At 45.0% G+C, this 57671-nt stretch carries 58 protein-coding genes, 1 tRNA gene and 2 pseudogenes (2 of these 61 only partly in view); 48 read left to right on the top strand and 13 right to left on the bottom strand.

From position 1 onward, the window contains the following. The 10 genes from ACXHJ1_RS24760 to ACXHJ1_RS24715 form a co-directional block, all read left to right on the top strand. Nucleotides 1–907: the 3' portion of an NAD(P)/FAD-dependent oxidoreductase gene (locus ACXHJ1_RS24760; RefSeq protein ID WP_016820622.1), read on the top strand. 128 nt of this gene lie to the left of the window's left edge; only the last 907 of its 1035 coding nucleotides appear in the window; its start codon lies off the left edge, out of view; it ends in the stop codon at nucleotides 905–907. A 197-nt stretch (nucleotides 908–1104) separates the two neighbouring features. Beyond that, nucleotides 1105–1833 carry a HEAT repeat domain-containing protein gene (locus ACXHJ1_RS24755; RefSeq protein WP_290408989.1) on the top strand — a complete coding sequence of 243 codons (729 nt, stop codon included), beginning with the start codon at nucleotides 1105–1107 and terminating at the stop codon, nucleotides 1831–1833. 44 nt (nucleotides 1834–1877) lie between these two features. After that, nucleotides 1878–2561, top strand: coding sequence for an HD domain-containing protein (locus ACXHJ1_RS24750; protein WP_164965404.1), 684 nt, complete (start codon nucleotides 1878–1880; stop codon nucleotides 2559–2561). Between the two features lie 168 nt (nucleotides 2562–2729). Beyond that, nucleotides 2730–3710, top strand: a complete 981-nt coding sequence (locus tag ACXHJ1_RS24745) for an ABC transporter substrate-binding protein (RefSeq protein ID WP_457905360.1) — start codon at nucleotides 2730–2732, stop codon at nucleotides 3708–3710. A gap of 10 nt (nucleotides 3711–3720) precedes the next feature. Then, entirely contained in the window at nucleotides 3721–4728 is a 1008-nt protein-coding gene (locus tag ACXHJ1_RS24740) for a FecCD family ABC transporter permease (protein WP_016820618.1), read from the top strand. After that, nucleotides 4721–5743, top strand: coding sequence for a FecCD family ABC transporter permease (locus ACXHJ1_RS24735; protein ID WP_457905359.1), 1023 nt, complete (start codon nucleotides 4721–4723; stop codon nucleotides 5741–5743). Before ACXHJ1_RS24740 ends, ACXHJ1_RS24735 begins: the two co-directional genes overlap by 8 nt. A 118-nt stretch (nucleotides 5744–5861) precedes the next feature. Continuing rightward, nucleotides 5862–6632, top strand: a complete 771-nt coding sequence (locus ACXHJ1_RS24730) for an alpha/beta hydrolase (RefSeq protein ID WP_457906200.1) — start codon at nucleotides 5862–5864, stop codon at nucleotides 6630–6632. 232 nt (nucleotides 6633–6864) lie between these two features. After that, nucleotides 6865–7926 carry an SPFH domain-containing protein gene (locus tag ACXHJ1_RS24725; RefSeq protein ID WP_016820615.1) on the top strand — a complete coding sequence of 354 codons (1062 nt, stop codon included), beginning with the start codon at nucleotides 6865–6867 and terminating at the stop codon, nucleotides 7924–7926. Next, nucleotides 7923–8924, top strand: a complete 1002-nt coding sequence (locus ACXHJ1_RS24720; RefSeq protein WP_457905358.1) for a sugar kinase — start codon at nucleotides 7923–7925, stop codon at nucleotides 8922–8924. Before ACXHJ1_RS24725 ends, ACXHJ1_RS24720 begins: the two co-directional genes overlap by 4 nt. A gap of 77 nt (nucleotides 8925–9001) precedes the next feature. Then, nucleotides 9002–9181, top strand: coding sequence for a hypothetical protein (locus ACXHJ1_RS24715; protein WP_013370039.1), 180 nt, complete (start codon nucleotides 9002–9004; stop codon nucleotides 9179–9181). 75 nt (nucleotides 9182–9256) lie between these two features. Here the strand turns inward: ACXHJ1_RS24715 and ACXHJ1_RS24710 are convergent, their stop codons facing one another. After that, nucleotides 9257–10348 (bottom strand): LuxR C-terminal-related transcriptional regulator, encoded by a 1092-nt coding sequence (locus ACXHJ1_RS24710; protein ID WP_457905357.1) that lies wholly within the window; start codon nucleotides 10346–10348, stop codon nucleotides 9257–9259. Between the two features lie 174 nt (nucleotides 10349–10522). On the opposite strand from ACXHJ1_RS24710, the gene ACXHJ1_RS24705 reads away from it, so the two are divergent. The 12 genes and pseudogenes from ACXHJ1_RS24705 to ACXHJ1_RS24650 all read left to right on the top strand — a co-directional run bounded on the left by ACXHJ1_RS24705 (nucleotide 10523) and on the right by ACXHJ1_RS24650 (nucleotide 19560). Next, complete coding sequence (locus ACXHJ1_RS24705) at nucleotides 10523–11338, top strand: class I SAM-dependent methyltransferase (RefSeq protein ID WP_457905356.1); 816 nt, start codon at nucleotides 10523–10525, stop codon at nucleotides 11336–11338. Beyond that, the gene (locus tag ACXHJ1_RS24700; protein WP_457905355.1) at nucleotides 11325–12410 is read left to right on the top strand and encodes a saccharopine dehydrogenase family protein; all 1086 of its coding nucleotides are present in this window, start codon (nucleotides 11325–11327) and stop codon (nucleotides 12408–12410) included. The genes ACXHJ1_RS24705 and ACXHJ1_RS24700 overlap by 14 nt, the downstream gene beginning before the upstream one ends. A 146-nt stretch (nucleotides 12411–12556) precedes the next feature. Continuing rightward, a complete protein-coding gene (locus ACXHJ1_RS24695) occupies nucleotides 12557–12952 on the top strand; it encodes a hypothetical protein (protein WP_013370043.1) in 396 nt (131 codons plus the stop codon). 59 nt (nucleotides 12953–13011) lie between these two features. After that, entirely contained in the window at nucleotides 13012–13569 is a 558-nt protein-coding gene (locus ACXHJ1_RS24690) for an SMI1/KNR4 family protein (protein WP_457905354.1), read from the top strand. A 55-nt stretch (nucleotides 13570–13624) separates the two neighbouring features. Next, entirely contained in the window at nucleotides 13625–13795 is a 171-nt protein-coding gene (locus tag ACXHJ1_RS24685) for a hypothetical protein (protein ID WP_016820608.1), read from the top strand. A 34-nt stretch (nucleotides 13796–13829) separates the two neighbouring features. Further along, a complete protein-coding gene (locus ACXHJ1_RS24680) occupies nucleotides 13830–14543 on the top strand; it encodes an HAD family hydrolase (RefSeq protein WP_107734135.1) in 714 nt (237 codons plus the stop codon). Beyond that, nucleotides 14540–15127 (top strand): GNAT family N-acetyltransferase, encoded by a 588-nt coding sequence (locus ACXHJ1_RS24675; protein ID WP_107733947.1) that lies wholly within the window; start codon nucleotides 14540–14542, stop codon nucleotides 15125–15127. The genes ACXHJ1_RS24680 and ACXHJ1_RS24675 overlap by 4 nt, the downstream gene beginning before the upstream one ends. Before the next feature lie 192 nt (nucleotides 15128–15319). Beyond that, a pseudogene (locus tag ACXHJ1_RS24670) lies at nucleotides 15320–15801 on the top strand (ribosomal maturation YjgA family protein). Nucleotides 15802–15861: 60 nt separating this feature from the next. Continuing rightward, the gene (locus ACXHJ1_RS24665) at nucleotides 15862–17073 is read left to right on the top strand and encodes a rhamnogalacturonan acetylesterase (protein WP_107733945.1); all 1212 of its coding nucleotides are present in this window, start codon (nucleotides 15862–15864) and stop codon (nucleotides 17071–17073) included. Between the two features lie 114 nt (nucleotides 17074–17187). Next, entirely contained in the window at nucleotides 17188–18132 is a 945-nt protein-coding gene (locus tag ACXHJ1_RS24660; protein WP_447249985.1) for a class I SAM-dependent methyltransferase, read from the top strand. A 279-nt stretch (nucleotides 18133–18411) separates the two neighbouring features. Continuing rightward, entirely contained in the window at nucleotides 18412–18969 is a 558-nt protein-coding gene (locus tag ACXHJ1_RS24655; RefSeq protein WP_457905353.1) for a hypothetical protein, read from the top strand. A 30-nt stretch (nucleotides 18970–18999) separates the two neighbouring features. After that, nucleotides 19000–19560 (top strand): annotated as a pseudogene (locus tag ACXHJ1_RS24650) (GNAT family N-acetyltransferase). A 2-nt stretch (nucleotides 19561–19562) separates the two neighbouring features. On the opposite strand, the gene ACXHJ1_RS24645 reads toward ACXHJ1_RS24650, so the two are convergent. Next, a complete protein-coding gene (locus tag ACXHJ1_RS24645; RefSeq protein ID WP_016820599.1) occupies nucleotides 19563–19904 on the bottom strand; it encodes a GIY-YIG nuclease family protein in 342 nt (113 codons plus the stop codon). 155 nt (nucleotides 19905–20059) lie between these two features. Then, nucleotides 20060–20818, bottom strand: a complete 759-nt coding sequence (locus ACXHJ1_RS24640) for a DUF2087 domain-containing protein (protein WP_457905352.1) — start codon at nucleotides 20816–20818, stop codon at nucleotides 20060–20062. Between the two features lie 496 nt (nucleotides 20819–21314). Here ACXHJ1_RS24640 and ACXHJ1_RS24635 point away from each other — a divergent pair, with 496 nt between their 5' ends. Further along, nucleotides 21315–21752, top strand: coding sequence for a hypothetical protein (locus tag ACXHJ1_RS24635; RefSeq protein ID WP_102997703.1), 438 nt, complete (start codon nucleotides 21315–21317; stop codon nucleotides 21750–21752). A 439-nt stretch (nucleotides 21753–22191) separates the two neighbouring features. Further along, a complete protein-coding gene (locus tag ACXHJ1_RS24630) occupies nucleotides 22192–22992 on the top strand; it encodes a barstar family protein (protein WP_457905351.1) in 801 nt (266 codons plus the stop codon). A gap of 416 nt (nucleotides 22993–23408) precedes the next feature. On the opposite strand, the gene ACXHJ1_RS24625 is transcribed toward ACXHJ1_RS24630, so the two are convergent. After that, complete coding sequence (locus ACXHJ1_RS24625) at nucleotides 23409–23630, bottom strand: helix-turn-helix domain-containing protein (RefSeq protein ID WP_010349271.1); 222 nt, start codon at nucleotides 23628–23630, stop codon at nucleotides 23409–23411. A gap of 340 nt (nucleotides 23631–23970) precedes the next feature. Between ACXHJ1_RS24625 and ACXHJ1_RS24620 the strand changes: the two genes are divergently transcribed. Then, on the top strand, nucleotides 23971–24336 hold the full coding sequence (locus tag ACXHJ1_RS24620) for a hypothetical protein (RefSeq protein WP_113049974.1): 366 nt from the start codon (nucleotides 23971–23973) through the stop codon (nucleotides 24334–24336). A gap of 82 nt (nucleotides 24337–24418) precedes the next feature. Here the strand turns inward: ACXHJ1_RS24620 and ACXHJ1_RS24615 are convergent, their stop codons facing one another. Continuing rightward, nucleotides 24419–24727 carry a hypothetical protein gene (locus ACXHJ1_RS24615; RefSeq protein ID WP_113049973.1) on the bottom strand — a complete coding sequence of 103 codons (309 nt, stop codon included), beginning with the start codon at nucleotides 24725–24727 and terminating at the stop codon, nucleotides 24419–24421. A gap of 130 nt (nucleotides 24728–24857) precedes the next feature. Between ACXHJ1_RS24615 and ACXHJ1_RS24610 the strand changes: the two genes are divergently transcribed. After that, a tRNA-Pro gene (locus ACXHJ1_RS24610) sits at nucleotides 24858–24931 on the top strand. 240 nt (nucleotides 24932–25171) lie between these two features. Here the strand turns inward: ACXHJ1_RS24610 and ACXHJ1_RS24605 are convergent. Beyond that, nucleotides 25172–26443: an MFS transporter gene (locus ACXHJ1_RS24605; RefSeq protein WP_019686636.1), complete on the bottom strand. Its 1272-nt coding sequence runs from the start codon at nucleotides 26441–26443 to the stop codon at nucleotides 25172–25174. A 690-nt stretch (nucleotides 26444–27133) separates the two neighbouring features. On the opposite strand from ACXHJ1_RS24605, the gene ACXHJ1_RS24600 reads away from it, so the two are divergent. From ACXHJ1_RS24600 to ACXHJ1_RS24590, 3 genes are all read left to right on the top strand, one after another. Continuing rightward, nucleotides 27134–30031: a 2-oxoglutarate dehydrogenase E1 component gene (locus tag ACXHJ1_RS24600; RefSeq protein ID WP_457905350.1), complete on the top strand. Its 2898-nt coding sequence runs from the start codon at nucleotides 27134–27136 to the stop codon at nucleotides 30029–30031. 5 nt (nucleotides 30032–30036) lie between these two features. Next, nucleotides 30037–31332: a 2-oxoglutarate dehydrogenase complex dihydrolipoyllysine-residue succinyltransferase gene (gene odhB / locus ACXHJ1_RS24595; protein WP_017426623.1), complete on the top strand. Its 1296-nt coding sequence runs from the start codon at nucleotides 30037–30039 to the stop codon at nucleotides 31330–31332. Nucleotides 31333–31466: 134 nt separating this feature from the next. Beyond that, nucleotides 31467–31997, top strand: a complete 531-nt coding sequence (locus ACXHJ1_RS24590; RefSeq protein ID WP_457905349.1) for a YfiT family bacillithiol transferase — start codon at nucleotides 31467–31469, stop codon at nucleotides 31995–31997. Nucleotides 31998–32098: 101 nt separating this feature from the next. Here the strand turns inward: ACXHJ1_RS24590 and ACXHJ1_RS24585 are convergent, their stop codons facing one another. From ACXHJ1_RS24585 to ACXHJ1_RS24570, 4 genes are all read right to left on the bottom strand, one after another. After that, a complete protein-coding gene (locus ACXHJ1_RS24585; protein WP_019686637.1) occupies nucleotides 32099–33103 on the bottom strand; it encodes an alpha/beta fold hydrolase in 1005 nt (334 codons plus the stop codon). A gap of 25 nt (nucleotides 33104–33128) precedes the next feature. Then, a complete protein-coding gene (locus ACXHJ1_RS24580) occupies nucleotides 33129–34103 on the bottom strand; it encodes a type I phosphomannose isomerase catalytic subunit (protein WP_019686638.1) in 975 nt (324 codons plus the stop codon). 170 nt (nucleotides 34104–34273) lie between these two features. After that, complete coding sequence (locus ACXHJ1_RS24575; protein WP_044785870.1) at nucleotides 34274–34855, bottom strand: class I SAM-dependent methyltransferase; 582 nt, start codon at nucleotides 34853–34855, stop codon at nucleotides 34274–34276. After that, entirely contained in the window at nucleotides 34856–35809 is a 954-nt protein-coding gene (locus tag ACXHJ1_RS24570; RefSeq protein ID WP_013370065.1) for a TIGR01212 family radical SAM protein, read from the bottom strand. It lies immediately after the preceding gene. Between the two features lie 307 nt (nucleotides 35810–36116). Here ACXHJ1_RS24570 and ACXHJ1_RS24565 point away from each other — a divergent pair, with 307 nt between their 5' ends. After that, entirely contained in the window at nucleotides 36117–36314 is a 198-nt protein-coding gene (locus tag ACXHJ1_RS24565) for a hypothetical protein (RefSeq protein WP_013370066.1), read from the top strand. Between the two features lie 104 nt (nucleotides 36315–36418). Beyond that, the gene (gene trmB, locus ACXHJ1_RS24560; protein ID WP_016820575.1) at nucleotides 36419–37132 is read left to right on the top strand and encodes a tRNA (guanosine(46)-N7)-methyltransferase TrmB; all 714 of its coding nucleotides are present in this window, start codon (nucleotides 36419–36421) and stop codon (nucleotides 37130–37132) included. Nucleotides 37133–37176: 44 nt separating this feature from the next. Here trmB and ACXHJ1_RS24555 read toward each other — a convergent pair whose 3' ends face one another. Both ACXHJ1_RS24555 and ACXHJ1_RS24550 read right to left on the bottom strand, forming a co-directional pair. After that, nucleotides 37177–38310: an MGDG synthase family glycosyltransferase gene (locus tag ACXHJ1_RS24555; RefSeq protein ID WP_404925993.1), complete on the bottom strand. Its 1134-nt coding sequence runs from the start codon at nucleotides 38308–38310 to the stop codon at nucleotides 37177–37179. Nucleotides 38311–38361: 51 nt separating this feature from the next. After that, nucleotides 38362–38889, bottom strand: coding sequence for a phosphatase PAP2 family protein (locus tag ACXHJ1_RS24550; RefSeq protein ID WP_013370069.1), 528 nt, complete (start codon nucleotides 38887–38889; stop codon nucleotides 38362–38364). A gap of 600 nt (nucleotides 38890–39489) precedes the next feature. Between ACXHJ1_RS24550 and ACXHJ1_RS24545 the strand changes: the two genes are divergently transcribed. The 9 genes from ACXHJ1_RS24545 (at nucleotide 39490) to ACXHJ1_RS24505 (ending at nucleotide 47902) form a co-directional block, all read left to right on the top strand. Continuing rightward, nucleotides 39490–40728: a glycosyltransferase family 2 protein gene (locus tag ACXHJ1_RS24545; RefSeq protein ID WP_017426627.1), complete on the top strand. Its 1239-nt coding sequence runs from the start codon at nucleotides 39490–39492 to the stop codon at nucleotides 40726–40728. A 320-nt stretch (nucleotides 40729–41048) separates the two neighbouring features. Continuing rightward, nucleotides 41049–41546, top strand: coding sequence for a translation initiation factor IF-3 (gene infC, locus ACXHJ1_RS24540; RefSeq protein ID WP_007429515.1), 498 nt, complete (start codon nucleotides 41049–41051; stop codon nucleotides 41544–41546). Nucleotides 41547–41566: 20 nt separating this feature from the next. Further along, entirely contained in the window at nucleotides 41567–41767 is a 201-nt protein-coding gene (gene rpmI, locus ACXHJ1_RS24535) for a 50S ribosomal protein L35 (RefSeq protein WP_007429516.1), read from the top strand. Between the two features lie 52 nt (nucleotides 41768–41819). After that, complete coding sequence (gene rplT, locus ACXHJ1_RS24530) at nucleotides 41820–42179, top strand: 50S ribosomal protein L20 (RefSeq protein ID WP_007429517.1); 360 nt, start codon at nucleotides 41820–41822, stop codon at nucleotides 42177–42179. Between the two features lie 367 nt (nucleotides 42180–42546). Further along, on the top strand, nucleotides 42547–43584 hold the full coding sequence (locus tag ACXHJ1_RS24525) for a BMP family lipoprotein (protein WP_016820568.1): 1038 nt from the start codon (nucleotides 42547–42549) through the stop codon (nucleotides 43582–43584). A gap of 137 nt (nucleotides 43585–43721) precedes the next feature. Then, on the top strand, nucleotides 43722–45260 hold the full coding sequence (locus ACXHJ1_RS24520; RefSeq protein ID WP_457905348.1) for an ABC transporter ATP-binding protein: 1539 nt from the start codon (nucleotides 43722–43724) through the stop codon (nucleotides 45258–45260). Beyond that, a complete protein-coding gene (locus ACXHJ1_RS24515; protein WP_016820564.1) occupies nucleotides 45253–46332 on the top strand; it encodes an ABC transporter permease in 1080 nt (359 codons plus the stop codon). The genes ACXHJ1_RS24520 and ACXHJ1_RS24515 overlap by 8 nt, the downstream gene beginning before the upstream one ends. Before the next feature lies 1 nt (nucleotide 46333). Beyond that, nucleotides 46334–47293 (top strand): ABC transporter permease, encoded by a 960-nt coding sequence (locus tag ACXHJ1_RS24510; RefSeq protein ID WP_010349245.1) that lies wholly within the window; start codon nucleotides 46334–46336, stop codon nucleotides 47291–47293. A gap of 258 nt (nucleotides 47294–47551) precedes the next feature. Further along, nucleotides 47552–47902, top strand: a complete 351-nt coding sequence (locus tag ACXHJ1_RS24505) for a hypothetical protein (RefSeq protein WP_017426630.1) — start codon at nucleotides 47552–47554, stop codon at nucleotides 47900–47902. Between the two features lie 34 nt (nucleotides 47903–47936). Here ACXHJ1_RS24505 and ACXHJ1_RS24500 read toward each other — a convergent pair whose 3' ends face one another. Then, nucleotides 47937–48377, bottom strand: a complete 441-nt coding sequence (locus ACXHJ1_RS24500) for a GNAT family N-acetyltransferase (RefSeq protein ID WP_016820557.1) — start codon at nucleotides 48375–48377, stop codon at nucleotides 47937–47939. Nucleotides 48378–48990: 613 nt separating this feature from the next. Between ACXHJ1_RS24500 and ilvB the strand changes: the two genes are divergently transcribed. The 8 genes from ilvB to ACXHJ1_RS24460 form a co-directional block, all read left to right on the top strand. Beyond that, nucleotides 48991–50736 carry a biosynthetic-type acetolactate synthase large subunit gene (gene ilvB / locus ACXHJ1_RS24495; protein ID WP_290409002.1) on the top strand — a complete coding sequence of 582 codons (1746 nt, stop codon included), beginning with the start codon at nucleotides 48991–48993 and terminating at the stop codon, nucleotides 50734–50736. A gap of 1 nt (nucleotide 50737) precedes the next feature. Next, nucleotides 50738–51223, top strand: a complete 486-nt coding sequence (ilvN, locus tag ACXHJ1_RS24490; RefSeq protein WP_016820552.1) for an acetolactate synthase small subunit — start codon at nucleotides 50738–50740, stop codon at nucleotides 51221–51223. A gap of 162 nt (nucleotides 51224–51385) precedes the next feature. After that, the gene (ilvC, locus tag ACXHJ1_RS24485) at nucleotides 51386–52378 is read left to right on the top strand and encodes a ketol-acid reductoisomerase (RefSeq protein ID WP_013309387.1); all 993 of its coding nucleotides are present in this window, start codon (nucleotides 51386–51388) and stop codon (nucleotides 52376–52378) included. Nucleotides 52379–52502: 124 nt separating this feature from the next. Then, nucleotides 52503–54044: a 2-isopropylmalate synthase gene (locus ACXHJ1_RS24480; RefSeq protein WP_107733937.1), complete on the top strand. Its 1542-nt coding sequence runs from the start codon at nucleotides 52503–52505 to the stop codon at nucleotides 54042–54044. 204 nt (nucleotides 54045–54248) lie between these two features. After that, nucleotides 54249–55325 (top strand): 3-isopropylmalate dehydrogenase, encoded by a 1077-nt coding sequence (leuB, locus tag ACXHJ1_RS24475; protein WP_025364393.1) that lies wholly within the window; start codon nucleotides 54249–54251, stop codon nucleotides 55323–55325. 320 nt (nucleotides 55326–55645) lie between these two features. Beyond that, nucleotides 55646–56185, top strand: a complete 540-nt coding sequence (locus ACXHJ1_RS24470; protein WP_013370083.1) for a peroxiredoxin — start codon at nucleotides 55646–55648, stop codon at nucleotides 56183–56185. Between the two features lie 260 nt (nucleotides 56186–56445). Further along, on the top strand, nucleotides 56446–56862 hold the full coding sequence (locus tag ACXHJ1_RS24465; protein ID WP_016820546.1) for a hypothetical protein: 417 nt from the start codon (nucleotides 56446–56448) through the stop codon (nucleotides 56860–56862). A gap of 337 nt (nucleotides 56863–57199) precedes the next feature. Continuing rightward, a protein-coding gene (locus ACXHJ1_RS24460) for an ATP-binding protein (RefSeq protein WP_019686642.1) crosses the window boundary here: on the top strand, nucleotides 57200–57671 show its beginning. It continues 632 nt past the right edge of the window; the window shows 472 of its 1104 coding nt (coding positions 1–472); it begins with the start codon at nucleotides 57200–57202; the stop codon falls past the right edge of the window.

Here is a 57671-nt window from a genome sequence, read left to right as displayed (position 1 = left end):
CGGACGGATGCGCATATACCCGGAGAAGATGATATGGGATGTTGGCGGGGTAACCCCGATTTTATGTGAAAAGCTGATTGACCAGCTGGAGCAGCAGGCGCGAACGTTCGAGCCTACGATTGTATTGGGACAACAGATTACGGGTATGGATCGGCAGGAAGATGGCACGTTCCTGCTGACTTCTGCCACAGGGGAACAGCATTGGACGCGTACGATCGTTCTGGCTGTAGGTTATGGTATTCTCAAAATGGCTAAACTGGAGATTGAAGGTGCTGACCGTTACGAGGTTACAAACCTGCATTATACCGTACAAGAGCTGGAGCCGTTCCGGGACAAGCATGTCCTGATTTCCGGTGGAGGCAACTCAGCGGTAGATTGGGCGAATGAGCTGGAATCTATTGCGGCGAGTGTGACAGTTGTACATCGTCGGGATCATTTTGGCGGACATGAGAAAAATGTAGCCCGTATGAAGTCCTCTTCGGTCCGTGTTCTCACACCTTATGCGGTAAGTCAGTTACATAGCAACAACGGAGAGACGATTGAGCAGGTGACGATCAATCATGTAGATACGGGCGAAATAGAGATGCTGAATGTTGATGCAGTTATCGTAAATCATGGCCTAAAATCCGATTTCGGCCCCCTGCGAGATTGGGGACTGGATATGGGAGAGTGGCATGCCCGCGTAAGCGACAAGCTGGAAACGAATCTACCGGGGATTTTTGCTGCAGGCGATTTTGTCGAGTACGGAAGCAAGCTGTATCTGATTGCAGGTACGTTCACAGATGCTGCTCTTGCCCTCAACAGCGCCAAGTTGTACATTGATCCGACAGCTGATAAAGCCGCATATGTATCTTCTCACAACAGCCGCTTCAAGGAAAAAAACCGCGAGCTTGGTGTCGTGGAATAAAATAAGGGGATCAGTTTAATAAAGAACTTCCGTTAACTACAGCTGATGTGGTTAAGGGGGTTCTTTTTTTTGCATAGTTACGGACTTGTCGACCTAAGGTTGGATACCATACACATATAGAATAAAATGGAGATAGCCTGTCCTTTTCAGGGATTAGATAATAGATTTGGAGTAGAAAAGATTAGGAGTGTGGAAAAATGAGCTTACAAGAGGTGCTTGAACGCCAAGCGATTGATCTACCTGACGATACGCTGGAAGCTTTACTAATCCATAGCAAGAAGCAGGAAGGGCAGAAGGTTCAGCTACGATTGCTAAGTGAACAGGAGCTTGCCGAGAGTATCGAGTGGATTGCGCAGATCGAGGTATTCAAATATATCATTCCTCTATGGACGGATGAACATTCTAATTATGTAGGTCTATATGTAGAGGGGCCACTAGCATATAAATTATGTTACATCAATCACGAGGAAACAGATTTGTCACCGAGGTACCGAAGTACAGCTTCGCTGATTGCAGAGTTGGAGCAAAACCCAGAGCTGGATTGGGAACAGCTGCGTAAGGATTACCCGTCTGACAACGACATAAGCACCGAACAACTAGCAGAAGATATTCGCTGTATGCATGAAATGCAGGCTATACTGGAAAAGGATTCATCAATGGAGGATGATGTGAGGTGCCAGCTTCTTTACAGCTTAATGGCGATTACACCTGTTAGTGAGGTGGATTCATTGCTTCCTTATGTGGATGATGAAGATATGTATGTACAGGAACGTGCATGTATTCTATTGGGATATCATGGGTATGAACCCGCGACCGAATTGTTAAAAGAAGTGATGAAGCATGGTAGCCCTAATGGGAAGCTAGCAGCCCGTAAGGCGCTCTCGATGATTCGCGCTAAGCAAATGGACAAGCATATAAAAAAATAAACCAACCTCACATAGCAAATATGGACGGGATGGAAAGGTGACTTATGAAGAGACGAACAGAGCAGCAGGAAGCGATGATGGAAGATATTATTCAAAAGGCAGAGCCGTATGTGCAGCAGCAGTTGGAGCATGACCACAGTGGTCATGATTGGTGGCATATTGACCGGGTGAGGAAGCTGTCTGTTGAAATTGCTGCAAAAGAAGGTGCAGATCCGTTCGTGTGCGAGCTGTCAGCACTGCTGCATGATGTAGCGGATGAAAAATTAAATGAATCCAAACAAGCGGGGCTGGATAAAGTTGATCAGTGGCTGCATCTGCATGTAAACGATGCGGATGTGATCACACACGTGATGAGCATTATTGCTACAATGTCCTACAATGGTGGACAAAATCCGCCTATGGAAACGCTGGAAGGTCAGGTTGTGCAGGATGCAGATCGGTTGGATGCTCTGGGAGCGATTGGGATTGCAAGAACTTTTATGTATGCAGGCTCAAAAGGCAGTATCATGCACGATCCGGATCAAGACTATTCACAATATGATTATCGCGCCGCAGGTAAAAGTGCCATATATCATTTTTACGAAAAGCTGCTCAAGCTCAAGGATTTAATGAATACCCCTTATGCCCGAGAACTGGCGGAGGTTCGGCATCAATGGATGGAAATGTATTTGGAGCAGTTTTATAAAGAATGGAATGTGAATGATATCCAACAAAACAGGGGAGGCTGATGCTTCCTAATTGCAATGATTCCAGGGTGAAGAAAGCCCTCTTTTTAATAAATATTAGAAAAAATATTGCAATACGCCGATTTCTCTCCTACTATTGATAATAGTTATCAATGATAATGATAATTATTATCTGTAAATTCAAGTAGGTAGAGGGGAGTCTTTCAGATTATGAAGAAGGTTGCAGTATGGATGTGTACCTTATTATCGGCAAGTTTGCTGTTGACGGCATGTGGTGGAAAGGTGCAGGAGGTGGATAGCTCAGCTCAAAAGAATACCAATGCATCGACACAAACGTCTGTTTCTGACGTAGAAAGTGCCAAGACGATTACATATCTAGATAAGACTTATAAGCTGGCCAAGACGGATCATATTATTATAGCTAGTCTGGAAGCGATGGAAGATGCAGCTGTCCTGGGAGTGAAACCAACTGGGGCGGTTACTTCGGGCGGAAAATTTCCTGAGTTCATGGAAAAAGCGATGGAAGGAGCCGCAGACGTTGGTGACCGAATGCAGCCTAGCGCTGAAACGATCCTGAAACTGAAGGCAGATGTGATTCTTGGGAGTTCTAAATTTCGGCCTGCGGTGGCAGAACAGCTAGGGAAGGTCGCTCCATTGGTTCCAGTATCCCATATTTCAACGAACTGGGAAGCGAATCTATTAATGTTGGGACAGCTTACAGGCAAAGAGGCGAAGGCGAAGGAGATCCTGGACAAGTACAAGCAAGATGCGGAGGCGGCCCAACGGAAGCTCGAACCAATATGGGGAAATAAAAAGGTACTCATGGTACGGATTCGTACAGGCAATCTGTATGTATACCCTGCGGATGTATATTTCAATCCTTCGCTGTATGCTGATCTAGGAGCTAAGGTACCGGAAGAGTTAAATACAGTTAAAGCACAAGAGGCGGTTTCTCTGGAGAAATTGGCTGATATGAACCCCGATTATCTGTTCGTGCAATTCTCCGAAGGAGAGAACAAGGACCAGCCGCAGGCATTGGCAGATTTGGAGAAGAATCCGATTTGGAGCAGCATCAATGCCGTCAAGAATGGGAAAACCTTCGTCAACATTGTAGATCCCAATGCTCAAGGTGGTACTTCATGGAGCAAACTTGCCTTTTTGGAAGCGGTTATGAACCGACTTTCGCAGTAAAGGTAGGAACATGGGAAAAAAGTTGATCTCTCCTTACCTTGTAATCTTCGTCTCTCCCTTGTTTATCGTACTAACATTACTGCTGTCTGTGATGTACGGAGCCAAGACGATAGAATGGGAGACGGTAACTGCTACCTTTTTCCATTTTGATGCTGGAAACGTGGACCATCAGGTCGTTTTAAACTCGCGTCTGCCTAGAGCGGTCGGCTCTATATTAATCGGTGCTTTTCTCGCGATTTCAGGAGCCATTATGCAAGGAATGACGCGGAATTTCTTGGCTTCACCCTCAATTATGGGGGTGTCGGATGGGGCGGCGTTTGTGATCACCTTAATGATGATCCTTGCACCGAACTCCACTTCGATGGGCCTGATTGGAAGTTCTTTTGTGGGATCGGCTCTGGGGGTGGCTATTGTATTCGGTTTAGCCTGGATGATTCCCGGCGGTCTTGCCCCGGTTCGTATGGCCATTTTGGGAACGATCATTGGCACGTTTTTAAGCAGCCTGTCGGCCGTTCTCTCCATTTATTTTAATGTATCGCAAAATGTAAGCTTCTGGTTTAACGCTCGTCTGCACCAAATGGACCCCGGGATGATTCAATTGGCGATTCCCTTTGCTCTTGTGGCAATTGTAGGAGCAATGCTGCTGGCCAAGCCAATAACACTACTGTCTTTGGGCGACGACGTGGCCACAGGTCTGGGACAGCGGGCATTACCAGTCAAGTTGGGGGCGATGCTCTGTGTAGCATTGCTGACAGGTGTTTCTGTTGCGCTGGCAGGGAAAATTGCTTTTGTTGGCTTGTTGATTCCGCACATTACCCGATATTTAATCGGAGTAGATTACCGTTGGGTCATTCCATGCTCTGGTTTGATCGGTGGTGTTTTTTTGGGCATGTCTGATGTGTTGAGCCGTTTTCTTAATTATCCGTTTGAAACGCCTATTGGAGTGGTTACCTCGGTCATTGGCATCCCTTTCTTTCTGTACTTAATACGTAGAAAAGGAGGGGGAGAGCATGCGTAAAATCAGTGTGAAACGGCTGTGGTTTGTACTTTCAGGTGGGGCTGCACTTATTTTAGCAGCCTCCTATGTTAGTCTGACCCATGGAGAGTTCGACATGACCCTTCAGGAAGTAATTCAGACATTGTTCCGTATCCACCCTACTCCGCAGCTGGATTTGGTGATTTTTGATTTTCGGCTACCGCGTGTTGTGATTGCGGCCTTGGTCGGCTTAGGTCTGGGGATTGCTGGGGCGGCGGTACAGGGAGTTACACGGAATGGTTTGGCCGATCCCGGCATTTTAGGCATTAACGCAGGGGCGGGAGCAGCAATCGTCATATTTATGTTCTTTTACCAGGGACAGATGGAGACGACAGGCTGGACTGCGGCGCTGGCTATGCCCTTTTTCGGCTTGATTGGAGGTTTGGTAGCTGCGCTGCTGATCTATTTATTTGCTTGGAAAGCAGGACGTCTGGATTCGCAGCGACTGCTACTTGTAGGTATAGCGATTGGCTCTGGATTCGGTTCCTTAAGCTTATATCTGTCGCTGAAAATGAAAGCCTCGGATTTCGAGATGGCGACAGTATGGATGTCGGGCAGTATTTGGAGTGCTGATTGGAAGCTGGTTGCTGCCGTAATTCCATGGCTTGTCATATTAATTCCTGTTATTTGGTTGAAATCGTATGTGCTGGATCTATTTCAATTACATGAACATACAGCTAAAAGTCTCGGCGTTGCGACCGAAAAGGAAAAGTCTATTCTCCTGCTGTCCAGCATTGGACTGGTGAGTGCCTGTGTATCTGTTTCTGGAGGAATAGGCTTTGTAGGATTATTGTCTCCTCATATCGCCAGAAGGCTTGTTGGCCTTCATCATCGTTTTGTGATTCCCGTATGCGGTATGGTCGGTATGATACTGGTGCTGTTATCTGATTTTATTGCTAAAACGGTGGTTGCGCCTGCTGAAATTCCCGTTGGACTGATTATTGCGGTGATCGGGGTCCCTTATTTTGTAGTCTTGCTTATGAAAAAAACGGCCTGATTTCATTGGAATTAAGGTTCTATAGGAGGTTGTTCCCATTAAAGATATATCTACGCAAGCTTATCATTCCAGCGATGCACATGGAGCTGTGTATGTTCCTCGCAGTCAGCATCGAGTAATGTACTCGCAGGCTGAAAACCGTGAGTATCATATTTATATTGCCATTCCTGCCGAGGAACCTCCTGTATCTGGCTATCCCGTTATTTATGTGCTGGATGCCAATTCTGTTTTTGGAACCATGGTGGAAGCGGTGCGCGTTCAGGGGAGACGACCTGACAAAACGGGGGTTGTTCCAGCTATCATTGTAGGAATAGGCTATCCAACAGAGGCTCCCTTTCATCCTTCACGATATTACGATCTTACATTGCCTGGGACGGCTGTGGAGCTTCCGGTAAAGCCAAATGAAGATGCCTCCAAAGAAAGCGGGGGCGCCGAGCATTTCTTGTCATTTATTGAAGATGAGCTTAAGCCAATGATCGAGCGTGATTTTCTTATCGACCGCAGCCGACAGACGATCTTCGGGCATTCGCTTGGAGGACTGTTCGTATTACATACCCTGTTTACAAGACCAAACTCTTTTCAGGTGTATGTGGCGGGAAGTCCGTCTATACACTGGGGCGGACAAGTTATTATGGATGAAGAGAAACAGTTTGTAGCTTCTATAGCTCAGAAGCATTGGAATAAAAAGCTGTTGATTGCTGTAGGGGAGTTAGAGGCCGGACATTTTACTGGCATGCAGGAAAAGGCCAGGGACTTAGCTACGCGTTTAACGACTAGGGACGATCTAGGACTACACGTAGAGTACGTAGAATTTACAGATGAAGGTCATATATCCGTGCTGCCTGTTTTAGTTAGCAGAGCGGTTCGTTTTGCTGCTGATTCCATTTAAATATGCAGTTAGGTATAAAATTTTTGAAAGTGCTCTTATAAAATAAATTGCAAGAAATCTGAGGCTGTTTCCTTTAACCGAGCGTATCGGAGAGGAAGCGGCCTTTATTTTTTTTGTAAATGTCATATTGATATTATGGATTATCTGTGTTATTTTATTGTTAATAACAAATTGATAATAACAATTAAGAAATAATAAAAATGAACACTCTAAAGAAAGCGAGGAAGCGACGATGTTTGGATTTAATTTTGTTAAATTTCAGCCCAGTGAGTATGTCATGAAGGTGAAGAACGGGAAGGTGGTTCGAGAGGGTGTTGGGTTATCTTTTTATTACTACGCGCCGACCACCTCGGTCGTTGTCGTGCCTGTCTCTTCCATTGATGTACCGTTTATGTTTGAAGATATGACAAATGATTTCCAGGCGGTGACCGTGCAGGGGCAACTGACTTATCGGATCGTGGATTACCGCAGAACGACGCAGATTTTAAACTACACGTATGATTTGAAGGAACGACGCTACATTTCGGACGATCCAAGCAAGCTGGCCCAACGGGTGATTAACATTGCCAAGGTGCTTACCAAAAAGTATCTGGAACGTGTTCCACTCAAAGAAGCGGTTCAGTCCAGTGAACGTCTGGCCCAAAACATGACGAAGGATATTGCTCAGCATACTGAAATGGAGAAACTGGGCATTGAGGTTATGGGGCTGTCCATTTTGGCGGTTTTACCAAATAAGGAGACGATGAGAGCGCTGGAAGCGCAGGCGAGAGAGGAAATTCTTCGCAGTGCGGATCATGCTTTGTATGAGCGTCGTAACGCATCCATTGAGCAGGAGCGCCGTGTAAAGGAAAATGAGCTGAATACGGAAATTGCGGTGGAGACGAAAAAAAGGCAGATCCGCGAAACCCAACTGGATGCCGAGCGTTCCGTAAAGCAAAAGCAAAGTGAGATGAAGGAGGAGCAGCTGCGGTTTGACACGGCCTTGGAAGAGAAAAAGCGCGAACTGATTGAGCTGACTGTAACGAATAAAAAGGCCGAAGCCGATGCCAAAGCCTATGAGCTGACAGCGGTGATGAAATCGTTGCAGGATGTCGAGCCTAACGTACTTCAAGCTATGGCCAACATGGATATGAGCCCGGATAAGCTGATTGCGATCGCCTTTCAGGAACTCGCAGAAAATGCAGGGAAAATCGGCCAGTTGAATATTACGCCTGATCTGCTGCAAGGTCTCATGTCAGATACGGGAACAAGTGGATCAGCAGGATCGAGAGGGTCTGGAGGAAGATCACGATGAGCAGCCGAATGACTGAGCAGAAGATTATTTTGGTGAAGCGTAAAACACGATTGGAGGAGCTGATTGTCCGTTACAACACGGTGCAGCAGGCTCGCTTCTTTATGGAACGGCTGGGTGCGGATTTCAGTGATTATGTGCTGGAGGATGAAAATTACCGCAGGGCGGTGGCAACGGCAACGTCCGAGTTATCGGCCTTGGGGCGTGTCCAGATTGTGGAGCGGGAACATGTGCCGAACTTTATTTTTGGTGAGCAGGATACGGTGGTGGTACTGGGTCAGGATGGGCTGGTAGCCAACACGTTAAAATATTTGACCGAGCAGCCGCTAATCGGCGTAAATCCAGATCCATTGCGCTGGGATGGGGTATTGCTGCCGTTTACTGTATCTGATCTGCGCTGGGTGGTGCCGGATGTGTTCGTGTACAGACGGCCGATTAAGGAGGTTACGCTGGCTAAGGCCCAACTAAATGATGGCCAATCCATATATGCTGTGAACGATTTGTTCATCGGGCGCAAAACTCATGTTTCTGCGAGATATGAGCTGAGATTGGAGGATCAGGTAGAGCAGCAATCGTCCAGTGGTATTATTGTTTCCACCGGGTTGGGGGCGACGGGCTGGCTGACCAGTGTGCTGGCTGGAGCGGCCGGGATTGTCGGCAGTGCTACACGGCATCCGGTCTCGCTGACTCCAGATCATCTGATGTCAGATGCTGCTTTCAGCCAGGAAGGGACAGTAGAAGGAATGGGGCATGATCATCGTGCTACCTGGAGCTCGCCCTCGCTTTATTTTACAGTGAGAGAACCATTCCCCAGTCGGACGACTGCTGCGGAGCTGGTGTTTGGGCAGGTGGCCGTTGAAAGACCGCTGCGAATTGCTTCGCAGATGCCGGAGAATGGAGTTATTTTTAGTGATGGAGTAGAGAGCGACTTTCTGGAGTTTAATGCTGGCATTGAGGCGACCATTGGACCGGCGGAGAAAAAAGGGCATCTGGTGGTGTAGAGGTTTGTACAGGACGGCAATGGGTAATTATGAGTAAGGTACAACCATCAGATGAAATTAAAAAAGGAGGAATCAACATGAGCGACCACACTCAAGACGAAGCGAAAATCCGCAACAAGAAGAACGAGGACGGAGATTCCTTGATGGAGAAAACGAAGCTGGACAATGGCGTGGATATCGAGCCTGAGGCTGATGAATGGATTGCGAAGCCCTCACCAGTATCATACGATGATACGAAATCCTCTTCGCAGAAATAAGACTCTTGCGTCTCAATAGAGCAGTGATGCTAAGACAGATGATCCTTAACCGGGTCATCTGTCTTTTTTACATAATTAATTGAATCTGGAATATACCTTCCATACTAGCTCACGACGGCTGCTTACCTCTGTTTTCAAGAAAATGGCTTTCAGATGATCCTGCACCGTGTAGGCCGTAATATGAAGTGCACTTGCCAGTTCCTTGGTAGAAAAGCCTTGGACAATGAGCCGGACAAGCTGTCTCTCTCGTTCAGTCCATGAGTAGATCTCAGCCATAAGCGGCAACATGTCCGTTGCTTTAGCAGGCTCAAACCATACGGCCAGTTGCTTCTCGCCCATATGCTCGCGTCCGCCTTGCAGGCGAGTGGCTCTAATCGTGACCCAAGGAGTTTTAGCGTCTGCGGAAGGGATACATAGTCTGGCTGGTGCAGTAGAAGTGGATAGCGCTCGCAAGCTTACCGCCCGAACAGAGGCCGGCAGCTCGTCCTCATGGATTCCCTCCTGCTGCCGAAGCAGCTTTAGCCACTGTTCTGCTACTATATTGGACGAGAGGGGTTCTAGTTGAGCGGAAAGCGTCAGAACACCTGGCTCAAGTTCATGTTCCATAGCCATAGCGGGGGCTGGAGATACACCGACACTGGTTTGACGCAGATGGTAGGCTATGGATGGCGCTAACGCTTCAAGCAGTTGTTGCTCTTCCGCGCTGAATACAGGCTTTCCATAGTGGCGGAACAACGTAAGAAATCCCCAGCAGCTTCCTTTGTACATAAATGGAATACGCAGCTCATCGCCGAATCCAGCGGGCTGCAAAACATTTCTAAAACGTGTGCTGCGATCCGGCTGGCCTTGTGTAGATCCATGAAGCGTCGCGATAGGCTGTCCTTCTCGCACCAATTGATCGTATTTCATGATATCATCGTGCAGATACTCGTATTCTAGCAGTTTGCTATGAATGTCCTCTACACCCGACTCCGTAAATGCACCCGTGGAAAGCAGCGTTCGCGGATCTACTGAGGTACAGCATGCCGCATCAAAAGAAATCTGAGTGCGCAAGCGGTCGATTAGCGTGTGCTTGTATGTAGGAGATGAGGGTGATTTATTTCCCATTTCCATGATTGGTTGTTGATCATTCTTAAGCTGTGCAAATTGAGTATAATGTGCGTTCATCGTTTACTCCTATCGTGAAAGCTGGAGATTCTTAAAGTGCCTCTTCCTAAATCCCATATTTATGGGATGGTGGATATTCGTATTGTCTTTATAATTGAGAATGATTCTTAATTAAATCTACAATAAATGAATGGTCGTTGAAGATCAAGGCTAAATGTTTGGAGGAGAGCACATATGAAACAACCCCATATTGGAAATACCGACTCAAATCAACCTATGAGCTGGAATCATCCGAATGTACATAAATATGCGGATACGATTGCTTTAAAAATACCTGGATATACCCATCTGTATGAGATGACAGATTGTTTGATAACCGCACAGCTTGAAGCGCAGGCTCATAACAGGAATATCGATCTGCACGTGCTGATTGTCGGAGCTGGGGGCGGTCAGGAATTGATTACGCTCGGAGGGCGGCATGAGGCATGGTCCTTTACGGCAGTTGATCCCTCTGAGCACATGCTGGACTTGGCACGTCAACGTGTGACACAAGCGGACATCGGTTCACAAATATCATTTGTTACAGGCACGTTGGAAGAGTTGTCTGGAGAATCGCCTGAAGAACAGCACGAAAAGTACTGCGAAGAATTATCCGATGAACCAGTCTATGACGCTGCTACCTGCCTGCTGGTGCTTCATTTTCTTCAGAGCTTGGAAAGTAAACAGGCATTGCTGCGCCAGATATCCGCTCGACTCAAGCCGGGTGCACCTTTTTGTCTAGCTTCTATTAATGGGAATCCGCAGGAGCCTTCTTTTTCCATCCAAATGCAGGCATGGAAAGGTCATATGCTGAGTCAGGGCATTTCACTGGAGGATTGGGAGCGATTCGCTGCTTCCATCGGTCGCGAGTCAAACCCGGTGTCCAATGCAGCAATTCAGGAACTGTTGATAGATGCAGGCTTTACCCACATCACCCGGTATTATGGTGCTTTTTTAGTAAATGCATGGTTTGCGGTTAAAGAGGGAGAGACGGCTTATGACAAAGGATAACATCATCATTATTGGCGGGTATGGCCATGTTGGAAAAATTGTATGTACAGAGTTAAGTGAAATGTTCCCCGGCAAGGTATTTGCCGCAGGCCGCAGTCTGGAACGTGCCACTGCATTCAGCCAACAATCGAATGGCAAGATACGACCCTTGCAGCTTAATATTCATGAGCCGATGGACTCGTCGATATTAAAGCAAGCCAAAATGGTTATTATGTGTCTGGATCAGGACAATACAGCCTTGGTACGCACCTGTCTTCAGCATGGGGTGCATTACATGGATATTACTGCGAATGCGGCCTTTTTGAGTCAGGTGGAGCAGTGTCATCAGGAGGCCCGAGCTTATCAGGCCACTGCGCTGCTAAGTGTAGGATTAGCTCCAGGGCTCACTAATCTATTGGCATTGCAAGCGACACAGCTCATGGATCAGACGGATGAACTGAACATATCATTGATGCTGGGTTTGGGTGATCGACACGGTCAGGCTGCGATTGAGTGGACTGTAGATCAGATTCATACCGACTTGGAGGTGATAGAACAGGGACGCCCAGTGACTCGAAGAAGCTTTACCGACGGCATAGTGGCAGACTTTGGTGCAGGAGTGGGTCGTCATCGGGCGTATCGGTTTCCCTTTTCGGATCAACAGACACTTCCACGTACACTTGATGTTCCTACGGTCAGCACACGCCTGTGCTTCGATTCGCGTTTGACCACCCGGCTTCTGGCAGGGCTTCGGACAATAGGAATATCAGGTCTGCTCCGACAGCCAACGGTTCGTGAGGCAGTAGTTCGCAGCTTTGGCAAGGTGCATTTTGGAGGAAATGCTGTAGCGGTCAAGGTAGACGCCAAAGGAACTCTTAATGGTAAGGAGACGAGGGTCGAATGCAGGCTAAGGGGACATCATCAGTCTGATTTAACTGCTAAAGCCGCCGTCTTTGCAGCGCTTGCTCTGTATCGCTCAGAACTTCCATATGGTGTTTTTCACATGGAGCAGGTTTTTTCGTGGGATCGCATGCGGGCTTGGCTGGGACAGCAGGTAGACGTAGATATTCAGGTGAACGGACAGCAAGTATAAAAGTCATATATTCTGAAAAAAAGACTCTCATATCATCCAAGCTTATTCAGCAACGCCTTGCGGATAGGTCTTGGATTTCTTTTCCTATTGGATTACACTAGAAAGAAGTACATATTTTTGGGAAAGACCAGAGGGGATGATATGAAATGTGGAATCCCTATGAACATAGTAGGCAGCATCCGCACGATTTTATAGTAGAATATCGATTTTACACACCGGAAGAAGGAGGCAGGAAACAACTGCCTATTCAGGGTTATCGCTGCGATTTTTCCTATGAGGGCGACGATATTACAACAACGGGAATTTATGCAATACATCCTGAGTTTGAAGATGAAGAGGGTCAATTGATCATGGATACCAGGCACCCGGTTCACCGGGAAGGTCAGGCAAGAATGTGGATTTTGTTTGGAGAAATGAGGGAAAAGGTACACCGACACCGGATACATGTAGGAACCAGGGGATATTTTATGGAAGGCCCACGCCGAGTCGGTGAAGTTGAAGTTACAAGTCTGGTAGGCCTCTTGACCAATCCGCTCGACTAAGCTGCTAGAATTCAATCAGAAGGTGCAATCAGACAGCGAATAGAGGTGTTCAATCGAAGATGGATGTCGCTTATATTATCGATCTATTACGTAAAGACGATGTAACCTTAACCCCAGGCTTATCCACCCGGGAGATTACTGAAGTCGAAGACAGGTATGATATTCACTTTCCGCCCGACTTAAGAGAGCTGCTGATGAACGTTCTTCCAGTCGGTAAAAGCTTTATTCCTTGGAGAGATACGTCACCACAGCGGATGGGTGTCATTTGGGAAAGGCTGAATTGGCCGCTTGAAGGTATGATTTTTGATGTAGAACAGAATATGTTCTGGCATTCTGAATGGGGGAATAGACCAACAGATTTGCAGGAAGCCGTGGACATATGTAAACGTGAGTTTTTGCGCGTGCCCAAGCTGATCCCCGTCTATGGTCACCGATATATCCCAGAGCAGCCATGTGAAGAAGGAAATCCGGTATTTTCAGTGTATCAAACGGATATTATCGTGTATGGAGAAAGTTTGCAGGAGTATTTCAAGCTGGAATTTGGGGAGAAGACTTACGAACAGATTAATTTTGAGGCGGTAAAAACAGTTCGCTTTTGGAGTGATTTATGTAGCTGAATCGCCGAATCGTTAGGAAATTAAATAAGTCGAGATAAAGGAAGGAGAGACTAAGGTGAAGTTGGAGCAGGATTTGGAAGAAATCAAAGAAAGGTTGACCCAGATCGAGACCAAACTGGAACAAAAGTCGACTTCCAGCAAAATCTTAAAGTACATGATCATCATTTTCCTGTCCATTTTTTTCTTGCTTATTATGATCGGAGTTATTCAATTTGTTTCGAGCTGATCGGTATAAATTTACGGACAGAAAGGAACTTGTTATGTCTATAGAAGCCATTATTTTTGATCTGGATAATACACTGATTCACCGCAAACAGGCATTCGCGGCATATACGGAGCGCTTTATAGAACGATTTATTGTGGCAGAAGAACAGGCCAGCCGTGCGGCGGTCGTTGAACGAATGCGTCTGGCAGATCAGGACGGCTACCGGGATAAAAGGGAGCTGTATACGGAGCTGCATGCAGACCTGAAACTGAAAAATCCCGATACGACAGTACAGGAGATGCTGGGCTTTTGGTATGGTGAATTTCATAAATTTACGGTACTGATGGACGGAGCGAAGGAAGTGCTGTCTGAACTGCGGTCTCGGGGCTTGAAGCTTGGTATGATTACCAACGGTTCACTCCGTACACAGCAGGCGAAGATTGACCGAGTGATGCTGAGAGATTATGTGGATTCCATTATTGTATCAGGCGGAGTCAACGTCGAGAAGCCTAATCCTCGTATTTTCGAGTTGGCACTGAAAGAGCTGGACATTGCCGAACCTGGTCATGCCTGTTACGTAGGCGATCATCCGACGAATGATATTCGTGGTGCGCAAAGTGCAGGGCTGCATACCATCTGGCTGGAAGGCTTTATGACGTGGAATGAAATGGACATTGTACCGGATCATCAGATTGGGAGTCTACGTGAAATCACTGGCTGGCTGGATCGTCTCAGCTATCCATCGAATATGGAGGAGGGGGCATCATGAGTATGGAGCAGCAACCGAATCCCATTCTATTATCGTTCCCTGAACAATTCCAGACAGGGCGATTGACCATACGCGCTCCACAATGGGGCGATGGTGCGGCGGTCAATGAGGCGATACGCGAGAGTGTACATGAACTGCGGCCCTGGCTTCCTTTTGCGAGAAATCTCCCTACGGTAGAGGAATCTGAAATCCGTTCACGCCAAGCCAGACTTAAATTCCTGGATCGATCCGACATGGTGCTGTATATATTTGATACGGCTTCGGGACAATTTGTAGCCAGCAGCGGTCTGCATCGTATTGATTGGGATGCACGAAGATTTGAAATTGGATATTGGCTCAGAACATCATGGACCGGAAAAGGTATTATAACCGAGGCCGTGCACGGTATTACGGATTTTGCCATACAGCATTTGCATGCCAATCGGGTGGAGATTCGTTGTGATTCTAGAAACACGCGCAGCGCCAAGGTAGCAGAACGTGCAGGTTTTACACTGGAGGGAATTTTAAGAAACGTCGAGTATGATGAAGAGGGAAGCATGGCACACCAAATGGTTTTTGCCAAGGTGCGTGGTGTTGAATTTTAGCAAGCGATTGTATGATATTGCGGGGGCTTATTATGATTCATGATATGACGAAAAATACAGACAAGTTGGTGTGCATACAATATGACAGCAGCTTAAGGTTCAGCAATCTTGCAAGCGCTATCCCAAAAGAAGGATTGACAAAGTTTACAGCAGTATTGCGGAGATTTCCAGTGTCAGGAAAGGTAGTTTAGTATGAGAAAACTTCGTAAGAGCAGCAATTGGGAAATTAATCGGGAAATAAAGGGAAAGTTCCACTGGAAGACCCGCGCTGCGTATCTGGTTGCCGTGCTGGTCATGATCTTGTTGGGCTTGGGAAGCAGAGCTTTCTCCACCCGGTTACCTGCATTCGTTGCCAATCACTTTGGGGATGCCTTGTGGGCGTGCATGATTTATTTTGGGCTGAGAATGTTGTGGGTGAATCGTCGGTTGTCTGTAGCCCTTTGGGGCAGTTTGCTGTTTTGCTTTGCTATTGAGTTCAGTCAAATGTACCAAGCTCCCTGGATTAACCACATCCGGGCGACGACCCTGGGCGGCCTAGTGCTGGGCAAAGGGTTTCTGACCGTGGATCTGATCAGGTACACGGTTGGTATTATGATATCCTGGGCACTGGACCAAGGCTGCCAAAGGCTGGCGGGGATCAATAAACGTTAGACGATGACAAACCACTCAAATAATCTGAGAAGCGAGGGTTGCGCTTGAAACAAAAGAGAAAGCGTCACAGGTTGTTCGGTAAGATGGTTGGGTTATGCGCAGGGTTCAGCTTGTTGTTTGCAACCATACTTATTCCAGGGCAGGCATTAGCCGAAAAGCAGCTTGCAGCGCCTCTTCGTTTTGATTTTGGCCCTGGGGATGTAGCAGACGGCTACACCCAGGTCACTGCTAAGGATGCTTACACGCCTGAGCGTGGCTATGGATTTACCGATCTTTCCAAGGTAAATGAAGAGAACCGTGGTGGAAGTGATGCTATCCGCTCAGATTTTGTGCGTGTTCAAGGCTCATCCTTTGTCGTCAATTTACCACCTGCGGATTACACGCTTTCTCTAATTGCCGGAGATACTGCCGGAAACACGGATATTACGGTTAAAGCCGAATCCATTGTTAAAGTAGAGCGTACCGCCAAAACAGCAGGACAATTTGTCGAGGCTGGGTTTGAGCTAGCACTCATCGACGGTCAGCTCGAATTGTATTTTTCGGGAGATGAAGCGAAGATTAACGCCTTGGTTATCACTCCCAATAAAGCTCGAACGGCTGGAGAACATCCTTCCGTATACCTTGCGGGAGATTCTACGGTTCAAACCTACAAATCCTCGATGAAGCCTCAGGCGGGCTGGGGGCAAATGATTGCTCCGTTTTTTACAAATGAGACTATTTTTGTGAACCGTTCTATTGGTGGACGTAGCACGAAGACCTTTTTGGTTCAAGGGCGGTTAGATGATATTTTACGGAATATCCGTCCAGGAGATTATCTGTTCATACAGTTTGGGCATAATGATGCCGCGATCAATAATCAGGAGCGCTATGTTTCACCTGCCGATTATAAAGTTTACTTGAAAACGTACATCCAAGGAGCCACCCAACGCGGTGCGGTCCCTGTGCTAATTACTCCTGTAGGCCGCCGCGATTATGATGCAGCAGGTGCATCGTTTCGGATCAGTTTCCCGGAATATGTGCAGGCGATGAAGGAAACAGCATCAGAGACGGGTGTTGCACTGGTCGATCTTAGTCAATTGAGTGTAGCCTACTATGATACACTAGGCCTGGAAGGAACACTTCCACTGTTTTTACATTTGGAGCCAGGTGTGTATCCTGCATTTCCTGATGGCGTGAAGGATGATACACATTTTCAGGAGTATGGTGCGGAGCAAATAGCCCGCTTGGTAGCCCAAGGGGTTCGTGACTTGAATATTCCTTTATCCTCAAATGTAAAGACGGAGAATCTGCAATAGCACCGAATTTCCATAACCATGATATACTCAGAAAATAAGCTGGCCCTACCCAAACCCAGCATGATTTAGGCTTGGGTGGGGCTTTAATGTTCTGGACTTTAAGGAGGAAGTAGTATGACAGTAGCTCAACTTCATAATCTTATCAACGGTCAACTCCTGCATAATCAGCATCGGAGTTTATTTTATATGCGCGAGGGCTCTGTTCTGTTAGGACCATCAACGGAAATGACGTACTGGCTGACGCAGCGAAGCTCGGAACTGATCCTCATGCTTCAAAGCTTGAAGCGCCAGCATACGTATCATGTTTTTGTGAAGGATGTAGCGGCCCAAATACTGTCCCAGTTTGTAAATACCAATCAGTATCTACATTTTCACACAGATCATGCGAGGGAGCTTACGGAGCTGTATGATCGATTCTTCACCCGGATTGAAAAGCTGTTCCAAAAGAAGTCTATAGCAGGGGCAACTCTGGACTTACTGCTCCAGCAGCATTATGGGCATTTGAGAGATTTTTTAACTCGTACCAATGGACGTGAAGTGTTCGCTAAGTATGCAGAGAATGAATATACCTTTTGGGTACCTTGTGAGGAATATACACCGGAGTTGCAAGCGAATCTGCTAGGATTAGACATTGCTCGTTTGCAAGAGCCTGTTCTAGATGTTGGCTGCGGATCAGAGGCACGGTTGGTTACTTATTTACGTGCCTATGGAATTGAGGCATACGGAACAGATCGGCTGGCTGAAACAGACGGTTGTATCACCCGAGGAGATTGGTTAGCGACTACTTATGAAGAAAGTACATGGGGAACGATCGTTTCACATATGGCATTCTCCAATCATTTTATACATCATCATCTGAAGACAGACGGTAATATTCATGAGTACGCTCATAAATATATGGAATTGCTTAGAGCCATTCGGCCAGGAGGGAGCTTTATTTACAGTCCATGTCTCCTATTCATGGAAGAGCTTTTGGATGCCCGAATGGGGTATCAAGTAGAGTATATCGAGTCCTCTAAAGGTTACAGAGCTACGAAAATAACGCGTATACATTCATAAGTGCTAGTATCAATCATTTGTCAGATTCACTCTTGGAATGGTAGTATAAGGATAGATATTACTCTATTTGGGATTCTGTTAATGATCGGGATTCCCATGACGTTAATTTGATAGCATAGTTGCCCTGAATAATAAATTATTGTATAGATAACGGAATTTTTCAGGGAAGATTAAACCATATTTTCCTAAAAGCCGATATATGGAAATGAGGCGAGAACACACTGTTATTATGCCCGCCGCAAAATGGAGGTATATAATTGGGTTAGGAGAGTAGAAGAAGTGTCCGATTTGTATACGAAAAAAGAAGTAGAAGATTATGTAACGAACGTGGTTTTCGAACGACCTTTAGGTGTAAGCATTGCAGCTATTTTACTAATTTTTAATGGAGCACTCCTGTTGGTGACACAGCTATTGACGCTCAATGCACTAAATGAGGCTTCTACGTTATTAGGCATGTGCAGAGGCATGTTTCAAGGGTTTATCGCGTTGCTTGGCTTGGCAGGAACGGCTGCCGGTATTGGTATGTTGTTCGGTAAGAAGTGGGCTTGGTGGCTGGCATTATTTTATTTTACATATGAGACCATGCGTTATGCGTGTGCAATTCTGTTTATTCCCGATGTCTCCCCAATGTTAGGTGGTGTGCAGCTAAGCCCTGCTCTATACTACGTTAAATATGGTATGCGTATTATTTGGAATTTATTGTTTACATTGTTTATGTGCCGTAGTACGGTAACCGGCTTTTTTCAAACAAGTAAAATCAACAAGTGGAGAGCATGTATCGCATTATTCTTAATCAATGGATTGATGGTGGGGATCGGCTGGTGGTTGACCAGGTAGGTTCTGTGAATGTGAAGGAGGAGATGAATGATGACAATGGAAACGTTTCCGATTCTGGAAACCGATCGACTTCGCTTAAGACAGCTTACATTAGGAGACGCGAGGGATGTATTTGCCTATTTTTCCAGAGATGAGGTTACAAAATATTATGATTTGGAAAGTTTTACGGAGGTAGAGCAAGCTGAGAAATTTATTCGTTCCATGCTAACCAGATACGAGAAGCAAGCGGGTTTTCGTTGGGGAATTACGTTAAAAGAAGCTCCTTAGCAGGTGGTGGGTACAATTGGATTTCATAACTGGCAGAAGGAGCACTCTCGTATTGAAATTGGCTATGAGCTGGCGCCGGAATATTGGCAACAAGGGCTGATGACAGAAGCGTTGAGAGCGGTAGTGGATTATGGCTTTCAATTGCCGCAGGTTCACCGTATAGAAGCCTTCATTGATCCAGATAACGAAGGCTCCAGACGGCTGCTGCTCAAAAGTGGCTTTACTAAAGAGGGTCACCTGAGAGATTACTTCTATGAAAAAGGTCAGTTTGTTGACGCTGTTGTTTTTGGCTATCTTCGGACGGAGTTTCCCGTAAAGCAGTAAGTTTATAAATATCCTTTGTCTCCGTAAGGCTGGAGTCGATCAAGCCAGGTCTGCTCCAGCTTTGCCAGTGCATCTTTGACATCAAAGAATTCCGAATCTTTTTTCTTCAAAACGTCCAGCACTTCAAATTCAAACGAATCTTCGCCATATTCATTCCATTCCTGTTGTAGTGGTTTGTTCTTAAATCCACCCATTTGCAGCTCAAAACGCCTTCCATTCAGCGACTTTAAATTCGGCGTGGAAGCGACAAAAATTTTCCCATTGCGTGTATTACGAATACAATAGATTCCTGCCTCTGTCTTCATCTCCATGTATTGCTGAACTAGTTCTTTTCTTCGATCCATTGTCCAATCCTCCTATTTGAGCATTTTGTATAAATCCCAAGAGCGTTTTCAAATCAGCAATGTATAGATCGAAACGCTTTAGTTCGTCTATATATTGTACCTACGAGCGTCGAGAATCGAATTATGCAAAATGCTGATCTTATAAGCGCCTAGCTTCAAGATTCCTTCAACCAATATTCACTGCCATCCGGTTTGCGATCCAATAGACCGTATTCAATCATATATCTTCGCACCGTAACATAATCGTCATATACTTCCTGTAAAATCGCATTGATATCTTTCTCATGATATATTTGTCCCTTTACAAAACGGTCTGCAATTTCACGCAGCACAATCAGCTTGTGCTTTTCTTGCATTTTAAAGGTCTTTAGGCGCCCGTCTGTACCCTTCGGAAAATACTTCGTGAGTACCTTTTGCCTCTCGTCTTCCGTAATGTTGTAGCGTTCATCTACCATCCGTGCTCGTACGGGTACGTCTACCATGGCGGGAGCGTGATGGTCTTTCTCCTTTAACAGTTCCATTAATGTGAGAAATACTTTGGCCTGTCGTTCTTTTTCCTTGAGACCAAAGCGATGATTGCGTATGGTGGATGCGCTGCCGATTCCGGTTTCCTTTTGAATGTCCGCATCACCCATGCCTTGATAAAATAACTGAAGTAACCGATTCTGGTGATCCGTCAGTCCAGTCAGCTTTTTGTCCAGACCGATCAAATAGTTAAACACCGAACCGTACGTCCGCTCAATATGAAGACGCATATACCGTTCCGCGTCATAAAATACCCCTTGATCCTGATATATGATGCCTTGTTCATATCGTTGTCCGTCCAAGAGGCAAATTACCTGCTCCCCTTGGAGAATATATCCACGCTTCAGTTCTTCAATACCAGCATTCCAGAATAGTTCGGAATGGTCCATTTTAGCAAACACCTCAATCGAATGATGATTATTTTATAGACAATATAACATTTTGTTTATTTTAAATCAATGGATGGGATGAGTGTGAGGACGTTTTTCACTATTCAAATTTATATAATGTATAAAAAAGAAGGTTATTATTTTAAACATAAGAGAATACCTTTACGTACGTTAAGCTGAATTGGATTGCTGCCTCCACCGAAAATCAGAATGCTTATTCGAATGAGGCCAGAGGGAATTCCCTTACGTTGGAAACAGAGGAAGATTCCATACGAAGCTGAGGGGAAATAGATTCGACGAGCAGAACCGATTGACTCAAGTCAAGGTCGACGAAAAACTCGTAGAGTACCGATACAACGGAGACGGATTACTGACAGATCGTATACAAAATAGCGTCCATACCCGATATTAAGGTCTAATATCAATCTAACAAGTAAAGAGATTATTGGAGTTCAACTTGGCAGTTTCAATAAAGAGCGAAAGGAGAGCTTTAGTAGTGCTATTAAAAGAGATTGATACGAACCACGGTACCTCAAGGGTGTCATGCACATACACTCCGTCTATTGAAACCTATAATATTGTCACAGATAATATGACAGATGATTGTATACCTACTCAGCTTGGTAATGGATGTTGCATTTGGCTAAATGGGAAAGGGCAACTTGGAGAGATTGAATGTATTTGTCCAAAGAATTTCAAAAATGGAATTTCAACATATTTTCATCTTGACGAATGGATTAAAGGTACACCTTCTTTCGAGATATCTTCAATTGATGATGATGTAGTCATCGAACAACTTGAGGATGGATATATTATTTGGTTATCGGAAAAAAGTAACGTAGAACTAGAAGTATCGCAAAGTGGAATAAGCTACTTATTATCAGGAAATAAACTATCAGGTATAGTAGCTAAAAAGAGCAAAATAATTGAATGAATATCATGGATCGTCATGCCTAGTAGGAAAGAGGTTTTGACCAAATCCAAATAAGGGAATAGTAAGAGATTTTAAAGGGATTAGAGAAAGAGAAATATACTGCGATGAACCCCCAAGCTATTCTACTGTTAGCCAAGCATTCTCATCAAACACTATAATTCTTATTAAAGGTAACTTTTCAGCCACTCATTATTTTCAAGAGATGTTGGAAATAAAGCCGTGAATTGTTGAAAAGAAGTATGATGCTTCGTTAACATTTAAGTCCGAGTTAGGAAAGATTCAATTTGCAATACCGGCAGAAGAACTGAAAAAAATTAAAAAGCCAGGGGATTTCAGTCCTTGGTGGCTTCAAAATAATTGATTATTCTACCTAAGAAGCTAAAAATGATACCTTAAATGCTACATTCTTTAAAATTATTGGGAGGAGATATGATACAAAATGAGGCAGAGATTTGCTGTCATGGATGATGAAAGTGGGCTCACAGTTGGTTATTGTCAAGATGTGGTTGGGCTAACGGGTGATATTATGGTCGAAACGTATGAAAAGGTCATTTTTGAACAATTTGTCTTTAATGAGGAATTCATAAGAAACATAGCAAAGACAAAACAATCTGTATCCAACTTGTGCATTGTCATTTTAAATGACGAAGAAAAAGGGATTGGAAGCTATTATTATCACCTACCTGAATCCTTTATAATCCATAAACTAAATTACAATAAAGGAAACTTCAATCTGGAACTAACCGGTATACTTGAAACGAAACCCTCTCCTGTTGAATTAAGATTATGGGAGTTCTTAAAGTGCTCTCAGTCGCTTGAAAATAATATATGGCAAGGCTTTTCTAACGAAGAACGGTCTGGATGGCTAAACGTGACTAGAATACATTCTGCATCTAATCATTTTGCCAGACCGGATAAACGAGGAGAAGTCTACACCTTAGACGGGGAACACCTATTTGATTTTACAACATTTTTTATAGCACTTGGTGAAGCGATTAATGGGCCCGGAGGGTACTTTGGATTTAGCTTGGACAGTATATCGGACTGTCTCTGTGGAGGTTTTGGGGCAGTAGGACCGTTCACGATCCATTGGAAAAACGCACATTATTTCTTGGAAAGATTCGAGGAAGAATGGGATCGAGAAGAAAGAAGTTATGGATTTTCACCACAGCAATATTTTATGGATCTTTTAACGATCTTAGTATCAGGTGGTGTCACCGTGAATTTTTCTTCGAATTAAGATAGCAAAGCAAGAAGGGATTTTGAAATGGAATATAAATTAATGCAACCACCTTTTTGCACATAGATATTTGGGAATGGTATCTAGGGAATGTACAGATTCAAAGTGAAAGTGCTTTGGAGTTAGAAGCGGATCATTCAGGAACCAAAGTCTTATTTTAGCGTAAATCGTCCTGTTATCACTGGTTTGTCTAAGGAAATAGATATGGATGTGATCATGATCTTAACGAATAAAATGTATCGAGTTTTAGACGGTGATCGTAATCCTAATGCTTTATTGGACATTTATCATACGTGGGAGAAATATATTTAAAATTACCTTATAGAAAGAGATTACGGTGTGAAATCTAATTGAGTGGGAAGATCGGTAAAAAAGTATTTTAAATATTATACAAAGAACAGAGAGCCGTTAACATGTTAACGGCTCTCTTCGTCGTCTTCTGGCAAGTATTCGATCAGTTCACCAGGGAGTACGCCAAGGGTTCTACAAAGTGTATTCAAGGTTGGGAAGTCAATTCGGGCGTTTGCGTTGGAGGCCAAAGCTTTAACCGTATTTCTATTAATTCCCGTAATAGAAACAATATCTTTCTGTTCGAGTCCACGATCCTTCATAATTTTATCAAGAGAAAATCTAATCACAACAATTCCTCCAAGAAGTAATCAAGTAAACTAGTTGACATGTATAAAACAGAGGTGTATATTTGTATCAAGTAATCTAGTTAACAAGATTATAAGTAAACTAATTTGATGCCTTCATAGTATCAAAATGCCTTAAAATTAGCAACAGTCACTATATTGATAATCCTAACAAATAAATGCGTGAGGAGGCTTAAAAAACGTATAGAAGTTTCCATTTGAAATGCATTTAACAACGTTATGAAACTGTTTTTAATGTTTTTTAAAGAATAGATTGTAATACAGGTTAATATTTCATCGAACTAAGTTGTGATAAATGAATAAAAGATTGGAGCGAGGATGTATGACAGAATCGGTAATAGAATTGGAGCGGGTATCCATGGTACAGGGGCCGTATGATTACCCTCATATGTATGAGATATTTGAAGGAGTTCTTTATGACTGTCAATATTTCTTTTACCTCGAAAATGGCATACTGTGTTTGCGCCATGTGAAGAAGGTGGAGCAGTCATATCATACGCATCTTTACCTGGATGGAGAGAGCGGAGGCTTGCAACTGGCAGAGGGTGTACAAGGGGAAGTTATGCAAGTTGTCACGGAGATCATTGAGCGCTTGCGTGCCAAGGATGGACTGACATTTTTATTCGACGAACTGCTGTGGCTACATGGTAGGGGCCCTATTGAATTAAACCTTTTCAAAAAAAGATGAAGTGACTTTAGGCAGCAGGCAACTTGCTACAAAAAAATCCTTCTATATTTTACATTATTGAATTTTCCGAATAAAAAACAGCTTATGATTTTAGCGAATGTATCAGTTGTTGGCTAATGAATACGAGCGGATTCCGAGTTAATATGGTCAATTCCACCAAAACAGTACCAACAGATGGAGTAAAACCAAAATCACTTCCCAATGATCCGTTTTGCTGTTGCTCAGATGTAGGTGGCTGAGGTTCTTCCAAGCCATATTGCTCTGCTAGTCTCTCTTTCGTTTTTTGATCTGTGACAAGTTCATCCTGTGCAAAGGTATAGCACATAGGAATGCTTAATTGTACTAAAAAAAATAATAGTACTGCGGAAATGATTATTTTTTTGCTCTGCATGGTTAGCTCCTGTGATCTCAGATTTTAGTCTATACTTTTTGCGTCACTCAGACTAAATTATGCCTTTACAGGCTTTTATGACCAGATTATAATGGTAAATAACAGCAACGGTTTACATACACTGGTTCATCGGGGTATAGCGCAGCTAGGTAGCGCGCACCCTTGGGGTGGGTGAGGTCGTGGGTTCGAATCCCGCTACTCCGATTATAATCCAAATGTCCTGCTGGTGCGGATAGTGCGCCTGCCGGGCATTTTTTTGTATATTACATACTCTATCAGTCTTTGTCTCTACTGGGTTTTGACGAGATAGTCGTATACAACAAATGTATGTACTTGTGAAGTATTGAGGGGAGATAGGATGAAGCCACTTCTGCACGGGATTCGGAAGCAAAAGTGGCAAATCAACAATCTCTCAATGCTGCCATTTATGATTTTTTAATTTACCTATAGAGATTCCTGAAGGGCCTTAGAAGAAGTGCTGTAATCAGCATAACGGGGAAGCACAATAGTGTAGTATATGCCTACCATAACGGTACAGACCCCAACTAATAAAAACAAGAGCTCAATTGAAATAAACGAAGGAAAGCTTACAGCAATGAAACCTAATGTAAGTGACTGGGACAGCATCATTAACGGATTAATCAAACCTTGCACACGTCCCATCATTTGAGGATCTACAATACGAGGCAGCCATCCTCCTATGCCGATGTTAATGAACGGAAGGATCAGTGCAATGACAAAATTGATAATCAGAAAAGCATAGAGGTGGTTAACAAATCCAAGTATGCACATACCTATTCCGGCAACCAGAACTCCGGCTGCAATCATTTGGTGTAGCTTTAGCTTGGCGGAGATGAGCGAAGCGATTAGGGTACCAAGCAACACACCAGCCCCAAAAATAATACCTGTCCAAACCATATACTGCTCATAGTTGCCTGGAGCTAGCTTATATTTAAGAATAAACATCGGTAAAACGCTAAAGCCACCATTTAAAATACCGAACATAAAAAAGCCTGAAACCAACCAAAGCAATAGTCTGTTACGTAATATGTAAAGAAACCCTTGTTTAAAATCGATCATGACAAGTTTGAATTTTAATTGTTTAAATTGATGTGCCCCGTTCGGAAGGCGTACTTCCTTGGGAATTTTGCAGGAACGAATAAGCAGTGCAGACACAATAAAAGAAACAGCATCAATGAGGATGGCTCCAGTAATTCCAAGGTGCCAGTAGACGACGGCCCCCAAAGTTCCTCCAAATAACATGAAAAGACTCCCCATCATTTGATTGAGGCCTGCGGCAATGGTGTAATCTTCTTCGTTTAATATCCCCTGTATAATGGCACTTTCGGCTGGGAAGAAAAATTTGGAGGCAGCACTACGGATGAAGAGAAGGGCAAATACCAAAGGAATCGAATCGACCCAAATAAAAATAAGTAAGCATAAAGATAAAAAAGCGCTAATCCAGTCACAATTAACAGCAATTTTTTGTCTGTCCATCCGATCTGCCAGCACTCCAACCACGAGAAATACTACCAACATCGGGAGCGAATACATTAACTCGGCAAGTGTTGCATAGTAAGGCTGATTTGTAAACCGTTTCAACAAATAAAACATGAATGCAGTAACCCCGATAATTCCCCCCATTTGTGAGGCGAAGGTTGCCAGAAAAAACCTGACATAATTCTTGTTTCTGAGTATTTGTTTTAGTCCAGTCACAGTTCCATCCCTTTCGCTTTCAAAGCGGTTTTTAGATGCCTAAGTAAAATAATAGTGAAAAGTAGGAAAATTGTACAGAAAAGTGACTTTAATGTCACTTTAAGTTTGAATTTGCATCGTAACGGCCATCTACCATTTTTAATTCTGCTGTCAACGATAATCATAGTGGGTTGGACTGGAAAGTTGTTTTTAACTCGTTTGGCGTAGTATGAGAGCAACATAACTTAAATAACCAGCCGTCGGTTGATATCCGGTGGCTGGTTATTTAAGTTGCCAAGTGTTTGATTCCTGACTCACAATTGGGTGTCAATCTCCATTGTGGTTTTGCCCATATTACCGATAACAAGCCTTACGGATAAGTTGTATGATCTGAAAGCGTTGTTAACTTTTTTTGATTAGGATATCCTTTTATACCACATTCTAATCTTTAAATGATCAAGGCTGCAGAATTACAGAACAACCCGATTCATCTCATTTACGCATGGATATGTTGAGAAAAAGGAAATGCTCATAGCTAGAAAACTTTATACAATGGAAGAGAAATAAGCACTGTGAAATTCGACTTTTGATGATGGATTTCATATAATGTGAACATAGTGTGAATTACTCAAATTAAAGATTTAACAAAACATCAAAATGAAAATGATTTCCGTCCAGCTATGAATTTCAAAATTTGACGGAGGGAACGAGATGACAATGGAAGAGAGCAGCAGACAGGTACCTTGGCAGACGTATTACGGACCTAATCTAGGTTATGTGCAGGACCAGTATGAAAAGTATGTAGCGGACCCCGGAACAGTTGATCCGGCTTACCGCGAGCTGTTTGATCAATGGGGCGAGCCGCCACAATCCGAATATTCGGCTGCTTCCATGATAGACAACAAGTTGCAAGGCCCCCCTACAAGTGCTCTGGGGCACCTTGATTCAAACATATTACAGAAAGCGGTTACAGCGGGCAAAATGGTGTGGAATATCCGTGAATACGGACATTTGGCCGCCCAAATTGACCCACTGGGATTGGATGCAGAGCAGGATACACGTTTGCTTGATCCAGCATCTTACGGTTTAACTGAACAAGACCTGAAGGCTTTTCCAGCCTCTTTAATATGGGATAACGCTCCTGCGGGAACACTGAACGGGTGGGAAGCCATTCAACGGCTACGTGTAGCGTACACAGGACCGATCGCCTATGAATTTAGTCATATTCATAACGAGGAGGAACGTAGCTGGTTGAATAGCTATGCTGAATCCGGTTGGTCCTCCAAGCCGCTCACTACACAGGAACGCAAGTCATTGCTAGGCAGATTGGTAGAAGTAGAACAGTTCGAAGAGTTCTTGCATAAAACATTCGTCGGACAGAAGCGTTTTTCCATCGAGGGTAATGATGTGCTTGTCCCTGTACTCGACGAGATTATTCGTCTAACCACAAATGCAGGAGCAAGTCATGTCCTGATGGGGATGGCGCATCGCGGCCGTCTGAATGTATTGGCACATGTGCTGGGCAAGCCTTACAGCAAAATTTTCTCTGAATTTCATCATTCACCGAATAAGGATCTGATTCCGTCGGAAGGTTCCACGGGAATTAATTACGGCTGGACTGGGGATGTAAAATACCATCTGGGCGCAGACCGTTTTGTAAAAGATGGGGAAGCCGTGCAAGCCCGTCTAACGTTGGCGAACAACCCAAGTCACCTAGAATATGTCAATCCGGTTGTCCAAGGCTTTTCGCGCGCGGCGCAGGAAGACCGCAGTGAAGCAGGCTATCCGAAGCTGGATGTCAGCAAGGCAGCTACCATTATTATGCACGGTGATGCGGCGTTTCCGGGTGAAGGTATCGTAGCCGAATCACTCAATTTCACCAATTTGCGCGGCTTCCGTAATGGCGGTACAGTGCATATTATTGTGAACAATCGTCTGGGTTTTACGACAGAGAGTGTTGATTCACGTTCGACCCGTTATGCCAGCGATCTGGCTAAGGGCTACGAAATTCCGATTGTACACGTGAACGCGGATAATCCCGAGGCTTGTATTGCAGCGGCTCGTATGGCTGGCGAATACCGCAATCGTTTCAAGAAGGATTTTCTGATTGATCTGATTGGTTACCGTCGTTATGGTCACAATGAATCCGATGATCCAGAAACAACACAACCACTAGTGTATCGTAAGGTGAAGAATCATCCGACGGTTAGCAAATTGTATGCTCAAAAGCTGATGAAGCAGGGCATAGTTGATGAAGCATTTAGTACTGCTCTGATTGAGAAGGTGCAAAACCGACTGAAGGAAGCGCATGAGCATGTGAAGAATCAACCAGAAGAGGAACCTGAATTTACAGCTGTGAAAGGGAAAAAAAATCAGAGCTCTCCGGTCCGTACTGCGGTTGAACTGAAAAAGCTGCGCCAAATCAATGAAAACTTGCTCAAATGGCCACAGGCTTTTCATGTATATCCGAAGCTGGAACGAATTTTACAACGTAGAAAAACAGCTCTGAACGAGGGTGAAAAGGTAGATTGGAGCTTGGCAGAGACGCTGGCTTTGGCCACCATTCTAGCAGACGGCAAGCCTATTCGTATGACAGGTCAGGATGCGGAGCGTGCTACTTTTGCTCACCGTAACCTTGTGCTGCATGAGCCCGAAACCGGGCGTATCCATTGCCCGCTGCATACATTGCCGGAAGCGCGTGCTTCGTTCAGTATTCATAACAGTCCATTGTCTGAGGCGTCAGTCCTCGGCTTCGAGTATGGCTATAACGTGTTTTCTCCCGAAACGTTGGTCATTTGGGAAGCGCAATTTGGCGATTTTGCCAACTGTGCGCAGGTTATTTTCGACCAATTCATTTCCGCTGGCCGTGCCAAATGGAGACAGAAATCCAGTCTGGTGATGCTGTTGCCGCATGGTAGCGAAGGACAAGGACCTGAGCATACGAGTGCACGTCTGGAGCGTTTCCTCCAGCTGTCTGCACAAAATAACTGGACTGTCGCCAATTTGAGTAGCGCCTCACAGTATTTTCATCTGCTGCGCCGTCAGGCTGCATTAAGCGAAAGTGAGGAAGCTCGCCCGCTGGTGATGATGTCGCCGAAGAGCCTGATTCGCAACAATCGTGTTGCTTCGCCTGCTTCTGAATTCAGTGAGGGAACATTCCGTCCTGTGTTGGAGCAACCTGGTCTGGGATCACGTCCAGATCGGGTAGAGCGCATTGTATTGTGCAGTGGCAAGATTGCCATTGATCTGGAGGAAGCGTTGGAGAAAGATAAGAACGGGAATGAGGCAGAAGAGCACTTGCATATTATTCGTGTGGAGCAGCTCTATCCTTTCCCGGCAGAGGAAATTCGGAATATTTTCAATCGCTTCCCACATGTTAAGGAGTTCGTATGGGCTCAGGAAGAACCTAAAAATATGGGAGCCTGGAGTTATATGGAGCCTCGTCTGCGAGAGGTTGTGCCACAGGGAGCGGAAATTCGCTACGCAGGCAGACCGGATCGTTCCAGCCCGGCGAGTGGTTATCAGCAAGTACACAGCCTAGAACAACAGCGAATTATTCAATCGGCGTTGAAGCAGGATTCCAAAAACAATATTACACTGGGGAGGTAGCGGCTGTGAGCGACATTATAGTGCCAGCAATGGGAGAATCCATCACGGAAGGGACAATCTCCAAATGGCTTGTGAAGGAAGGAGATTCCGTAGGACAGGGAGATGTTCTACTGGAGCTGGAAACGGATAAGGTTAATCTGGAAATTAGTGCGGAAGAAGCAGGGGTGGTTCAGAAAATCCTTCGTCAGGAGGGGGATACAGTGGTTATCGGTGAAGCTGTTGGCTTGATCGGAAGCGGCAGTGGCGCGGAAGCAACCGGTGCCGGAGAAGCCGCAGCGACCCAAGCGCCTGAAGCGCCGTCCGTAGCAACTTCACCAACTTCCGTAGAAAGCAGCGGTAAGGCAGTAGAAAAGTCTGCGCCGCCAGTTCCCTCCAATAGCGACGGAAATGGTCAGACGGCATCACCATCCGCCCGGAAGCTGGCGCGTGAGCGCGGGATTAATCTGGAGCAGGTACAGGGAAAGGACCCGCTTGGACGTGTGTTCCAGGAGGACGTAAAAACGCATAATGGTGCTGAAGTATCACGTACAGCATCTGTACCTGCGCCTCCCGTTGCCAGCAAGCCTGTGTCACCGTCTCCAGCTCAAACAGAGTACAGCAAGCCTGTAGAGCGGCAGCGGATGTCCCGTCGGAGAGCGACGATTGCCAAGCGTCTTGTTGAAGCACAGCAAACAGCCGCCATGCTTACTACTTTTAATGAAGTGGATATGACCGCCATTCTTGATGTGCGTAAACGCCGTAAAGATAAGTTTAAGGAGAAACACGATGTAGGGTTGGGTTTTATGTCCTTCTTTACGAAGGCAGTGGTTGGCGCGCTCAAGCGCTTCCCTACTGTGAATGCAGAAATCAATGGCGATGATATCGTACTGAAAAAATACTATGATATTGGGATTGCTGTATCTGCTAAGGAAGGTTTGGTCGTTCCCGTTGTCCGGGATGCGGATCGTCTTGGTTTTGCTGAAATTGAGAAGAGCATTGCCGATTTGGCTAGCAAAGCTCGTTCCAATTCACTTTCTCTGGCAGACTTGCAAGGAGGAACCTTTACCATAACCAATGGAGGTATTTTCGGTTCCCTGCTGTCTACGCCAATTCTGAATACACCGCAAGTGGGTATTTTGGGAATGCATAAAATCCAACTTCGCCCGATTGCCATCGACGAGGAACGCATGGAAAATCGTCCAATGATGTATATCGCCTTGTCCTATGACCACCGTATTATTGATGGCAGCGAGGCGGTCCGGTTCCTGGTAACGGTCAAAGAATTGCTGGAAGATCCCGAATCATTGTTGCTGGAAGGATAAAAATAAATTAAGCGAGTGTATTTCCTCTGTACGTGCATGACAAAAGCAGACTCTTGCGGGTCTGCTTTTTTTCCTGCATAGTACCTAACATAAGGCTATAGGCATTGCAGACATTCAGAAGGGCGGGAACTGTTTTGGACAAAGACTTGCGCTACCCGATTGGACCGTTCGTGGTTCCAGATATCATTACAGAAGAACAGCTGATCACATGGATCGACGACATTGCTGAATTGCCTGGACAACTGCGTCAGGTGGTTGAAGGACTGAATGAGCAGCAGCTAAATACGCCTTATCGCGAAGGAGGATGGACAATTCGACAGGTTGTTCATCATTTGGCAGACAGCCATATGAACAGTTATATCCGTTTTAAGCTGGCGCTGACCGAGGATACACCGACAATCAAACCCTATGATGAGGGGCGTTGGGCTGAAATACCAGACGCTAGAGAGCTTCCTCTGGAACCTTCGTTGCAATTGCTGGAAGGACTTCATGAACGGTGGGTGACTATGTTGCGTTCGTTAGGAGAAGATCAGCTACACCGAACATTTATTCATCCTGAATCGGGCCAGACGATCCGTCTGGAACGAAACATTGGCATCTATGCCTGGCATGGCAAACATCACATAGCTCATATTACTTCCCTGAAAGAACGAAATGCATGGTAATTAACTCAAAAATGATGTCCTGATGAAATATAAAGGAATACAAAAGAAACCTTTAAAGCCACTTTTATCGTGCTTTAAAGGTTTCTTTTGCTTATTCCTCACTAGGATGATGACTTGGGCGAAGCTGATAAAGAGGGCGCTTCGGAGGCTCCAGACAAAACGGAAACAGAGGTTGCTCCTGTGTTAATATGACGGTCGAGCCAGTCCACGATGTCACTCATTACCTCGTTACGATTGGTTTCATGCAACATCTCATGGCGACCGTCAGGATAAAGGCGATACTCCACGTCTTGAAGCTTCAGGCTTCGATACATATCCACTAGCGACAACACACCTTTTCCAAACAAGCCCACCGGATCACGATCCCCGGCAAAAATATAAACGGGCAGTTTTGGATTAATGTTTTGCAGCGAGGAAGGCCAGTGGATTTCTTGTAAAAGCCTGAAAAAATCGAGGAAAAAGCCTGTCGTGCAAATAGCTCCGCATAATGGGTCGTGCACGAACTGATCTACTTCCTCAGGATCACGGGACAGCCAGTCGAACGCTGTGCGCACCGGACGAAAGGCACGGTTAAAGCCGCCAAAGACCATAGCGTTGAGCAGCATGCTGCGATGATCCATTCCTTGCAGTTTGGCTTGCAGCAGGGCAACCTGCTCTCCGAGTTTCAGCAGACTACGTCGTCCGTTGGTCCCTGATAAAATAAACCCGTGATACGACTGCTGATCATCATACATAATTTTCTGGGTTAAAAAGGACCCCATGCTGTGACCCAGTAAAAAACGAGATTGATCAGGGAATTCCTTGGCCGCAATTTCGCCTAGCTCCAGCATGCCTTTTGCCATTCGATTGAATGCATTGGCTCCCGGCATACCGAGCTTATCAGGATCACCAGCTGTGCGTCCGTGGCCGATATGATCGTTGGCATACACACCGTAGCCAGAAGCGGTAAGTTTTTCGGCCAGCCGAATGTAGCGGTAGGACGTCTCACACATGCCATGCGAAACTTGAACGATTCCCTTGACGGGAACATTCTGCTCGGGTAGCCATCGGTAAGCAAAAAGCTCTGTTCCGTCATCTTCAGCGATGGTGAAGGTGTATTCCCGCATGATTAGACATCACATCCTTTAAGCTTTAAGGAAGATAAGATCTAAGTACGGTCATTCCGTCATTCAGTGTGTAACCGCCCAGATTAGCGGGGAGCAGGAAGCAATCTCCAGCTTTACAGGAAAGAGACTCCGTATTATTGTCCCATGTTATGGTTCCACTGCCTTCGCAAATCACAAGGATAGTGAAGCTGTCTTCCGTTGTAGAAAGTGTCCAACTTCCCTCTACGATACCCTTTTCCACAACAAAATACTCACAGGATGCCAGTTGGAGCCATTCTCCAGGCTGCAAGCCGTCCGTTTTCATCGTTGTTGCGCCTGCACCTTCGTAAGAAGTTACATTAAGGGAGTCCTCGATGTGCAACTCACGAGGTTTGCCGTCCAGACCGGGGCGATTGTAGTCATATAAGCGATAGGTTGTATCCGAATTTTGCTGAATTTCAGCAACCACAACACCTGCACACAGTGCATGCACGGTTCCAGCGGGGATGAAGAATGTATCGCCTGCTTCAACTGGAACCTGACGCAAACTGCCCATGATATCTCCGCTTTCAAGAGCTGTACGCAGACTTTCACGGGTTACACCTTCGGTCAGACCATAAATAATTTTGGCATCCGGCTTGGCATCAAGCACGTACCACATTTCGGTTTTTCCTAATTCTCCTGCTGGAAGTCCAGCGTAATCATCCGTCGGATGCACCTGAACGGATAAGTCATCGTTGCAATCCAGTAGCTTGATCAAAAGTGGAAAACGTCCGCCTTTTTTCGATACGCCCTTTGCGCCAAGCCAATCCTGTCCGTAGGTCTGGCGGATTTCATCCAGTCCTTTTCCAGCCAGCTCGCCATTGATAACCGTTGTTGTTCCATTTGGATGATCGGCAATCATCCATCCTTCACCAATATGTCCTTCTGGTGGGGTCAGACCAAATTGTTCTAAGGCTCGTCCTCCCCAAACTCTCTCTTTGAACTCAGGTTGAAATTGCAGCGGGTATGGCTTTAGCATGATTTCTCTCCTCCATAATGAGTAATGAGTACGATCTAACAGAATGAGGCAATCAAAACGTGCCGCTGGGTAATAGACCAGGATGAATAGACCCATATGGCGCTAAAAATATATGTAAGGCGGCTAAGAAAGTCGCTCATTACCAAATATGCGAGTTTAACAACCCGACATTATTTCTTTTCAACCGCGACTACGTAAGGCGAAGCGTCTCGTTGTAATTGACGGTAAATAATGCTTTGACCGCTGGAGACTGGGAGGGCAGAAGCCCATTGAAGGACCGCTTCCGCTTCTTCCCTGCCTCCGGCGTGTCCTGGATATAATACGGCAGTCAAAATACCGCGCGGGCGCAGCAAATGCAAGGCAGCTTCAAGTGCGACGAGCGTGCTGTCTGTATGTGTGATGACCGTAAGATCGGCGCCTTCGGACGGCAAGTAGCCAAGGTTAAACATGACAGCAGCCACTTTACCATGCAGCAGATCTGGAACGGCCTCCCGCATTTGCTCATGGCCTTGCAGCAATAGTGATACTTCTGCTAATGAAGAGGAAGAATCTTCTTCTAGCCGACGACGAGCGTAATCCAAAGCTGCCTGCTGGATATCGAACCCATAGACGCGGCCCCGTTTGCCAGCAGCTTTAGCCAGAAACAACGTATCGGCTCCTGTGCCGACAGTGGCGTCTATAGCAGTATCGCCTGGCTGCACCCGCGCAGCTACTAATTGATGAGCATAGCTCAGAACAGACAGGAATCCCATTTAAGATTTCCTCCAGTATTTTCCCTGCCACGTTTCACGTGATTTTAGTTCATTATCAATGCCGTTAAGCACTTCCCATTTTTTAAGCGACCACATAGGCCCCATCAGTAAATCACGTGGTGCATCTCCGGTCAACCGATGAACGATCATTTCAGGGGGTAAAAACTCCAGGGTATCTACAATGAGCTTAATGTACTCGTCCTTTTCCAGAAAGCGTAGCAATCCGGCTTCGTACTGCTTGACCATTGGCGTTTTACGCATGAGATGCAGGAGATGGATTTTGATGCCCTGCACATCCATAGCAGCTACTGCACGTCCTGTATCGAGCATCATTTCATGCGTCTCCTGCGGTAGACCATAAATGATGTGGGCGCACACACGGATATTCCGCTTACGTAGCTTTTCTACAGCATCCAGATAGCACTGAGTATCATGAGCACGATTAATCAGCTCAGAGGTCGATTCATGGACAGTTTGCAGGCCCATTTCGACCCACAGGTACGTGCGTTCGTTCAGCTCGGCTAGATAATCGACTACATCATCAGGCAGGCAATCGGGACGTGTAGCGATGGACAGACCGACAACACCGGGCTGTTCCAAAATAACCTCGAAATATTCTCGTAGTTCCTCAACCGGGGCATACGTATTGGTGTAGGCTTGAAAATAGCCAATATATTTAGCATTGGGCCATTTTAAATGCTGGCGATCCCGAATCGTATTGAACTGGGTGACCAAATCATCGCGGCGACGTCCGGCAAAATCACCTGATCCGCGTGCACTGCAAAAAGTACAACCCCCTTTGGCAATGGATCCATCGCGATTTGGACAAGTAAAACCCGCATCCAGCATGACTTTAAACACTTTATTTTGAAATTGCTCGCGCATTTCGTAATTCCATGTATGGAACCGTTTATCTCCCCACAGGAGAGGAGCAGGCAACAAATCTGTTTTCATGGGAGGACTCCTTTTTTTACGATCACCCTATTGTAACAAAATTCAATCTTAAATGGGAATCACTTGACCAAGAAAGTCATTAAAAAGTGCGGATTTTATCGCTTTCCGGATTGAAAAAGGTTACACAATATGTTATATTGTAAGCGGTACCAGACATATGATAAAAGGACTGTTTTTAATCCTGAAGATAAAAAGTTATCACCTGCTAATGATTATTCTTCAGGGAGACAGCTATGCTGTTTCTATCGCCTGCTTTAGGGGAAGTGCACGTCGGTTCCATCACAAATAACCCGTGAGGTGATCTTTTATGAATACGCAGGATAAGACGCGTATGGATAAAGTTACTGTTGAGTTAACCTTTGATGAGGCGTTAGCATTGACTGGTGTCCGTTTTGGGCAGGATCGTCAGATTGGAACGGCTGCACGTCAAAAAATCAGAGCCGCTTGCCAAAAGACAATTGATTTTTCACCTGCTGATGGGGTAGACTATGAACAATTAAACTAGTTGGACCCCAATCCAAATATATTGAAAAAGGAATTTCATTTCCGTATCTTCAAGCGGGGGTGGAATTCCTTTTTCCTTGATAACAGAGCATATGGAGGAGTAACATGCGTTTACGCGGAAGAAAAGGAATACGTGAAAGTCTGGAAGAACAGCAAGATCTGGTCATCTTGGAGCCATCACAGTATAAGGGGAATTGGCAGCAGCTTTTTGGTAATGATCGTCCCATTCATGTGGAATTTGGTATGGGGAAAGGGCAATTTATAAGCCAAATGAGCTACCGAAATCCAGAGGTTAACTATATCGGCTTTGATATGTATGATGAGTTGGTTCGCCGTGCTACGGAAAAGTCCCGCCTGGCCTGGAGTGATTCAGAGGTTGTTACACCGCCCAATATCAAATTGGCACTGGCAAACATCGAACAGATCGAGAATGTTTTCGAACCAGGGGAAGTAGAACGCATTTATCTGAATTTTAGTGATCCCTGGCCTAAAGCCAAGCATGCTCGCCGTCGTTTGACGCATCCGCGTTTTTTGGACAAGTATCGTCAGCTTTTGAATAGCAGAGGACAAATTCATTTTAAGACAGATTCGGAGACATTGTTTGAGTTTTCTCTGAATTCATTCGCTGACAGCGGTCTGCAAATGACGAATATTTCGTTAAACCTTCATCGTGATGGAATCAATGAGGAGCATGTCATGACGGAATATGAACAAAAGTTCATGGGTAAAGGTATGAATATTCATCGCGTCGAGGTGCTGATTGGTAAAGACGCTTTGGAAGAGTACGGAAAAACACGGCTTGAAAAATACGGAAAGTAAAAGCAGACAAAATAAATAAAGTAAACAAGACAGGGTGCTTCCTTTTAGGAAAGCACCCTGTTTGGTTCCAGTATATCCAAAATACTCTGTGCGCTCTGAAGAGGATAATATCGCGCTATATTATGAATGTGCTCCTGTCGCTTGCGAACGATTTCTGGAAAATCGTATAGCAGTCGGTTCATCCATTTAACGACAACATCCAGCGAAGTAATCGGTTCTCCGAAGCCTTGAGCCGTAAAATACTGACAATTTTCCTCCTCCTGTCCAGGGAGAGGCTTGTGAAACAGCATCGGAATCCCTTTGGCCAACCCCTCGGTGCATGTCATTCCGCCGGGTTTGGTAATGAGCAAATTCGATACTTCCATTAATTTGTCGATTTCCCGTGTGAATCCGAAAATATGAATATTTGGATGATTAAACCGGGGATCTAGCTCCATTTTACGACGAATTTTATCATTATGCCCCAAACAAAAAATAAATTGAATCTTTTCTCTCCAATCGGTAAGTGAACGATGTATAAATTCGTCATTCATCAGGCCCCAGCCGCCGCCCATAACAAGTACTGTCGGGATGGGTTTAAGTCCAAATTGTTCTCTGATTTCATCGTGCCCTGGATGTTCCCAAAAATTGGGATGCACCGGAATGCCGGTCACCTGGATTTTTGATACGGGTACTCCACGCGCGCGCAGCTTACGCATGACTTCAGGCGTAGATACAAAGTACCGGTCAACCTCAGGACTAATCCATGTTCCATGTGCATCGTAGTCTGTTATGACGGTACACAGCGGGACATGTAGACCTAAGCGCTTCAAACGTGAAATGACCGCGCTTGGGATGGGGTGAGTACATACCACCAAATCGGGACGAAGCTGCCGAAGAATATTTCGGGTCTGTGTGTAGAACAGACGGTGCAAAGCGAGCGTTGTAAGACGGTTTAATGATTTTTTGTATTGATGACGGTAAACCAATCCGACTAGGCGAGGCTGCGATACAACAGTCTTCTTGTATGCTGTAATAATGAGCGGGGCCATTCTCGGATTCAAAAAGCTCCCCAGCTCCAGCACTCTTGTCTGCACATCCGGAGAAAGCTTCCGCAAGCTGCTTGAGAGCGCGTAGGCAGCTTGAGTATGTCCGGCACCGAAACCTTCCGATAATAATAACACTCGTTTTTTAGCCACTCTCATTTCACCTGTTCCTGCTGGGATGTTCTCAATCATACCATATCGGCTTTAAGGCCAGAATGCAACCGTTCCTATTGCTGCAGACGTTCCGATGACTGCTCCTGCAAGTACATCCGTGGGATAGTGAAGCCCCAGATAAATTCGAGAAAAACCTACAATTATCGCTACTGGCAACAGCAACAGTGCTAGCATGGGTGACTGCAGCATAAAAGGAACGGTAGCCGAAAAAATTGCGGTCGTGTGTCCTGAGGGAAAAGAATGATCCGACAGGGGATTGCGAAATGTATTCGTGCCTGGTAGCGCCAAGTACGGACGTATCCGCGGATACAGCTTTTTAACGATAGCCACGGGGATGTGACTGACCGCAAGAGCGATAGCTCCTTTCATGCCGGAATCTTTCCATGGATACGGAGCGAGCCACCAGATAAGAAGCGTAGAGGCTATAGTAAAGGTAGCGCCGCCTAAATGTGTGAGATAGTACAGCCAAAAGTTCAAAAAACGGTTGTGTAAGCGCCCGTTGATCCATTTGAACAATCGCTGCTCCAGATTTACAAGTTTTACGACTAGACGTTGCATTTGGTTTCCTCCGGTTGCCGGTTCAGGTCTGTCGGCAAATATTTTGAATCAATTTGACAGAATCAGATCTAAGTAATTATTCTCTTGCTCTCATCATATTTTTAAACGCTGTTCATTTCAAGAATCACCACTTATCTGGTTCAATTCTACACAAAAATGTTAATGGAATATAAGCAGTATTGTATAACTTTCTTTGCGTTCATCCGTCTAATAAGATAGAGTGATTAGAAGTGGTTGCTAATTGGCCCACAAAAAGGAGGGACCAAAGAAATAAAAAGTTAGCAAATGGATGAAAATAAGACCTAAGCGTCATGAATGAAAGGTCCAGCGCCGCATTCTCGGTTCAAACGGGAATTTGTCGTGTTTTTTTGCTGCTGAGACCCGTTTAGGGGCTTTGACAAAAGATTGAAAACCAACGAAAATCGTAATGGCATTCCTGTGTCAGCCAAAAGGGGGCTGCGCAGAGCCGAAAGAAGAAAGCAAGGGTCGGGTCAAAACTACAGAAAAGGCGCACAAAGCGCCGCAACTTGCGCTACACAGATAGAAAACAGACAAACGCAAGATTTTTAAAGGGGTATAAAAAGGGGGTAACAAGAGATCATGTTAGACGCTATTTTTGTGACGCTCCAGATTATACTGGCGTTGATCGCAGTCTATCAGTTTGCATTCTCCTTGTTCGGATTGGTTCGCAAGAAAAGGAAAGAGCAGGCGGCTCCAGAAAAATCATTTGCCATTTTAGTCGCTGCCCACAATGAAGAACAAGTTGTCGGAGCATTGATGGAAAATCTAAAGCAGCTTGACTATCCAAAGGAGCTGTACGACGTATTCGTAATCTGTGATAACTGCACAGATAAGACAGCGGACATTGTTCGTGCTCACGGCATGAATGCATGTGAACGTACGAATCCGAATTTGCGTGGTAAAGGCTATGCTATTGAGTGGATGCTCAAGGAGCTATGGGCTATGCCGCGTCAATATGACGCCATTGTCATGTTTGATGCTGACAATTTGGCGCATACCAATTTCTTGAGCGAAATGAACAATGACTTGTGCTCAGGCGCCCGTGTTATCCAGGGATACATTGATACTAAGAATCCTGAGGACTCTTGGATCACAGCCGCATACGGGGTATCTTATTGGTACATCAACCGTTTGTGGCAGTTGTCACGTCACAACCTGAATATGGCTAATTTCCTCGGTGGTACAGGCATGTGCTTTGAAACAAATCTGCTCAAGGAAATGGGCTGGGGTGCAACAAGTCTGGTAGAGGATTTGGAATTCACTATGCGTTGTACACAACGCAACGTATATCCAAGATTTAATTACGATGCCAAGGTTTATGATGAGAAGCCGTTGACGTTCAAAGCTTCGTCCAGACAGCGTCTGCGCTGGATGCAAGGTCACTTTACGGTTGCTCGTCGTTATTTCTTCCCATTGTTGTGGCAGAGTATCAAGCATAGAAGCCTGATTAAATTCGATATGGCTCTTTATGGTCTGAACGTGTATATCGTACTGTTTACCTTCTTGATGACAGTAGCGATGTGGGTAGATATTGCATTATTTGGTGGACCCAATATTGAAAATATCTACGTACAATTCCCTGCTTGGACCGGTTTTGTGGCTGTGGGGCTGAATATTGTTACCTTTTTGATCGCGATGATCTTGGAAAAGGTCACGTTCAAAAAAGTATATTTGTACTTGCTGCTGTTCCCGGTCTATCTGATTTCGTGGTATCCGATTACGTTCTATGCGTTCTTTACACAGAACAACAAGCAATGGAGCCACACCCAGCATACGCGTGTCGTTCGTCTGGAAGAGGTTCAGAGCAAGCAAGGTTAATGGACGATAAAGTAAAACTTTGTGTCCTACAGAGGCTGGGCTTCAACTGTTTTTATAAAAGTGTTGACGACTCAGTAGTAACATGATATGATATTTGAGTATGTTAATTGAAAAGTATGGATTAACAAGTAGAAGGACCGACTTCTCACCTGTCCGGTATTGCCGGCTGGTCATGATCCAATGATTTGTGAATTGAACTTTCATGATGAATTGAGTATCAGACAGGGATGTCGGCTGCATAGTCGTCATCCCTTTTTTGTGCTTAAACACAATACAACAATAACAGGTTCTGGAGGTGGAGGGTTATTAGTAAGGAACATATGATCAATGATGAGATTCGAGTGAGAGAAGTACGTCTAGTTGGTGCAAACGGGGAACAAATCGGGATTAAACCGACTCGTGAAGCTTTGCAAATGGCGATTGACGCAAACTTGGATCTCGTGAACGTGGCGCCTCAAGCGAAGCCGCCCGTGTGTCGGATTATGGATTACGGAAAATTCCGCTATGAGCAACAAAAGAAAGAAAAGGAAGCCCGTAAAAACCAGAAGATCGTTGACATCAAAGAGGTATGGTTCCGTTCCAACATCGAGGAACATGACTACCAAACCAAGTTTCGCAATGTGGTGAAGTTCCTGAATGAAGGGGACAAGGTGAAATGCTCTGTTCGTTTCCGTGGTCGCGAAATTACCCATGCTAATGTGGGTCAAAAAATTCTCGAACGTGTGAAAACGGAAGTTGCTGATCTTTGTACCGTGGAGCGCCAACCCAAGCTCGAAGGACGCAGCATGATTATGATATTGGCTCCAAAGAGTCAATGACAAATTAAGGAGGAAGTTCAATGCCAAAAATGAAAACACATAGCAGCCTTAAAGGCCGCTTCAAAATTACCGGTACTGGTAAAGTGACGCGTTACAAAGCTTACAGAAACCACTTGCTTTCCCACAAATCCAAACGTGCAAAACGCGTTCTGGGTACTAACCCTGAGATGGCACCTGGGGACGTTAGACGTTTGAAACAAGGTCTTGCTAACCTGAAATAGCATAAGCACGGCAATAAATAAAGTATAAACATTATTTGGGAGGTCTTTTGATATGGCAAGAGTAAAGGGCGGATTCGTCGTTCGTCGTCGTCATAAAAAAGTATTGAAGCTTGCTAAAGGTTATTTTGGTTCCAAACACCGCATTTTTAAAACAGCTAACGAGCAGGTAATGAAATCGCTTGTTTACGCATACCGTGACCGTCGTCAGACGAAGCGTAACTTCCGCAGACTGTGGATCGTGCGTATCAACGCAGCAGCTCGTTTGAATGGTTTGTCTTACAGCAAATTGATGCACGGTCTGAAATTGGCTGGTGTAGACATTAACCGTAAAATCTTGGCTGATCTTGCAGTCAATGATATTAATGCATTCAACTCTTTGGCAACTGTTGCTAAAGGTAAAATCAACGCTTAATTAAGGCGTGAAAACCACGGAAGTGGTAACAAAGGTGTCCCGAGCAGTACGCTGTGTAGGGACGCCTTTTTTTGTACATACTTAACATTAAAAAAGACTTCATTTTCTTCAAAATACGAATAAATATGACGTATGATGATAGAATGTATGGTTTTTTTAACTTTGTAACGCTTACATTTTTGAAATTCTAAAAAAAATTGACCCAAGGTTATTAATTGTCTAGATTTTAGCCGATCATAATTGTATAATCTCTAAAGTAAGTCTTCTGTACGATCTGTCTCGTCAGTAAATGACATGAAAATGAAATACATTTTCTAAAGAAAAGAGACAGTCCAGGGATCTAACACTAAGGGGGAACAGTATCAGCATGAAGAAATTGTTTAGTATGTCTTTGGTTATGCTGCTGGCGATCTCGGTCATTCTCGCAGGCTGCGGTAACAAAAATCAAGGTGCTTCCAACGCAAATGGTGGAGAAGCAGGCGGTTCTGCCAAAACATCAAATGTCCAACTTGGCATGGTTACAGATGTGGGCGGAGTAAATGACAAATCGTTTAACCAATCTGCTTGGGAGGCACTTCAAGCTATTGAGAAAGAATCAGGCGTTAAAGTTAAATACTTGCAAAGTAAATCCGACCAAGATTATATTCCTAACCTGAACCAATTCGTTAAAGGTGATTTTAACCTGACTTGGGGTATCGGTTTTAATCTGGCGAATGCGATTGGACAAGTAGCAAAAGACAATCCGAACAAAAATTTGGCGATCATTGACAGTGTTGTGGATGCGCCTAATGTCAAATCGGTTGTATTTGCTGAAAATGAAGGTTCCTTCCTGGTAGGGGTTGTAGCTGGTAAGCTTACTAAAACAAACAAAATTGGTTTTGTGGGTGGACAAGACAGCCCGTTGATCAAACGTTTTGAAAAAGGGTTTGAAGCAGGGATTAAGGCTGTAAATCCAAAAGCACAACTGATTGTGAACTATACGGGTGCGTTTGATAAGCCGGATTTAGGTAAAGCTGCAGCAGCAACGATCTACAACGATGGTGCAGATATTATTTTCCATGCAGCTGGCGGATCAGGAACAGGCGTATTTAACGAAGCACTTGCACGTAAGCAGCAAGGTCAGCAAGTATGGGTTATCGGCGTAGATAAAGACCAATCCCTTGAGTTTGGTGATGAAGTAACATTAACGTCGATGGTAAAACGCGTAGATGAAGCAGTAAAACGCGTATCCCAAGAAGTAATTGACGGTAAGTTTAAGGGCGGTGTCGAAACACTGGCTCTGAAGGATAACGGAATTGGTTTGGCAGATACATCTACGAAAAACGTTCCTAAAGACGTGCTTGATCTTGTAGAACAATACAAGCAAAAAATCATTAAAGGCGAAATTACAGTTCCTTCGAAATAAGTTAGGTGAAGAACATAAAGGTGGCGACAAGGCTGGTTCATAAGACTAGCCTTGTTCTTACGTCTGGAGTTATAAGATTATAACGGTCAAAATCAGCTCATTGGAGCACATACTATAAAGTGTATAAGGGTGATCTCATGGATGCAGCGACCCCCGTCGTTGAGTTAAAGCAAATTACAAAACGATTCCCCGGCATCGTTGCCAACGACTCCATCAGCATCAAGCTGCATAAAGGAGAAATTCACGCCCTTTTGGGTGAGAATGGCGCGGGCAAATCTACGCTTATGAATATTCTTTTCGGACTGTATCAGCCGGATGAAGGGACCATTGAAATGGGAGGGAACCCCGTACAGATTGATAGTCCAAATAAGGCAATTGATCTGGGGATCGGCATGGTGCATCAGCATTTTAAGCTCGTACAGCCGTTTACCGTAACCGAAAATATTGTCCTTGGGTCGGAGCCACGTAAGGGTCTGAAAATCAATTATAAAAAGGCTGCCGCAGAAGTACAGCGGTTATCTGAACAATACGGACTTCAGGTAAATCCGAATGCCAAAATTGAGGATATATCTGTTGGTATGCAACAGCGTGTGGAAATTATCAAAACGCTTTATCGCGGTGCAGATATTCTAATTTTTGATGAGCCAACAGCGGTGCTGACACCACAGGAAATCTCTGAGTTGCTGGACATTATGAAGCGCTTAGTAGCTGAAGGCAAATCAATTATTCTTATCACTCATAAACTCAAAGAAATTATGCAAATTGCAGATACGGTTACGATTATTCGCCGAGGTAAAGTTATTGACACGGTCAAAACATCTGAAACAACACCAAATGAGTTGGCGGAGAAAATGGTGGGCCGTCGTGTGTCCTTTAAAGTGGATAAGAAGCTTGCTCAACCAGGACAAACTGTACTGGAAATGAACAAAGTAATTTCTAAAAACAAGGATGGCATTCATGTTCTGAATGAATTGAACCTGCAGGTCAAGGCCGGCGAGATTTTGGGGATTGCCGGAGTAGACGGCAATGGACAGAGTGAGCTAATAGAAGCTTTGACAGGCTTGCGCAAGGTGGATAGCGGAAGTATCCGTTTGCTCGGAACAGAACTGGCAAATCAGCCACCGCGCAAAATTTCAGAGGCAGGCGTTTCACATATACCGGAGGATCGCCATAAGCATGGGTTGGTGCTCGATTTTTCCATGAGTGAAAATATGGTGCTGGAGACGTATTATCAGGCGCCTTACAGTAAAAACGGCTTCTTGAACAAGGACGCTATAGAAAAACAGGCAAAAAGTCTTATTGAGAAGTTTGATGTTAGAACACCAGATATTCATACCAAGGCAAGATCGTTATCTGGTGGAAATCAGCAAAAGGCAATCATAGCGCGTGAAATTGATAAAAACCCAGACCTTCTCATTGCGGCGCAGCCTACACGCGGGCTGGATGTTGGAGCTATTGAATTTGTCCAGAAACAATTGATTGCTCAGCGGGATCAAGGTAAAGCGGTACTGCTCATTTCTTTTGAGCTGGACGAGATTATGAATGTATCCGATCGAATTGCTGTTATTTATGAGGGTAAGATTGTCGGGGAAGTGCTGCCTAAAGAAACGAATGACCAGGAACTGGGGCTAATGATGGCAGGAAGTGCAGTGAAGAAAGGAGTAGAGAATGGCTAACCTATTGAAAATATTCACAAAAGACTCCTTTGTTCTGGCTCTGGTCTCTATTATTCTAGGCCTCATTCTGGGTGCTATCGTGATGTTGATTGGCGGGTATGATCCTATTGTGGCTTATTCCGCTTTGTTTAGCCGTGTGTACGGAGATTCCTACAATTTTGGCGAAGCGATCCGTGAGATGACACCGTTGATTTTAACAGGCTTGGCATTTGCTTTTGCGGCCCGTGCCGGGTTGTTTAACATCGGTGGCGAAGGTCAGTTTTTGGTCGGTATGACAGCTGCTTCGATTGTAGGTATCAAACTTCATGGGCTGCCTGCTATCCTTCATGCACCGCTGGCTGTGATCGCAGGAGCTGTTTTCGGAGGCTTGTGGGCTGCGATTGCTGGCTATTTGAAGGCCAAGCGAGGCGTGAACGAAGTTATTACATGTATTATGATGAACTGGATCGGTCTGTATTTGGCTAATTTGGTAATTAATCAGTTCGCACTTATGGAAGGTGAAAATCGCTCTGTGGATATCCAACCTTCCGCTTCTATTTCCATTGATTGGCTGTCCCAGATGATGGGGAATGCTCGGGTTCATTGGGGCACAGTTATTGCTGTGCTGGCGGCAGTATTTTTCTATATTTTCATGTGGAAAACAAAGCAGGGCTATGAGCTTCGGGCTGTCGGATTTAATCAGGATGCATCCCGCTATGCAGGTATGAATGTAAATCGTAATATCATAAAAGCGATGTTTATTAGTGGTGTTTTTGCCGGATTGGCGGGTGCCTTTGAGGTGCTGGGAGTTTTCCATTATCAATCTGTCATGGCAGGATCACCAGGAACCGGCTTTGACGGTATCGCTGTGTCTTTGATCGGGATGAATAATCCGTTCGGTGTGTTGCTCGGTTCTGTTTTGTTCGGAACGCTCACGTATGGTTCTGCGGGGATGAGCTTTAGCGCGGATGTACCGCCAGAAATTATCCGGGTAGTTATTGGCTCGATTATTTTCTTCATTGCGGCCCAAGGTATTGTGCGTTGGGTTGTAAAGCCGCTCTACTCCAAGCGGAAGAAAGAGAAGGTGTTGTAAAATGAGTTGGTTAACACTTGGTGAATTAATCCATACAACGCTCGTTTTTGCGACGGCGATTATTTTTGCGTCTCTTGGCGGAGTTTTTTCGGAAAAATCCGGTGTAACGAATCTTGGATTGGAAGGACTTATGGTGTTTGGTGCGTTTGCGGCAGGTGTGGGCGGGTTTTATGCCGAGCAAGCAGGATTAGGTGGCACCTCTGCGGCTTGGGTAGGTGTGCTGTCAGCTGCGGTGTTCGGTATTCTGGTTTCGCTAATTCATGCTGTAGCCTCTATTACGTTCAAGGCTGATCAGGTAATCAGCGGGATTGTCATTAACTTTCTGGCAGCAGGTAGTACACTGTACATGGTTAAGCTGTTATTTGAGGGTGATGGGGACACCGGTCGAATTCAAGGTTTTAACGAGATATCCATTCCTTATCTTGTGGATATTCCGATTGCAGGAAAAGCATTCTTCCAAGCCTATCCAACGACATATCTAGCTATTCTATTAGTTATTATCGGCTACTTTACTTTGTATAAAACTCCGTTTGGCTTGCGTTTGCGTTCAGTAGGGGAGCATCCGGGTGCAGCCGATACAGTGGGGATCAAAGTCAATCGCCTTCGTTACATCGGTGTTATGATTAGTGGTGCGTTGGCTGGGATTGGTGGAGCTACGATCACTTTGACTACAACCAATATGTTCTCACATAATACCGTTTCAGGGCAGGGCTATATTGCTATTGCGGCTATGATTTTCGGTAAATGGAATCCGCTCGGTGCTTTTGGAGCGGCAGTGTTTTTCGGTTTTTCACAAGCCATTCGCAACTATGTGCAGTTGTTTGCATGGTCGCAAAGTATTCCCCAGGAAATTATTTTTATGTTGCCGTATCTCCTGACAATTATTGTGCTGGTAGCGGCAGTTGGACGTTCACGTGCTCCGGCCGCTTTGGGTCAACTGTATGATCCAAGCAAGCGTTAATGACTCATAGACAACTAATGTTTTTAAATACACATATTGGTGTATATGAAAATCTGGTATCTGCATGTGCAGGTACCAGATTTTTTTTACATTGTGCAGGCATTTAAACATACGCTTATGGCTTGAATGGAATAGACTGTGCTATGCAGATTGGACGGACGCTCGGCCCCTGTCAGCTCCAGTCTATTTTGTGGTGGTGGTGAGCTATCAAGGAGCCGTTCAATCTGTCCATCCGTTGAGAAAGAAGGAGGAAATACGATGAAACAGGCAGTAACCAGAAAGCAGGTGGAGAAGCTTGTCGGCAAAGTCATCTTCGCTACACGTAAGGATGGCTCTCGGGTCAGTGGCAAGCTGATTCGCATTTCGGGTAACAGACTGATTCTCCAACCAAACCGTAAGAAAAAAGTAAACACGAAAGCGATTATTCCTCTGGTGCTTTTTGATTTGCTGGCCATTGGCACAGCTCCATACGTGGGTGCCTACGGTGGCTACGGTCCAGGTTATGGAGGACCAGGTTATGGAGGTCCAGGATATGGTCCGCAATATGGACCGTACACAGACGGGGGCTACCCCGGGGTAGGCAATCCTTTTTACCCTAACTTTTTTTAGTTTTACAAAATCCTGAGCCCGAAAACCATATTTTTCACAGTGACTTTTCGAGTTCGTGACATCGGCTTAGAGCCACGTATCGTAGCATATGATATTGATGACGTAGATAAAAATGGATCCCTCGCACATTGTCTTCGTCCACCATCACTTTAGCCCGCTTGCAACGTCGCAATCGGCCATATTGCTCGGCATACTCCAGCAACTTTTTTCCGTATCTTTTACCTTGCTGAGCCGAAGAGATTGCGATCAAATCAATGTATAATAGTTCTCCATGCAGCATAACATGAATGAAGCCAACAACCTGTGCATTATCCGGTCTGCAAGCTACAAAAGTGATGCCCCGGTTTAAGCGCCGGGGTAATTCTTTGCGTATTTGATCCATTTCCTGGGCACTTAAATGCGATAGGGGGACAAGCTCTTGCTCGATTAGACGAAAGATCATTTTGTCATCTTGGGCGCATCGTTTGCGAATCATAAACGGGCCTCCTTTTTTACCCTTTTAACAAGATATGTCATGGCTTCGGAGGAGTACAAAGTCTCACTGTGCGGTCTTTTTTATCATATGCGGGCACCTCTTACAAGCGTGCGACTCAAAGGTGCTTAAGAAGAGAAACATAAATTTTTATGAAATATGGGTATTGACTATCCCAGATGGGGGACATATAATGTGTCTAAACATTTGAAAGAATGACATGAACACAACGGCAATGAAGAGGACGAAGTGATTAGGGCTCTTTTGTTCAGAGAGTGAGGCATTAGCTGCAAGCTTCACCAAAATCCCTTTTTAACGAGCTCACCTTGGAGCTGTTTTCCTGAAAAGTATTTGGGCCCAATGATATTAACGGTGCGCTGAATCGCCTATTAGGGAAAATCGTACGGTCTACGTTACAGACGCCAGATATGGAGATCCTTTGTGATTTCTGTACCTACTAAGGTTCGATATTGCAAAATATCGGGCAAACACGGGTGGTACCACGGAAGCTACAGCCTTTCGTCCCTCAGTAACAGCAAGTCTGTTCTAGGGATGAAAGGTTTTTTTGTTTTCACAAATGTCAGCTGTATGTAAATTTTGTAAAGGAGGATGACCAATGAGTGCACAAATTCCTGAAGTTAGGTCAACCGATGAATTACGTGAAAAGTGGATGAAACCTGAAGTGATTACAGGTTCGGAAATTTTACTCCGTAGCCTTTTGCTGGAGGGAGTGGATTGTGTCTTCGGATATCCTGGTGGTGCGGTGCTTTATATCTATGATGCCATGTACGGCTTCAAGGATTTCAAGCATGTCCTCACTCGTCACGAGCAAGGAGCTATTCATGCGGCAGATGGTTATGCACGGGCAAGCGGTAAAGTTGGTGTCTGTATCGCGACTTCCGGACCTGGAGCAACAAACTTGGTAACTGGCATTGCGACGGCTTATATGGATTCGGTGCCGTTGGTGGTCATCACGGGCAATGTTGTATCTTCCCTGATCGGTACAGATGCTTTCCAGGAAGCTGATATCACGGGAATTACAATGCCGATTACGAAGCACAGCTATCTGGTGAGAGATGTAGAGGATCTGCCGCGAATCATTCATGAGGCATTTCATATTGCCAACACAGGCAGAAAAGGACCAGTACTGATTGATATTCCGAAGGACATTTCTGCAGCGCAGACATTGTTTGTTCCACAGACAGAGCCTGTGACCATGCGGGGTTACAACCCGAAAGTATTGCCCAACAAAATTCAACTAGACAAGCTAACTCAAGCTATTGCCGAAGCAGAACGTCCATTCATTCTGGCGGGTGGTGGAGTTGTATACTCCGGCGGACATGAAGCACTTTACGAGTTTGTTCGTAAAACGGAAATTCCGATTGCGACAACATTGCTTGGATTAGGAGGATTCCCAAGTGGACATGAGCTCTGGACAGGGATGCCGGGAATGCACGGAACATACACTTCCAACCAGGCGATTCAGCAGTCAGATCTACTGATCTGTATCGGTGCCCGCTTTGATGATCGGGTGACTGGCAAGTTGGATGGATTTGCTCCTCAAGCAAAAATCGTACACATTGATATCGATCCTGCGGAAATTGGAAAAAATGTGGCCGCGGATATTCCAATCGTAGGCGATGTGAAAGCAGTATTGGAATTGCTGAATCAGGATGTGAAACGCGCAGACCTGGCAGATGCATGGAGAGCGCAAATTCAGCAATGGAAGGCAGAGAAGCCTTATTCTTATAAGGATTCTGAAACGGTGCTTAAGCCACAATGGGTTATCGAATTGTTGGATAAAACGACCAAGGGCGGAGCAATCGTTACGACGGACGTAGGACAGCATCAAATGTGGGCAGCACAGTATTATAAATTTAATCAGCCACGCTCATGGGTTACCTCTGGCGGACTGGGTACGATGGGATTTGGTTTCCCTTCTGCCATCGGCGCTCAGATGGCCAATCCCGACAGATTGGTAATATCGATTAACGGAGACGGCGGTATGCAGATGTGTTCACAGGAATTAGCCATCTGTGCAATCAACAACATTCCAGTCAAAATCGTAATTATCAACAACCAGGTACTTGGGATGGTTCGCCAATGGCAGGAATTGATCTATGACAATCGGTACAGTCACATTGATCTGGCTGGAAGCCCGGATTTTGTGAAACTGGCCGAAGCATACGGTGTCAAAGGGCTGCGTGCTACGAATAAGGAAGAAGCACGTCGGGCTTGGCAGGAGGCGCTTGATACACCCGGACCGGTCGTTGTCGAGTTTGTAGTCAGCAAGGAAGAAAATGTATATCCGATGGTGACGCAAGGTTCGACCATTGATCAAATGCTGATGGGGGACGAGTAAAATGACGACGAAAAATACCATTGCTGTACTGGTAAATGATCATCCCGGCGTTTTGCAACGTGTATCTGGACTGTTTGGCCGCCGTGGCTTTAACATTGAGAGCATCACCGTCGGTCAATCGGAAGAAGCTGGATTATCCCGTATGGTCATAGTGACTGTAGGAGACGAGAACAACCTGGAGCAGATTGAAAAGCAGCTTTATAAGCTGGTTGATGTGATCAAGGTCATCGATCTCAGTTCCAAGCCGATGGTTGCTCGGGAGTTGGCGATGATTAAGGTAAAGGCCGAACCGCCTCAGCGACCAGAAATTATGGGTGTGGTAGAAACGTTCAGAGCAGCCGTAATTGATGTTGGTACGACGAGCTTGATCGTTCAGGTCATTGGCGATACCGAAAAAATTGATGCAATGATCGAATTGCTGAAGCCTTATGGTATTCGCGAGTTGACCCGAACCGGGGTTACAGCTATGATACGTGGCAATGCATAATATGAAGCTTTAACGATTTACCGCTTATAGCGCATTACATCATTAAAGAACCGCCCGCATAAGAGCGGGTGCTCGAAGAGATTTTTAAATGCCATTCAGAGGCGAAGTCTCTTGGACTACCCGCTCATTATGAAGGGTCCAATTAAAAGGAGGAAATTAACCATGGCAGTTACAACGTACTACGAAAAAGATGCAGAACTTAGCGTATTGAAAGGAAAAACAGTGGCCGTTATCGGTTACGGTAGCCAAGGACATGCTCAAGCACAAAACTTGCGTGACAGTGGTGTAAATGTTGTTATTGGTTTGCGTGAAGGCAAATCAGCTGATGTCGCAAGAAACGACGGTTTTGAAGTTCTGAACGTAGCTGATGCAACAAGCCGTGCAGATGTGGTTCAAATTTTGTTGCCTGATGAAACTCAAGCTTCTGTCTACAAAAATGAAATCGAACCTAACCTGAAAAAAGGCGCAGCACTTTTGTTCTCCCATGGTTTCAATGTTCATTTTGGACAAATCGTAGCTCCTAAAGATAGCGATGTATTGCTGGTTGCTCCAAAATCCCCAGGACATATGGTACGTCGTACCTATGTAGAAGGGTTTGGTGTACCGGGGTTGATCGCAATTGAGCAGGACGCAACAGGTCAAGCCAAGGAGATCGGTCTTGCATACGCAAAAGGCATTGGCTGTACACGTGCGGGCGTAATTGAAACCTCCTTCCGTGAAGAAACGGAGACGGACCTGTTCGGTGAGCAGGCGGTATTGTGTGGCGGTGTGAGCGCACTCGTAAAAGCGGGCTTTGAAACATTGACTGAGGCAGGTTATGCTCCTGAGATGGCATACTTCGAATGCTTGCATGAGCTTAAGCTGATCGTTGACCTGATGTATGAAGGTGGATTGGCAACAATGCGTGATTCCATCAGTAATACAGCAGAATATGGCGATTATGTAACTGGACCACGTGTGGTAACAGAAGATACGAAGAAAGCTATGAAGGATGTATTGACTGACATTCAACAAGGTAAATTTGCTCGTGACTTCATCCTTGAAAATCAATCTGGACGTGCATTCCTGACGGCTACTCGTCGTAATGAAGCTAACCATCCGATTGAAGTAGTGGGCGGACAATTGCGTGAAATGATGCATTGGATCAAAAAGTAATAACCTTTTGTACTATAAGCTCGACAACATGAATTATTTATAAATATTAATTACAATGCGGCCCTGCTTATTGCGTGAGCCGCATTGTAATTTAAGGGTCCAAATCCTGAGGAGGTGCGTTAGGTTGCGCAAAATATATATATTTGACACAACGTTGAGAGACGGAGAACAGTCACCTGGCGTGAACTTGAATACTCGTGAGAAAGTAGAGATCGCTCATCAGTTGGAGAAGCTGGGAATCGATCGTATGGAGGCTGGGTTCCCAGCTGCTTCTCCGGGTGATCTCGCGGCTGTTAATGCAGTAGCAAAAGCTGTAAAAAATTCGACTGTTATTGGCCTTTCGCGTGCAAGGGAACAGGATATTGATGCGGTTCGCGAGGCACTTAAGGGAGCACAGGACCCGTGTATCCATATCTTTTTGGCAACCTCTCCAATTCATCGTCAGCATAAGCTGCGGATGGAGAAGGCACAGGTACTGGAAACGGCCCGTGCAGCCATTCGTTATGGATTGAAGTATTTGCCAAAAGTGGAGTTTTCATTGGAGGATGCAGGGCGAACGGAGCTTGATTTTGTGGTTGAAATGGTCACCATGGCTGTACAGGAAGGGGCTTCTGTCGTCAATATTCCAGATACGGTAGGTTACCTAACACCATACGAATACGGAAATATATTCAAACATATCAAGCAAAATGTGGTTGATGTGGAGAAGATTCAATTGAGTGCACATTGCCACAATGACTTGGGAATGGCTACTGCTAATACGCTTGCTGCCATCCTGAACGGTGCAGATCAGATTGAGGGAACGATTAACGGTATCGGTGAACGTGCTGGAAACACGGCCATTGAGGAAATCGCCATGGCACTGGAGACGAGACAGGAATTTTTCCAGGCCAAAACGTCTCTGCAACTGTCTGAAATTGCACGTACGAGCCGTTTGGTTAGCCGTTTGACGGGGATGGTAGTGCCGGGCAACAAGGCGATCGTGGGTGCTAACGCTTTTGCGCACGAATCAGGTATTCACCAAGACGGCATGCTGAAGGAAAAGACGACCTATGAAATTATGACACCGGAAAGTATCGGTCTGAAAGAAAGCAAGCTAGTACTGGGCAAGCATTCAGGGCGTCATGCTTTCCGAGAGCGTTTGGTCGAATTGGGCTACGAATTGAACGAAGAAGAACTGAATCGCGCTTTTGGTCAGTTTAAGGATTTGGCTGATAAGAAGAAGGAAGTATCGGATGATGATATCTTGGCATTGCTGGAAGAAAAATTGGCCGATGCACCTGAAGTCTTCAAGCTGGAAACCATTTTCGTAACTTACGGGAACAAGGCTACGCCTTCCGCACAAGTGCGCCTGGTTAACGATGAAGGTCAGGTAATCGAGACAGAAGCTGAAGGAAATGGTTCAGTCGATGCGATCTATAATGCGATTGACCAAGCCAGCAGCGAGAGTGTTGTACTTTCTGATTACTCCATCAAATCTGTTACCCATGGCAAGGACGCTCTAGGTGAAGTACATGTGGTGCTGACTCAAAACGGAATATCTGTACAGGGACGCGGGGTAAGCACTGATATTTTGGAAGCAAGTGCACGAGCTTATGTGGATGCACTGAATGGTTTGATCGACAAGCGTAAAAATTACAGCAATCGCGTAGATTATAAATCCTAAGTTTATACATGCCTATGAAATGAATATAGACAGGATCGGGTGTTACCGGTCCTGTTTTCTTGTTCTCTGATGGAAAAATCAGCTTATAGGCTGAGCCTATTGAATTGATAGATTCTATATCTTGGTCAAAGCCCTGCTATTTATGTTACAAAGAAGGTATGAGAAATACGGCTGTATGGCTGTATAACAAGAGGAGTGTACGTGATGGCAGACGTTAAAAAGATTGCAGTAATAGCGGGAGACGGAATCGGACCTGAAGTGGTCGCAGAGGCAGAGAAAATTTTGAAACGTACGGAAGAAGTGTTTGGCCACTCATTTGAAACAGAGCATGCGCTGTTCGGCGGGATTGCCATTGATAAGAAGGGGACTCCATTGCCGGAAGAAACACTGGCCGTATGTCAATCTGCAGATGCCGTGCTGTTGGGAGCTGTAGGAGGACCACAATGGGACAACAATCCTAAGGAGCTTCGTCCTGAAACCGGATTGCTCGGTATTCGCAAAGAGCTTGGTCTGTTTTCAAATCTTCGTCCTGCTGTCGTTTTCGATTGTCTTAAGGACGCATCTACTTTGAAACCAGAGGTACTGGAAGGAACGGACTTAATCGTGGTGCGCGAACTGACGGGCGGGATTTATTTCGGTGAGAAGTACAGACGAGAGAGTGCTCAGGGTGAAGAAGCGGTCGATACTTGCGCATATAATGTAACAGAAGTAGAGCGTATTGTTCGTCAATCCTTCGAAATTGCACAAAAACGTCGCAAAAAACTCGCATCGGTGGATAAGGCTAATGTACTGGAAACTTCCCGTTTGTGGCGTGAAGTCGTTAACCGGGTCGCTGTAGATTACCCAGATGTCGAGCTTGAGCATGTATTGGTTGATAACTGTGCCATGCAATTGTTGCGTCGTCCATCTAGTTTTGACGTCATCGTAACGGAAAATATGTTTGGTGACATTCTTAGTGATGAAGCAGCTATGCTGACCGGGTCCATCGGTATGCTCTCATCTGCATCACTGGGAGAAGGCAGCTTCGGTCTGTACGAGCCGGTGCACGGCTCGGCGCCTGATATTGCAGGTCAAGGACTGGCGAATCCTATTGCAACAATTTTGTCCGTTGCTTTGATGTTCCGCCTCACCTTCGGGTACGAGAAAGCAGCTGACGCTATTGAGAAGGCGGTAGCTGAGGTACTGGATGCAGGACACCGTACGGCAGATATCGCGGTGGATAAATCACAAGCGATCTCGACTACCCAAATGGGCGATTTAATTGCAGCAGCTATTCGCTAAAGGCTCCGAAAACGCACCCGTTCTGAAAAAAAGCTTCCTATTATATAGGGCGGTTATACAGTATAACTTTACAGCAAATAATTAGCATCGTAGCTCCTGGGCAATCAGGAGCTATTTGTGTATCAGAAAACTCTAAATGTGAATAAATCGTGAATTTTTAAGCTAGTTTAAAATAATTATAAAAAAGTAATGGTTATAATATTGACTTTGATTTCAGCGAATGATAACATTTATCAAGTAGGTTGTTTATTACAATACAGATGATTGAGGAAAGCACAATTGGTGTTTTTCTTACATATTTTAAAGGAGGATTTCACATTATGGCAGAAAGATTGGTAGGAAGACCCGCACCTGATTTTGCATTGGAAACAGTATCTGGAGACGGTCAAGAATTTGGCTCGGTGAAACTTTCCGATTACCGTGGCAAGTGGCTCGTATTTTTCTTCTATCCACTGGATTTCACTTTTGTATGCCCAACAGAAATTACAGCATTGAGCGATGCTGCTGACCAATTCAAAGAGCTTGATACTGAAATTTTGGGTATCAGTGTAGACTCCGTGCACAGCCACAAAGCATGGATCAACACAGCTAAAGAAAACAACGGTCTGGGCAAACTGAACTTCCCATTGGCTTCCGACATCACGAAAAAAACAGCAAGCGACTATGGCGTTCTGATCGAAGAAGAAGGCGTTGCATTGCGCGGCTTGTTCATCATTGATCCAGAAGGCGAACTGAAATATCAAGTGGTTAACCACAACGATGTAGGCCGCAGTGTAGAAGAAACATTGCGTGTACTGCAAGCTTTGCAATCCGGTGGCTTGTGCCCAATGAACTGGAAACCAGGCGATAAAAATCTGTAATATTAGCTTTACAAGTTGAACTTAAACAAGCAAGCCCCCAACAAGCGGTTACTTTACCGTTGTTGGGGGCTTGCTTGCCTGCACTATGCAGCCGAAGATATAGGAATAGCCTGTCTGATTCATGTAATACAGAGTGAAGTAACAAATAATTATGGAAATGTTGTTGTGTTCTGGAGGAATTTTGCCTGATGAAAGCGAATAAGGTATTGTAGAAGATAAACAAGGCAGAACAGGTTTTGTTCAGAGGAGGCTGAGCCCGGATGAGTTATTGCTGTGGAGCAAGCATGGTAGGAACCAAGGGAACGCTGAAGCATTACCGCACCCAAGTCCATAATGTTCCTTTGCTGTTTTGCCCGGTATGTCGTCGCATTGAAGTTCATTATAAAGTCGAAAATGAGTATGAAATTTTGGCTGAGTATGCACATGGAGATGGGGCATCCGAGATTGATTTTCAGGATTATGTCATGGAAGACGATGATACGATATTTGAAAATTGTGTAAATCGTGAGAGTGAAGATGCAGTTGAAATTGTGAAGCGCCAAATTGACATGTCGCTGGATTTATTGACGGTAGCCAAACAAATGAACGATGAGAAATGGCAGGGAGAGCTTAAGAGAAGACTGGCTGTTATGAGTCAAAGACGATCCCGGCTTCAACATAATAAGAGCGGCAGTTGACATCCTACACACCAAAGAAGCTCTCAAATCTGGAGAGCTTCTTTGGTGTGTAGGGCGCTTATTTTTAACTTATTTTTTTATTTTGGTAATGTTGCGCAGATATTATGACGAAAGAAAATAAGATAAAAATGTGGATTCGACACTTTTTCCGATTGACTGTGATCCTTAATCTTGTCTATCATAAAATAAGACTCGAATCGAAAAAAATGGTCGGAGTTGATTGAAACTGTTTTCTACACCATTTGAAGGGTAATCGATAGATACCTTTCTCTTCTTCAAGAATATTACACGTCCGATACGGCCAGTTTATCATTCCGATACAAGGGGGAAGCCTGGCATGATCAGTGAATTCCAAGAAGCCTTGCTTGATACCGTGGGAGCTTGCCCTTCCACACAGATCGCCAATAATAAGTATGAAAATGTACTGGAGAACCTGGATAGTGGTATCATGCTGTTTGACAGTGACGGGGTACTGACCTTTATTAACGTGCAAATGGCGAGATTACTGGAGCTACCACGTAGTTCGCTCGCGGGTCGCAACCTGATGCAAATTTTGCATCATCCTGAGTTAAGTCGGTTTAAGAAGAAGAAAATTATGCGGATTTATAAAGAAACTATCTTTCATAGAAAGCGCTATCATGAGTTGATTGATGAGTATGGTCGGCATTGGTTGATAACAGTGACCTACGGTGATCAGATGGATGGCGATTTTTTGTTTAGTGTAAAGGATGTGTCGGATTATAAGCAGATTGAGCAAACGGCGTATCAAAACGACAAGCTGGCGATGCTGGGACGTATTTCGGCCTCTA

This window comes from Paenibacillus sp. ALE2 (assembly GCF_054113385.1).
The sequence above is the reverse complement of the archived record's forward strand: the minus strand, read 5'-3'. Positions and strand labels throughout refer to the sequence as shown.

Excerpts from the sequence above, each read along its gene's own strand:
- ACXHJ1_RS24755 (WP_290408989.1), top strand. The coding sequence starts at position 1,105 with ATGAGCTTACAAGAGGTGCTTGAACGCCAAGCGATTGATCTACCTGAC.
- ACXHJ1_RS24750 (WP_164965404.1), top strand. The coding sequence starts at position 1,878 with ATGAAGAGACGAACAGAGCAGCAGGAAGCGATGATGGAAGATATTATT.
- ACXHJ1_RS24745 (WP_457905360.1), top strand. The coding sequence starts at position 2,730 with ATGAAGAAGGTTGCAGTATGGATGTGTACCTTATTATCGGCAAGTTTG.
- ACXHJ1_RS24740 (WP_016820618.1), top strand. The coding sequence starts at position 3,721 with ATGGGAAAAAAGTTGATCTCTCCTTACCTTGTAATCTTCGTCTCTCCC.
- ACXHJ1_RS24735 (WP_457905359.1), top strand. The coding sequence starts at position 4,721 with ATGCGTAAAATCAGTGTGAAACGGCTGTGGTTTGTACTTTCAGGTGGG.
- ACXHJ1_RS24730 (WP_457906200.1), top strand. The coding sequence starts at position 5,862 with ATGTACTCGCAGGCTGAAAACCGTGAGTATCATATTTATATTGCCATT.
- ACXHJ1_RS24725 (WP_016820615.1), top strand. The coding sequence starts at position 6,865 with ATGTTTGGATTTAATTTTGTTAAATTTCAGCCCAGTGAGTATGTCATG.
- ACXHJ1_RS24720 (WP_457905358.1), top strand. The coding sequence starts at position 7,923 with ATGAGCAGCCGAATGACTGAGCAGAAGATTATTTTGGTGAAGCGTAAA.
- ACXHJ1_RS24715 (WP_013370039.1), top strand. The coding sequence starts at position 9,002 with ATGAGCGACCACACTCAAGACGAAGCGAAAATCCGCAACAAGAAGAAC.
- ACXHJ1_RS24710 (WP_457905357.1), bottom strand. The coding sequence starts at position 10,348 with ATGAACGCACATTATACTCAATTTGCACAGCTTAAGAATGATCAACAA.
- ACXHJ1_RS24705 (WP_457905356.1), top strand. The coding sequence starts at position 10,523 with ATGAAACAACCCCATATTGGAAATACCGACTCAAATCAACCTATGAGC.
- ACXHJ1_RS24700 (WP_457905355.1), top strand. The coding sequence starts at position 11,325 with ATGACAAAGGATAACATCATCATTATTGGCGGGTATGGCCATGTTGGA.
- ACXHJ1_RS24695 (WP_013370043.1), top strand. The coding sequence starts at position 12,557 with ATGTGGAATCCCTATGAACATAGTAGGCAGCATCCGCACGATTTTATA.
- ACXHJ1_RS24690 (WP_457905354.1), top strand. The coding sequence starts at position 13,012 with ATGGATGTCGCTTATATTATCGATCTATTACGTAAAGACGATGTAACC.
- ACXHJ1_RS24680 (WP_107734135.1), top strand. The coding sequence starts at position 13,830 with ATGTCTATAGAAGCCATTATTTTTGATCTGGATAATACACTGATTCAC.
- ACXHJ1_RS24675 (WP_107733947.1), top strand. The coding sequence starts at position 14,540 with ATGAGTATGGAGCAGCAACCGAATCCCATTCTATTATCGTTCCCTGAA.
- ACXHJ1_RS24665 (WP_107733945.1), top strand. The coding sequence starts at position 15,862 with ATGGTTGGGTTATGCGCAGGGTTCAGCTTGTTGTTTGCAACCATACTT.
- ACXHJ1_RS24660 (WP_447249985.1), top strand. The coding sequence starts at position 17,188 with ATGACAGTAGCTCAACTTCATAATCTTATCAACGGTCAACTCCTGCAT.
- ACXHJ1_RS24645 (WP_016820599.1), bottom strand. The coding sequence starts at position 19,904 with ATGGATCGAAGAAAAGAACTAGTTCAGCAATACATGGAGATGAAGACA.
- ACXHJ1_RS24640 (WP_457905352.1), bottom strand. The coding sequence starts at position 20,818 with ATGGACCATTCCGAACTATTCTGGAATGCTGGTATTGAAGAACTGAAG.
- ACXHJ1_RS24630 (WP_457905351.1), top strand. The coding sequence starts at position 22,192 with ATGAGGCAGAGATTTGCTGTCATGGATGATGAAAGTGGGCTCACAGTT.
- ACXHJ1_RS24620 (WP_113049974.1), top strand. The coding sequence starts at position 23,971 with ATGACAGAATCGGTAATAGAATTGGAGCGGGTATCCATGGTACAGGGG.
- ACXHJ1_RS24615 (WP_113049973.1), bottom strand. The coding sequence starts at position 24,727 with ATGCAGAGCAAAAAAATAATCATTTCCGCAGTACTATTATTTTTTTTA.
- ACXHJ1_RS24600 (WP_457905350.1), top strand. The coding sequence starts at position 27,134 with ATGACAATGGAAGAGAGCAGCAGACAGGTACCTTGGCAGACGTATTAC.
- ACXHJ1_RS24585 (WP_019686637.1), bottom strand. The coding sequence starts at position 33,103 with ATGCGGGAATACACCTTCACCATCGCTGAAGATGACGGAACAGAGCTT.
- ACXHJ1_RS24580 (WP_019686638.1), bottom strand. The coding sequence starts at position 34,103 with ATGCTAAAGCCATACCCGCTGCAATTTCAACCTGAGTTCAAAGAGAGA.
- ACXHJ1_RS24575 (WP_044785870.1), bottom strand. The coding sequence starts at position 34,855 with ATGGGATTCCTGTCTGTTCTGAGCTATGCTCATCAATTAGTAGCTGCG.
- ACXHJ1_RS24570 (WP_013370065.1), bottom strand. The coding sequence starts at position 35,809 with ATGAAAACAGATTTGTTGCCTGCTCCTCTCCTGTGGGGAGATAAACGG.
- ACXHJ1_RS24565 (WP_013370066.1), top strand. The coding sequence starts at position 36,117 with ATGAATACGCAGGATAAGACGCGTATGGATAAAGTTACTGTTGAGTTA.
- trmB (WP_016820575.1), top strand. The coding sequence starts at position 36,419 with ATGCGTTTACGCGGAAGAAAAGGAATACGTGAAAGTCTGGAAGAACAG.
- ACXHJ1_RS24550 (WP_013370069.1), bottom strand. The coding sequence starts at position 38,889 with ATGCAACGTCTAGTCGTAAAACTTGTAAATCTGGAGCAGCGATTGTTC.
- ACXHJ1_RS24545 (WP_017426627.1), top strand. The coding sequence starts at position 39,490 with ATGTTAGACGCTATTTTTGTGACGCTCCAGATTATACTGGCGTTGATC.
- infC (WP_007429515.1), top strand. The coding sequence starts at position 41,049 with ATGATCAATGATGAGATTCGAGTGAGAGAAGTACGTCTAGTTGGTGCA.
- rpmI (WP_007429516.1), top strand. The coding sequence starts at position 41,567 with ATGCCAAAAATGAAAACACATAGCAGCCTTAAAGGCCGCTTCAAAATT.
- rplT (WP_007429517.1), top strand. The coding sequence starts at position 41,820 with ATGGCAAGAGTAAAGGGCGGATTCGTCGTTCGTCGTCGTCATAAAAAA.
- ACXHJ1_RS24525 (WP_016820568.1), top strand. The coding sequence starts at position 42,547 with ATGAAGAAATTGTTTAGTATGTCTTTGGTTATGCTGCTGGCGATCTCG.
- ACXHJ1_RS24520 (WP_457905348.1), top strand. The coding sequence starts at position 43,722 with ATGGATGCAGCGACCCCCGTCGTTGAGTTAAAGCAAATTACAAAACGA.
- ACXHJ1_RS24515 (WP_016820564.1), top strand. The coding sequence starts at position 45,253 with ATGGCTAACCTATTGAAAATATTCACAAAAGACTCCTTTGTTCTGGCT.
- ACXHJ1_RS24510 (WP_010349245.1), top strand. The coding sequence starts at position 46,334 with ATGAGTTGGTTAACACTTGGTGAATTAATCCATACAACGCTCGTTTTT.
- ACXHJ1_RS24505 (WP_017426630.1), top strand. The coding sequence starts at position 47,552 with ATGAAACAGGCAGTAACCAGAAAGCAGGTGGAGAAGCTTGTCGGCAAA.
- ACXHJ1_RS24500 (WP_016820557.1), bottom strand. The coding sequence starts at position 48,377 with ATGATTCGCAAACGATGCGCCCAAGATGACAAAATGATCTTTCGTCTA.
- ilvB (WP_290409002.1), top strand. The coding sequence starts at position 48,991 with ATGAGTGCACAAATTCCTGAAGTTAGGTCAACCGATGAATTACGTGAA.
- ilvN (WP_016820552.1), top strand. The coding sequence starts at position 50,738 with ATGACGACGAAAAATACCATTGCTGTACTGGTAAATGATCATCCCGGC.
- ilvC (WP_013309387.1), top strand. The coding sequence starts at position 51,386 with ATGGCAGTTACAACGTACTACGAAAAAGATGCAGAACTTAGCGTATTG.
- leuB (WP_025364393.1), top strand. The coding sequence starts at position 54,249 with ATGGCAGACGTTAAAAAGATTGCAGTAATAGCGGGAGACGGAATCGGA.
- ACXHJ1_RS24470 (WP_013370083.1), top strand. The coding sequence starts at position 55,646 with ATGGCAGAAAGATTGGTAGGAAGACCCGCACCTGATTTTGCATTGGAA.
- ACXHJ1_RS24465 (WP_016820546.1), top strand. The coding sequence starts at position 56,446 with ATGAGTTATTGCTGTGGAGCAAGCATGGTAGGAACCAAGGGAACGCTG.